This is a genomic window from Pauljensenia sp. UMB6358 (assembly GCF_030216865.1).
Classification (GTDB): Bacteria; Actinomycetota; Actinomycetes; order Actinomycetales; family Actinomycetaceae; genus Pauljensenia; species Pauljensenia turicensis_A.
Genome location: NZ_JASOMS010000004.1, coordinates 115,344 through 173,014 on the forward strand (window position 1 = coordinate 115,344; position 57,671 = coordinate 173,014).

Annotated in this window: 50 protein-coding genes, 1 tRNA gene and 1 other RNA gene (2 of these 52 cut by a window edge); 31 read left to right on the top strand and 21 right to left on the bottom strand. The window is 56.1% G+C overall.

Translation table 11 applies throughout. The features are described from left to right. Positions 1–269 carry the 3' portion of an ATP-dependent helicase gene (locus QP381_RS04335; RefSeq protein ID WP_006680926.1) on the top strand. 3,199 nt of this gene lie to the left of the window's left edge, so only the last 269 of its 3,468 coding nucleotides appear in the window; the start codon falls outside the window, past its left edge; the stop codon is at positions 267–269. A 112-nt stretch (positions 270–381) separates the two neighbouring features. Here the strand turns inward: QP381_RS04335 and QP381_RS04340 are convergent, their stop codons facing one another. Beyond that, a complete protein-coding gene (locus tag QP381_RS04340) occupies positions 382–1,971 on the bottom strand; it encodes a phosphotransferase (RefSeq protein WP_006680927.1) in 1,590 nt (529 codons plus the stop codon). 24 nt (positions 1,972–1,995) lie between these two features. Between QP381_RS04340 and QP381_RS04345 the strand changes: the two genes are divergently transcribed. From QP381_RS04345 to QP381_RS04385, 9 genes are all read left to right on the top strand, one after another. Next, positions 1,996–2,121 carry a hypothetical protein gene (locus tag QP381_RS04345; RefSeq protein ID WP_279378228.1) on the top strand — a complete coding sequence of 42 codons (126 nt, stop codon included), beginning with the start codon at positions 1,996–1,998 and terminating at the stop codon, positions 2,119–2,121. A 70-nt stretch (positions 2,122–2,191) separates the two neighbouring features. Continuing rightward, complete coding sequence (gene gdhA / locus QP381_RS04350) at positions 2,192–3,553, top strand: NADP-specific glutamate dehydrogenase (protein WP_103632380.1); 1,362 nt, start codon at positions 2,192–2,194, stop codon at positions 3,551–3,553. A 125-nt stretch (positions 3,554–3,678) separates the two neighbouring features. Continuing rightward, positions 3,679–4,803 carry a peptide chain release factor 2 gene (prfB, locus tag QP381_RS04355; RefSeq protein ID WP_006680929.1) on the top strand — a complete coding sequence of 375 codons (1,125 nt, stop codon included), beginning with the start codon at positions 3,679–3,681 and terminating at the stop codon, positions 4,801–4,803. A 252-nt stretch (positions 4,804–5,055) separates the two neighbouring features. Next, positions 5,056–5,745, top strand: coding sequence for a cell division ATP-binding protein FtsE (gene ftsE, locus QP381_RS04360; RefSeq protein WP_006680930.1), 690 nt, complete (start codon positions 5,056–5,058; stop codon positions 5,743–5,745). A 2-nt stretch (positions 5,746–5,747) separates the two neighbouring features. Beyond that, a complete protein-coding gene (gene ftsX, locus QP381_RS04365; RefSeq protein WP_006680931.1) occupies positions 5,748–6,662 on the top strand; it encodes a permease-like cell division protein FtsX in 915 nt (304 codons plus the stop codon). A 2-nt stretch (positions 6,663–6,664) separates the two neighbouring features. Continuing rightward, complete coding sequence (locus tag QP381_RS04370; RefSeq protein WP_219585688.1) at positions 6,665–7,933, top strand: peptidoglycan DD-metalloendopeptidase family protein; 1,269 nt, start codon at positions 6,665–6,667, stop codon at positions 7,931–7,933. Positions 7,934–8,120: 187 nt separating this feature from the next. Then, positions 8,121–8,651 (top strand): SsrA-binding protein SmpB, encoded by a 531-nt coding sequence (smpB, locus tag QP381_RS04375; protein ID WP_006680933.1) that lies wholly within the window; start codon positions 8,121–8,123, stop codon positions 8,649–8,651. A gap of 214 nt (positions 8,652–8,865) precedes the next feature. After that, positions 8,866–9,242, top strand: a transfer-messenger RNA (tmRNA) gene (gene ssrA, locus QP381_RS04380). Positions 9,243–9,814: 572 nt separating this feature from the next. Further along, the gene (locus QP381_RS04385; RefSeq protein ID WP_285067963.1) at positions 9,815–12,727 is read left to right on the top strand and encodes an InlB B-repeat-containing protein; all 2,913 of its coding nucleotides are present in this window, start codon (positions 9,815–9,817) and stop codon (positions 12,725–12,727) included. A gap of 542 nt (positions 12,728–13,269) precedes the next feature. On the opposite strand, the gene QP381_RS04390 is transcribed toward QP381_RS04385, so the two are convergent. Further along, complete coding sequence (locus tag QP381_RS04390) at positions 13,270–14,094, bottom strand: YwiC-like family protein (RefSeq protein WP_285067965.1); 825 nt, start codon at positions 14,092–14,094, stop codon at positions 13,270–13,272. A gap of 207 nt (positions 14,095–14,301) precedes the next feature. On the opposite strand from QP381_RS04390, the gene QP381_RS04395 reads away from it, so the two are divergent. Then, a complete protein-coding gene (locus tag QP381_RS04395) occupies positions 14,302–15,267 on the top strand; it encodes a bile acid:sodium symporter family protein (RefSeq protein WP_103632421.1) in 966 nt (321 codons plus the stop codon). Between the two features lie 330 nt (positions 15,268–15,597). On the opposite strand, the gene QP381_RS04400 is transcribed toward QP381_RS04395, so the two are convergent. Continuing rightward, positions 15,598–17,562 (bottom strand): solute carrier family 23 protein, encoded by a 1,965-nt coding sequence (locus QP381_RS04400; protein ID WP_103632396.1) that lies wholly within the window; start codon positions 17,560–17,562, stop codon positions 15,598–15,600. Positions 17,563–18,023: 461 nt separating this feature from the next. Between QP381_RS04400 and QP381_RS04405 the strand changes: the two genes are divergently transcribed. From QP381_RS04405 to QP381_RS04415, 3 genes are all read left to right on the top strand, one after another. Beyond that, positions 18,024–18,305 (top strand): HU family DNA-binding protein, encoded by a 282-nt coding sequence (locus tag QP381_RS04405; protein ID WP_006681852.1) that lies wholly within the window; start codon positions 18,024–18,026, stop codon positions 18,303–18,305. Positions 18,306–18,500: 195 nt separating this feature from the next. Then, on the top strand, positions 18,501–18,833 hold the full coding sequence (locus tag QP381_RS04410) for a DUF3039 domain-containing protein (protein ID WP_040318748.1): 333 nt from the start codon (positions 18,501–18,503) through the stop codon (positions 18,831–18,833). Positions 18,834–18,868: 35 nt separating this feature from the next. Then, positions 18,869–20,644, top strand: coding sequence for a DEAD/DEAH box helicase (locus QP381_RS04415; protein WP_424133820.1), 1,776 nt, complete (start codon positions 18,869–18,871; stop codon positions 20,642–20,644). A 90-nt stretch (positions 20,645–20,734) separates the two neighbouring features. Here QP381_RS04415 and QP381_RS04420 read toward each other — a convergent pair whose 3' ends face one another. Then, positions 20,735–22,075, bottom strand: coding sequence for a nicotinate phosphoribosyltransferase (locus QP381_RS04420; RefSeq protein ID WP_179370261.1), 1,341 nt, complete (start codon positions 22,073–22,075; stop codon positions 20,735–20,737). A gap of 81 nt (positions 22,076–22,156) precedes the next feature. Here QP381_RS04420 and clpS point away from each other — a divergent pair, with 81 nt between their 5' ends. Genes clpS through QP381_RS04440 form a run of 4 tightly spaced genes read left to right on the top strand, consistent with a single transcriptional unit; the run spans position 22,157 to position 24,665 of the window. Further along, positions 22,157–22,444 (top strand): ATP-dependent Clp protease adapter ClpS, encoded by a 288-nt coding sequence (gene clpS, locus QP381_RS04425; RefSeq protein ID WP_006681848.1) that lies wholly within the window; start codon positions 22,157–22,159, stop codon positions 22,442–22,444. Beyond that, positions 22,441–23,016: a DUF2017 family protein gene (locus tag QP381_RS04430; RefSeq protein ID WP_006681847.1), complete on the top strand. Its 576-nt coding sequence runs from the start codon at positions 22,441–22,443 to the stop codon at positions 23,014–23,016. The genes clpS and QP381_RS04430 overlap by 4 nt, the downstream gene beginning before the upstream one ends. A 9-nt stretch (positions 23,017–23,025) precedes the next feature. Continuing rightward, positions 23,026–23,862, top strand: coding sequence for a glutamate racemase (murI, locus tag QP381_RS04435; protein WP_006681846.1), 837 nt, complete (start codon positions 23,026–23,028; stop codon positions 23,860–23,862). Continuing rightward, a complete protein-coding gene (locus QP381_RS04440) occupies positions 23,859–24,665 on the top strand; it encodes an MBL fold metallo-hydrolase (protein WP_285067970.1) in 807 nt (268 codons plus the stop codon). Before murI ends, QP381_RS04440 begins: the two co-directional genes overlap by 4 nt. An 18-nt stretch (positions 24,666–24,683) precedes the next feature. Here QP381_RS04440 and QP381_RS04445 read toward each other — a convergent pair whose 3' ends face one another. Continuing rightward, positions 24,684–25,616: a LysR family transcriptional regulator gene (locus QP381_RS04445; protein WP_285067971.1), complete on the bottom strand. Its 933-nt coding sequence runs from the start codon at positions 25,614–25,616 to the stop codon at positions 24,684–24,686. A gap of 140 nt (positions 25,617–25,756) precedes the next feature. Between QP381_RS04445 and QP381_RS04450 the strand changes: the two genes are divergently transcribed. Then, positions 25,757–25,885, top strand: coding sequence for a hypothetical protein (locus QP381_RS04450; protein WP_006681843.1), 129 nt, complete (start codon positions 25,757–25,759; stop codon positions 25,883–25,885). Between the two features lie 123 nt (positions 25,886–26,008). Here the strand turns inward: QP381_RS04450 and rdgB are convergent, their stop codons facing one another. Both rdgB and rph read right to left on the bottom strand, forming a co-directional pair. Further along, the gene (gene rdgB, locus QP381_RS04455; protein ID WP_219585702.1) at positions 26,009–26,632 is read right to left on the bottom strand and encodes an RdgB/HAM1 family non-canonical purine NTP pyrophosphatase; all 624 of its coding nucleotides are present in this window, start codon (positions 26,630–26,632) and stop codon (positions 26,009–26,011) included. Beyond that, entirely contained in the window at positions 26,632–27,399 is a 768-nt protein-coding gene (gene rph, locus QP381_RS04460) for a ribonuclease PH (protein WP_285067974.1), read from the bottom strand. The genes rdgB and rph overlap by 1 nt, the downstream gene beginning before the upstream one ends. 55 nt (positions 27,400–27,454) lie before the next feature. On the opposite strand from rph, the gene nudC reads away from it, so the two are divergent. Both nudC and QP381_RS04470 read left to right on the top strand, forming a co-directional pair. Continuing rightward, the gene (nudC, locus tag QP381_RS04465; protein WP_179370263.1) at positions 27,455–28,462 is read left to right on the top strand and encodes an NAD(+) diphosphatase; all 1,008 of its coding nucleotides are present in this window, start codon (positions 27,455–27,457) and stop codon (positions 28,460–28,462) included. A gap of 40 nt (positions 28,463–28,502) precedes the next feature. After that, the gene (locus tag QP381_RS04470; RefSeq protein ID WP_285067975.1) at positions 28,503–30,539 is read left to right on the top strand and encodes an ATP-dependent DNA helicase UvrD2; all 2,037 of its coding nucleotides are present in this window, start codon (positions 28,503–28,505) and stop codon (positions 30,537–30,539) included. A 15-nt stretch (positions 30,540–30,554) separates the two neighbouring features. Here the strand turns inward: QP381_RS04470 and QP381_RS04475 are convergent, their stop codons facing one another. Continuing rightward, positions 30,555–31,463, bottom strand: a complete 909-nt coding sequence (locus tag QP381_RS04475) for a hypothetical protein (protein ID WP_285067977.1) — start codon at positions 31,461–31,463, stop codon at positions 30,555–30,557. 140 nt (positions 31,464–31,603) lie between these two features. Further along, positions 31,604–33,136: a zinc-dependent metalloprotease gene (locus QP381_RS04480; RefSeq protein WP_285067978.1), complete on the bottom strand. Its 1,533-nt coding sequence runs from the start codon at positions 33,134–33,136 to the stop codon at positions 31,604–31,606. Positions 33,137–33,268: 132 nt separating this feature from the next. On the opposite strand from QP381_RS04480, the gene QP381_RS04485 reads away from it, so the two are divergent. Beyond that, positions 33,269–34,480: a YlbL family protein gene (locus tag QP381_RS04485; protein ID WP_285067979.1), complete on the top strand. Its 1,212-nt coding sequence runs from the start codon at positions 33,269–33,271 to the stop codon at positions 34,478–34,480. 16 nt (positions 34,481–34,496) lie between these two features. Here the strand turns inward: QP381_RS04485 and QP381_RS04490 are convergent, their stop codons facing one another. Continuing rightward, positions 34,497–35,063 (bottom strand): PPA1309 family protein, encoded by a 567-nt coding sequence (locus QP381_RS04490; RefSeq protein WP_006681835.1) that lies wholly within the window; start codon positions 35,061–35,063, stop codon positions 34,497–34,499. Between the two features lie 194 nt (positions 35,064–35,257). On the opposite strand from QP381_RS04490, the gene QP381_RS04495 reads away from it, so the two are divergent. The 4 genes from QP381_RS04495 (at position 35,258) to QP381_RS04510 (ending at position 39,632) form a co-directional block, all read left to right on the top strand. Continuing rightward, positions 35,258–38,305, top strand: coding sequence for a UPF0182 family membrane protein (locus QP381_RS04495; protein ID WP_442953400.1), 3,048 nt, complete (start codon positions 35,258–35,260; stop codon positions 38,303–38,305). A 121-nt stretch (positions 38,306–38,426) separates the two neighbouring features. After that, positions 38,427–38,503, top strand: a tRNA-Met gene (locus QP381_RS04500). A 146-nt stretch (positions 38,504–38,649) separates the two neighbouring features. Then, a complete protein-coding gene (locus QP381_RS04505; RefSeq protein WP_285067980.1) occupies positions 38,650–38,820 on the top strand; it encodes a hypothetical protein in 171 nt (56 codons plus the stop codon). Then, the gene (locus QP381_RS04510; protein WP_006681826.1) at positions 38,817–39,632 is read left to right on the top strand and encodes a sulfite exporter TauE/SafE family protein; all 816 of its coding nucleotides are present in this window, start codon (positions 38,817–38,819) and stop codon (positions 39,630–39,632) included. The genes QP381_RS04505 and QP381_RS04510 overlap by 4 nt, the downstream gene beginning before the upstream one ends. 130 nt (positions 39,633–39,762) lie before the next feature. On the opposite strand, the gene QP381_RS04515 is transcribed toward QP381_RS04510, so the two are convergent. The 8 genes from QP381_RS04515 to QP381_RS04550 form a co-directional block, all read right to left on the bottom strand. Next, on the bottom strand, positions 39,763–40,179 hold the full coding sequence (locus tag QP381_RS04515) for a rhodanese-like domain-containing protein (RefSeq protein ID WP_050998834.1): 417 nt from the start codon (positions 40,177–40,179) through the stop codon (positions 39,763–39,765). A 237-nt stretch (positions 40,180–40,416) separates the two neighbouring features. Next, positions 40,417–41,823 carry a class II fumarate hydratase gene (gene fumC / locus QP381_RS04520; protein ID WP_285067981.1) on the bottom strand — a complete coding sequence of 469 codons (1,407 nt, stop codon included), beginning with the start codon at positions 41,821–41,823 and terminating at the stop codon, positions 40,417–40,419. 48 nt (positions 41,824–41,871) lie between these two features. Next, a complete protein-coding gene (locus tag QP381_RS04525; RefSeq protein ID WP_257878506.1) occupies positions 41,872–43,098 on the bottom strand; it encodes an MFS transporter in 1,227 nt (408 codons plus the stop codon). Positions 43,099–43,163: 65 nt separating this feature from the next. Continuing rightward, a complete protein-coding gene (locus QP381_RS04530) occupies positions 43,164–43,694 on the bottom strand; it encodes a dihydrofolate reductase (protein WP_285067982.1) in 531 nt (176 codons plus the stop codon). Next, positions 43,691–44,449: a thymidylate synthase gene (locus QP381_RS04535; RefSeq protein WP_218840569.1), complete on the bottom strand. Its 759-nt coding sequence runs from the start codon at positions 44,447–44,449 to the stop codon at positions 43,691–43,693. The genes QP381_RS04530 and QP381_RS04535 overlap by 4 nt, the downstream gene beginning before the upstream one ends. A gap of 210 nt (positions 44,450–44,659) precedes the next feature. Next, positions 44,660–45,409 carry a VPDSG-CTERM exosortase interaction domain protein gene (locus QP381_RS04540; protein WP_285067983.1) on the bottom strand — a complete coding sequence of 250 codons (750 nt, stop codon included), beginning with the start codon at positions 45,407–45,409 and terminating at the stop codon, positions 44,660–44,662. Between the two features lies 1 nt (position 45,410). Beyond that, entirely contained in the window at positions 45,411–45,857 is a 447-nt protein-coding gene (locus tag QP381_RS04545) for an OsmC family protein (protein ID WP_103632423.1), read from the bottom strand. Between the two features lie 121 nt (positions 45,858–45,978). Beyond that, positions 45,979–46,458, bottom strand: a complete 480-nt coding sequence (locus QP381_RS04550; protein ID WP_219585713.1) for a DUF2505 domain-containing protein — start codon at positions 46,456–46,458, stop codon at positions 45,979–45,981. A gap of 44 nt (positions 46,459–46,502) precedes the next feature. Here QP381_RS04550 and QP381_RS04555 point away from each other — a divergent pair, with 44 nt between their 5' ends. Then, positions 46,503–47,963 (top strand): sensor histidine kinase, encoded by a 1,461-nt coding sequence (locus QP381_RS04555; RefSeq protein WP_006681816.1) that lies wholly within the window; start codon positions 46,503–46,505, stop codon positions 47,961–47,963. Between the two features lie 93 nt (positions 47,964–48,056). Here QP381_RS04555 and QP381_RS04560 read toward each other — a convergent pair whose 3' ends face one another. Next, the gene (locus QP381_RS04560) at positions 48,057–48,305 is read right to left on the bottom strand and encodes a WhiB family transcriptional regulator (RefSeq protein WP_006681815.1); all 249 of its coding nucleotides are present in this window, start codon (positions 48,303–48,305) and stop codon (positions 48,057–48,059) included. A 117-nt stretch (positions 48,306–48,422) separates the two neighbouring features. Then, positions 48,423–51,590 carry an FtsK/SpoIIIE domain-containing protein gene (locus QP381_RS04565; RefSeq protein WP_285067984.1) on the bottom strand — a complete coding sequence of 1,056 codons (3,168 nt, stop codon included), beginning with the start codon at positions 51,588–51,590 and terminating at the stop codon, positions 48,423–48,425. A gap of 139 nt (positions 51,591–51,729) precedes the next feature. On the opposite strand from QP381_RS04565, the gene QP381_RS04570 reads away from it, so the two are divergent. Further along, positions 51,730–54,291, top strand: coding sequence for an NAD-dependent DNA ligase LigA (locus QP381_RS04570; protein ID WP_103632414.1), 2,562 nt, complete (start codon positions 51,730–51,732; stop codon positions 54,289–54,291). Between the two features lie 41 nt (positions 54,292–54,332). Here QP381_RS04570 and QP381_RS04575 read toward each other — a convergent pair whose 3' ends face one another. After that, on the bottom strand, positions 54,333–55,550 hold the full coding sequence (locus QP381_RS04575) for a phospholipase D-like domain-containing protein (RefSeq protein WP_219810907.1): 1,218 nt from the start codon (positions 55,548–55,550) through the stop codon (positions 54,333–54,335). Between the two features lie 129 nt (positions 55,551–55,679). On the opposite strand from QP381_RS04575, the gene gatC reads away from it, so the two are divergent. The 3 genes in view from gatC to gatB are tightly spaced (each overlapping or abutting the next) and all read left to right on the top strand, a layout consistent with a single transcriptional unit that may run on beyond the window. Further along, positions 55,680–55,976, top strand: coding sequence for an Asp-tRNA(Asn)/Glu-tRNA(Gln) amidotransferase subunit GatC (gatC, locus tag QP381_RS04580; RefSeq protein ID WP_040318742.1), 297 nt, complete (start codon positions 55,680–55,682; stop codon positions 55,974–55,976). Further along, positions 55,976–57,481, top strand: coding sequence for an Asp-tRNA(Asn)/Glu-tRNA(Gln) amidotransferase subunit GatA (gene gatA / locus QP381_RS04585; RefSeq protein ID WP_103632416.1), 1,506 nt, complete (start codon positions 55,976–55,978; stop codon positions 57,479–57,481). The genes gatC and gatA overlap by 1 nt, the downstream gene beginning before the upstream one ends. Further along, positions 57,481–57,671 carry the start of an Asp-tRNA(Asn)/Glu-tRNA(Gln) amidotransferase subunit GatB gene (gatB, locus tag QP381_RS04590; protein ID WP_103632417.1) on the top strand. 1,306 nt of this gene lie beyond the right edge of the window, so the window shows 191 of its 1,497 coding nt (coding positions 1–191); the start codon lies at positions 57,481–57,483; its stop codon lies beyond the right edge, outside the window. The genes gatA and gatB overlap by 1 nt, the downstream gene beginning before the upstream one ends.

Consider the following 57,671-nt stretch of genomic DNA (forward strand, 5'->3'; position numbering starts at 1 on the left):
GTAAAACAATCATCGTCGACTGGAAGACGGGGCGGGCTCCACACAGGAACACGAAGAAGGAAACACTGCGTTACTACGCGACTCAGCTCCGCCTCTACCGGCTGGCCTGGTCGCAACTCACCGGGCTCGCGGAAGAATCAATCACTCCGATGCTTGCCTTCGTGGACGCTAACACAACTGTTTCCCTTGATGATCTGGTGAAACTAGGTGGTGCAGGCCTCGAAGAAAGCCTAGAAGACGAAGTGAAAAGGACCTTGAAGCGGGCCTAGGCGCAAAATACAGTTCGTGCCCACACGACAGTTCGTGCCCACACGGACACCGCGTGGGCACGAACAAATGCGCCAAATATGCTTCGCCGGAACTTGCTTCAGTCTCTGGCCATTACTCCTGATCCAAGAAGTGCAGGCGCTCAGTCGGAGCCTCGTTCACATCGGTAGAAGCGCGTAAGACGGACGAAGGCGAGGGAACCGAAGACGTGGAAGCCGAATCGGATTCTGACTGAGAACCGGACTGTTGCGGATCGTCATTATCTGCGCGGTCATCATCTACGCGCTTATTGGCATCGTCGTAGTCCGCAAGCAACGTTTCAACGTCGTGCCCGTGACGCCCATGACGCCCAAACCTGGTGAAAAGTGATGCTGGCAAACCAAATCGTGTTGCAAGACTCGCCTTTTCTTCGGGCGCGTCCTGATCACAATCAGCATCGACTTCGGAGTAAGAGTCATCGTCGGCACAACGATCCGGGGCTGCGTAGTCGTCCGAATCCGAGTAATCGTCAGAATCTGAAAGATTGGCGGCGCCGAGGCGGCCTGCTACGACGTTGAAATCAATGACCTCAGTCTTCTGGTTCGCAAGCTCTGCGCCAGCAAAGGAGGACGTGGAGAAAGCTGGTGCCCGGCGCGAAGAAGAAGCAGAATCGGAGGCAGAGGAGACGGAAGGCGACGGCACGGAAGCAGAAGATGCAGGCGATGGGGCGGAAGGTGCGGTAGTGCCAGAATCAGAAGCCTGAGAATCCTGTGTCTGAGCAACATGCGCATGCGGGCGTTCAACGATTTGCGCGTCCCCCAGATCTGTTGAAAGCTCACTGAGCATGTGGCGCGCGTCAGAAATGATGCTTCGGTCTTCCGCGTGCAAGCCGTGAACCAGCCAGCGCACAATAGCAAGCTCAGACAACAGTTGCGCACGAGTAAATAACTGCAGATCAGCAACCGTTCGTTCCTGAGAATATGCGGCGCGAAAACGCTCCAAGAAAGCATCCGATGCAGACGCAAGAACCCACGCGATGTCCTGAGCGGGATCGCCGACGTGCGCAGAAGTGAAGCCAGTCATCGCGCGAACAATGCCCGCTTCGACGATGACGGAATTGCCTTGAATATCGCCGTGGATCGGGGCTGCGGGGAAGCGCCACAATGACAGATCCTCAAGGGCTGCTTCCCAACGGTTCCAGAGGTTCGCGGGAATCAGGACCTGAGACGCCACCTCGTCAAGCATCGCCAGATGGCGTTCGCGACATTCAGAGACGGAGTATGCGGGCAGGTTAATGCCGGTGTAAATGACCGGAGGAAGGTTGTGAAGTGCTGCAAGGGCTTTACCGAGCGAAGCGGGAAGAAGGTTCGGATTGTCGAAGTCGTCGTCGCTCATCGGGTGCCCGCCAAGGTCTTGGTGGACGATGACACGATCACCTTCAGGGGTCAGGGTTGTGCCGTGGATTCGCGGGACGTCGAAGGGGATTTTCTTCGCGTCTTTTGCTTTCGCCAGCCGGGTGAGGACGCCTGACTGAGCGTCCAAATCGAGTCCGCCGACGCTGGAGTGCGGGCAGGTGACGGTCCATTTATTGCCGGCTGAATCGATGATGCCGGTGACGGAAAGAACCTCGTCGGCAAATTGTGGTTCGCGCAGACCCGCAACGGAAAGTCCGGGGACAGCGGCGGTCGCTAGGGCAGCAAGTTCAAGCGGAGTTTTTGGGCGCATCACAGTTTAACGGTACATGGGTGTGTGCCTGAAGCGATGGTGCGGCTTGCGCTTCGTCAGGTTTTTGTGGTCGACGAGGCCGGCCTCGCCGATGATTTGGCTGAATACCGTAGTGAGTGGCCGGTTCGGGAAGAGGTTCAAAGTATGTGATCTTTCTTGAAGGGGTCAATATGTGGAAAGGGATGGTCAAGTATGTGTAATACGTGCCCATAATTAGGGCATGAGCACACTTGATATGAATCGTTTGTCCGACACTCTTCGACCTGTTTACGAGGCCGTTGTTGCCCGCGACCCGGGTCAGCCCGAATTCCACCAGGCCGTCTACGAGGTCCTGCTGACGATTGCTCCGCTTGCCGAACGCAAGCCTGAATACGCTGACCTTGAGATCTTTAAGCGCGTTGTCGAACCGGAACGCCAGATCATGTTCCGTGTCCCTTGGATGGACGACAACGGCAAGATCCAGGTGAACCGTGGCTACCGCGTTGAGTTCAATTCCGCGATCGGCCCGTACAAGGGCGGTCTGCGCTTCCACCCGTCCGTCAACCTGTCGATCATTAAGTTCCTTGGCTTCGAACAGATCTTCAAGAACTCCCTGACCGGCCTGCCGATTGGTGGTGGCAAAGGTGGCTCCGACTTCGACCCGAAGGGTAAGTCCGATGCTGAGGTCATGCGTTTCTGCCAGTCCTTCATGACTGAGCTCTACCGCCACATCGGTCCCGACACCGACGTTCCCGCAGGTGACATCGGTGTTGGTGGCCGCGAGATCGGCTACCTCTTCGGCCAGTACAAGCGCATCACCAACCGTTACGATGCGGGTGTCCTGACGGGCAAGGGGCTGAACTGGGGCGGTTCCTTCGCGCGTACCGAAGCAACCGGCTACGGCTTGGTCTACTTTGCCGAGGAAATGCTGAAGTCGAAGGGCACCTCGTTCGACGGCAAGAAGGTCGTCGTTTCCGGCTCCGGGAACGTTGCCATCTACGCGACTGAAAAGGCTCAGCAGCTGGGCGCGACTGTCATCGCCGTCTCGGACTCCTCCGGCTACGTGGTGGATGAGGCTGGCATCGACGTTGCACTTTTGAAGGACATCAAGGAAGTTCAACGAGGCCGCGTTTCCGACTATGCCAGCGAGCGTTCGTCGGCGCGATTTGTTTCGGGCGGTTCCATCTGGGATCTGCCGTGTGATGTCGCTCTGCCGTGTGCAACTCAGAACGAACTCCCCGTTGAGGCCGCGAACACCCTGATTAAGAACGGCGTCCAGCTGGTCGCCGAGGGCGCAAACATGCCGACCACCCCGGAAGCGATTGAAGCCCTGCAGTCCGCGGGTGTTGCCTACGCTCCCGGCAAGGCGTCGAACGCGGGTGGTGTTGCCACCTCCGCTCTGGAAATGCAACAGAACTCGGGTCGTACGCAGTGGACGTTCGAGGAAACCGACGCGAAGCTTCATCAGATCATGGTGAACATCCACGCAAACTCGGTTGCAACTGCTGAAGAATACGGTGTGGCCGGAGACTATGTTGCTGGCGCAAACCTTGCAGGCTTCCTGAAGGTTGCTGACTCGATGGTTGATTTTGGTCTGATCTGATTAGCCGTATTGTGAGCATCTGAACGCTTCAAACCCTGCCTGGTGGCGGTGTGTAGGTTGAACCTCATACCGCTACTGGGCGGTGGTGTATCTACCAGATGCTCTGAATCGACTAGTGTAGTGGCGTGGCTACAGAATTTTCAGAAGAGATCCAGAACCTGCGTACGACTATGGAGAACGTCCTCGCGGTCGTCCAACCCGATAAGCTCCGTAGCCAAATTGAAGACCTCGAGAAGCAGGCAACGGCCCCCGATTTGTGGGATGACCCGTCACACGCCCAGGAAGTGACCTCGGCCCTCAGCCATCGTCAAAGCGAACTCGATCGCGTGACCAAGATGGTGGATCGCATCGATGATCTTGAAGCCATGGTTGAAATGGCAGGTGAAGATCCTGAAGAATCCGCAGAGATCCTGGAAGAAGCCGACGGAGATCTTGTCACGTTGAAGGCCGATATCTCCGACCTTGAAATTCGTACCCTGCTTGATGGTGAGTACGACGAGCGCAATGCTGTCATCACGATCCGCTCCGGCGCAGGTGGTGTTGATGCCGCTGACTTCGCAGAGATTCTGCTTCGTATGTACCTGCGTTGGGCAGAACGCCACGGCTACCCGACCAAGGTGATGGATACGTCTTATGCCGAAGAAGCTGGCTTGAAGTCGGCAACCTTCGAAGTCCAGGCTCCCTACGCCTACGGCACCCTCTCGGTTGAAGCAGGCACTCACCGTCTGGTCCGAATCAGCCCCTTCGACAATCAGGGGCGTCGCCAGACCTCCTTCGCGGCAGTCGAAGTTATCCCGCTGATCGAATCCACCGACCATATCGAAATTCCGGAAAACGAACTGAAGATCGACGTCTTCCGCTCGTCCGGTCCCGGTGGTCAGTCCGTGAACACGACCGACTCCGCTGTTCGTATGACGCACATTCCAACCGGCATTGTCGTGTCGATGCAGGACGAAAAGTCGCAGATTCAGAACCGGGCGGCCGCTCTTCGAGTCCTCCAATCCCGACTTCTTGTTCTTCGTCATGAAGAAGAACAGGCGAAGAAGAAGGAACTCGCCGGTGATGTGAAGGCATCGTGGGGTGACCAGATGCGTTCCTACGTTCTCCAGCCCTACACGATGGTGAAAGACCTTCGTACCCAGTTCGAATCCGGTAGCCCGCAGAACGTTTTCGATGGTGACATTGACGGCTTCATTAACGCAGGCATCCGCTGGCGCAAGAACCAAGCGAACGAACAGGCAGAGGCCTGACCTGATCCGATCCCGAGTCAGGGAAAAGAAGCGAACGCTGGTCGGCCTCGTCGATCACGGTCGACATACTGCACTGAAGCGTAAGCTCGCGCCACGGCGAAGCAGCTGGCTAGAAAACGCTGAAAGTATCGCCCTCGTCACCTTTTTAACAGGTGGCGGGGACGGAACTGAATCCGGCGCGTGTCGCTTCAGCCCGCGTTAGAAAACCTTGCCTAGTCTGATTGAGACCATAACCTTCAATTGGACGGCCTAATGATTCGATTTGATGACGTAACCATGGTGTACACCGCAGGTGCGAAGCCTGCGCTCGACCATGTGTCTTTGGAAGTTGAACGGGGAGAATTCGTATTCCTTGTCGGTAAGTCCGGCTCGGGCAAATCCACCTTCCTTCAGCTTGTGATGCGCGAAATTAAAGCAACCTCCGGTCACGTGTGGGTCCTCGGCAAAGAGGTCTCCAAGCTCCGTAACTGGGCGGTGCCAGGACTTCGCCGTCAAGTCGGAACCGTCTTCCAGGATTTCCGCTTGCTCCCATCAAAGACCGTGTACGAAAACGTCGCGCTCGCAATGCAGGTGATTGGTAAGCCGAAGCACGCTATTAAGACCGCCGTCCCAGAAGCACTGGCGTTGGTCGATCTGGCAGGTAAGGAAAACCGCCTGCCCCACGAACTCTCCGGTGGTGAAGAACAGCGCGTCGCAATCGCACGCGCAATGGTGAACCGTCCCGAACTGCTACTGGCGGATGAGCCCACCGGTAACCTCGACCCCGATACCTCGCTTGGCATCATGCGTCTTCTGGATCGTATTAACCGCCAGGGGACCACGGTTGTCATGGCAACCCACGACGCCGACATCGTGAACCAGATGCGCAAGCGCGTCATCGAGCTACAAGGCGGTCACGTCATCCGAGACCAGTCGCGTGGCGTCTACGGGGCGGTGAACTAACCATGAAGCTTCGTTTTATTCTCTCTGAAGTCGGCAAGGGACTGGCGCGCAACCGTGCAATGTCCGTCGCCGTCATCATCGTCACCTACGTTTCCCTCCTATTCGTCGGTGTTGCTGGCCTATCGCAGATGCAGGTCATGCAGATGAAATCGCAGTGGTACGACAAGATTGAGGTCTCGATCTACATGTGCGCCACCGACGATGCAACGCCGTCCTGTAACGCAACGGAAGCAACCGAGGCTCAGATCAGCGCCGTTCGTGACAAGCTCAATTCCGCGGAAATGTCGCAGTACGTGAAGAACGTATACGAAGAATCCAAGGAAGAAGCGTACGAAAACTACTTGAAGCTCTACGGTGATTCCACGATCAGCGAATGGACAACGGTAGACATGATGCCCGTTTCCTTCCGCGTGAAGCTCGTTGACCCCGAGCAGTACTCAATCATCAAGGAAGAATTCTCCGGTGCTGCCGGTGTTTCCCAGGTGAAAGACCAGCGCGAAATTATCGAGCCGCTGTTCAACGTCATTGACGCTGCGCGCCTGATGGCCCTCGGCCTGGGTGGTGTCATGATTATCGCCGCCATCCTGCTGATTTCGACCACGATCCGCCTGTCGGCAATGAGTCGCGAGACGGAAACACAAATTATGCGTTACGTCGGTGCCTCGAACCTGTTCATCCAAGCACCCTTCATGATCGAAGGTGCGCTTGCCGCAATCGCCGGCGCAATCCTGGCAGTGGGAACACTGTTCGCCGGCGTTCACTTCCTTGTCCAAGGCTGGTTGGCTCCGTCATTCAGCTGGACCAGCTTTATCGGCGCCACCCAAGTGTGGATTATGACGCCGATCCTTATCCTCGCAGCGGTTGCGTTGGCACTGATCGCGTCCGCAGTTTCCTTGGCTAAATACACGAAGGTCTGATCATGAAGAAGTCGATTCGTCTTCACGTTCCTGTTGCAGTTGCATGGAGCGCATCGATTGGTGCGCTGTGCATGTACAGCTTTATTCCCGCGAATGCTGACGAGCGAGATGATGCTGTGAGCAAACAGGATGCCGCGGCTCAGCAAGTTTCTAATCTCAAGACTGAGATTGAGGGTATTGATGCGACACTCTCGCAGCTCTTCTACGACCTTGAAGCAGCAAACGCGCAGATTCCTGCTGCTCAGAAAGCACTGGAGGCCACTCAGGCGAAGCGCGATGCTGCGAATCGTGAACACGAAGTCGCAATGGGACAACTTCAGGTCGCTCAAGCGAAGAAAGCTGAGATTGACGAAGAGGTCCACGCTTCCTCGTCACGCCAAGAGGAAGCCAACAAGGCGATCGGTAACTTGGCTCGCTCCATGTACCAGGACGGCACTAGTTCTGCAGTCCTGCTTGCCCTGACGAAGAGTGGAACCGAGTCAATTGACGATCGAGCATCAGCAGCTGACGCCATGGCCCGTTCTCAAGCCCAAGCGCTCAACGCTGCGATGGAAATGAAAGCGACCCAACGTAGCCAAGCAAGTCGCCAGCAAGCAATCTCTGACCGCGTGGCAGCACTTGAAGCTCAAGCTCAGAAGGCCCTTGATGACGCTGCGGCGGCAGAAGCTGAAGCCCAAGCGGGCGTTGACGCCCTAGAAAAAGCTAAAGCTGACGCCCAAGTGAAGCAAGCGGAGTGGGACTCCAAGAAGTCCGAAGTGAACCAACAGCTGGCTCAGGCACAGGCTGACTATGATGCTCAGACTGCAAAGATTCAAGAGATCGATGCGGCTAACAGGGCTGCGAACAGGATCTACTCGTCGGCGAATGCGAGCGGTTTCCATAACCCGGTTCAAGACAGCTCGATGATTATTACGTCGCCCTTCGGCTGGCGTATGCACCCTGTGCTCGGCTATCAGAAGTACCACTCGGGCGTTGACCTCGCTGCGCAGTGCGGTGAGCCCGTCTACGCGATGACATCCGGCGTTGTTCTGGATGTTTCAAGCAGTATCTCTGCCGGCAACTACGTGGACGTGAACCACGGAATGCTCGGCGGTAACTCCGTGATCACCGAATACCTGCACATGCAACGCATCTATGTTTCGCCCGGACAGTCGGTTAGTGCCGGAACAGTGCTTGGCGAGGTCGGCATGACCGGCTATGCCACCGGTTGCCACCTGCACTTCGGTGTTCTGCAGAACGGCGTGAACGTTGACCCGATGGGGTACTTGTAAGCCAATGCGACTCGCTGATCTGATGATTGGCTGAGTCAGAAGGCGGGGACAAGCTCAGCTTGTCCCCGCCTTCCATTGATACTGGCATTTTACGAGGCGTGAGCAAGACCCCTGCCCGCGGAGGCGTTAGAATTAACGCCTTGAGTGGCGGGGCGCGGCCTCGTCAATCAAAGAAAGGAGGTGCACGATGCCGAAAGACTGGAAGAAGCCGAAGCTGACCGAAGGCGAGAAGCGCAAAGCTGCATCGGACGCGAAGAAGACGATCGCGCGGAACAAGAAGGCGCGCCACGACTATCTGATCGAAGATACGTGGGAAGCCGGTCTTGTCCTGTCGGGTACCGAAGTGAAAGCTCTGCGGATGGGGCGCGCGTCGCTGATCGACTCGTGGGTTGAGGTCAAAGACGGCGAAGCATGGCTGTACGGCGCGAATATTCCGATGTACGCGCAGGGCTCCTGGAACAATCACGCGCCAACGCGGAAGCGAAAGCTGCTACTGCACGCCTCAGAAATTGAGCGGATCGGCCAGAAGGTGCAGGCCAAGGGCTACACGGTCGTCCCACTGGAGCTCTACTTCATCGGCGGTCGCGCCAAAGTTGAGATCGCGCTGGCCAAAGGCAAGCAGGAATGGGACAAGCGCCAGTCGTTGCGCGAGGCGCAGGATAAGCGTGAAGCTGAACGCGCGATGCGCGCCTACACGAAGCGACCGAACTACAAGTAGCGTATACAGGTAGCGGGTGCCAGCTTCGTGCGTGGTGCGTTTTCTGCTGAAACCTTGCGTTTGCTGGCATTGCGCTAGCTGTTGAAACTTCGCGTAAGCGGGGTTATTCTTGGATGTCTGGCCGAACGGTTGGAAACGGTTCTGCGATGAGTCTGAGGATTTCGTTGAAGAGCCAACCCGGCAGTCTGTTTGCCGGTGAGTGAAGAACTCAATAGGGGATGATCGGTTTCGACGGCGGTCGTCGATCGAGGGGAAGCGGGCCGAGAATGTGCGCTCAACTCGTTAACGCTGCGTGCAAACCAATAGGTGCCGAACAGAACCGCACCGACTACGTTCTCGCCGCCTGATATCGCCGCGTGAACCTTTAGTCCGTCAGCCCAGGTGGTGCCCTCAGCCTGGTGTCTGGCGTCATTCAGGGGGCCACTGGGTGCGCGCCATGTCGGTGGGCGCGCTCCGACACTTCATCGACTGAGCTTCGCTGACAGCAGGCCTGCATGACGTCACAAGCTAAGAAATCAATAGCAGGATGCGCCCGGAGAAGACCTCGGGGCCGGCCGTCGGACGGGGGTTCGATTCCCCCCATCTCCACCGCTAGGACGTTCATTTTGATACGAAGTGAACGTCCTGTTTTTATGCCCTAAAACGTGGCGTTTCGCCCTGTCGGGGTAGCTTCATGGGTTTCGGAAGTCTTCCTGGTTAGGTATTTGACTTATCGCTGGCTCGGCACAGTTTGTCAGATTTCCGGTAGGCTGGAAGGCTCCGAGAAGTAAGCTACAAGAAATATGTCCATCCGCCAAAAGCGTGCGAGTCGCTAAAACTTTGCGGTTTCACAGGATAGATCTATAACCTAGAGCGATCGTGGAGTAACTGCCCGAAGCCAGAGCTTCTAAATTAAGCAGTAAAAGTTTGTTACGTTTTTTCGTGGACATTCATTCCAAATTGCCGTTAATGGATGATTTGATTACCAAAAAAATCACGTATGCATAAGAATTTCAATAGCTAAAATGTATTTAATGAACGTCTAGCTAATTTGCTTTATCTGTTTAGCTATATTCCTGTAGCTGTCACCACCTACCTGAGCTCAACGGGCTGGTTTTGTGGATGAAACAGTGGTACTTTGAGGGGGAATAGATCCAACTAGCGACACTGGACAGGAAGTTCTCATGCGCAACCCCAAGGGCGTGCCCGGTTCTTTTATAGCGCTTGCCGGCAGAGCGTTGCTTAAACCAGCTCACGTTTTTAGAAAATTTCTGATCGTAACCTTGGCCTGCGCTTTGGGTTTCACGCTATCGACCCCGTCCTTGGCTCAAGCCGAGGATCTGCAGATGAGCTCCCAAGCTGACGAACAAAGCGTCAGCCCGGCACCAGTAAGCACTCCAGAAGTTGAAACTGATACCCAGTCGGGCGATGGTCTAGAGCTTGGGCCGGAGATTGTTGATCAACCAGTGCGCCAATCAACTGTAGATACACCGACCATTTTCCCAGTCTTTGTAGACGCCACAACTATTTCCGGCGGTAAATTACAACGAGGAAGAGTTGATGGAAAGACTGTAAGAGGGACTGTATATGTGACATTAAAAGATAAGAATGGTAACGAAAAAGCCACTGTTTCCGTTACGCCCACGAGCGGATCTACTTGGAAGGTAAATCTACCTGCCGGCGTTACTGTTGCAGAAGGCGATACCGTCACTGCCTATCAAACTTTTAATGGCGCCACATCTGCTGTGGCAACCGCCAAAGCTCAGTCATCAATGGCAGTTGAGAATAAAGACAAGCTCAAAATGCCGGTAGGAGAAATCTGGATTGAACACCCGGACGCCAATCTTGTAAATAAAGATGAGCAAGCAGAAGCTCTTGAAATGCTGAATGGTGCCAATCCGGACATTAAGCAAGACTTTAAGAGTGTTAAATTCTCTATCGATTACACGGATCATGCCTACTATGAAGTGACCTATACCGATGGATCAACCTCCGGAAAAATTGAAGCTACGGGCCTAAAAATCAAAAAGGTAGAGGAAACGTCTGCTGCTCCGACAATAGGAAAAGTCCAGGTAACAGACGAACAGATTATCGTTACACTTAGTAAAGAGGTTGCCCAAGATACTAAATTTTATTTTGTCAACAACTTTACCGATGGGGAGGACAAGAATTTTGACGGAAATGGAACCTGTAAAATTGACAAATCTGACTCACAAGAGATGTCTCAAACAGTATCCATTGACGGCAAAAAAGTTACTTTCCCAATCAAGGATAACGATTTAAAACTTGAAAAAGAGTTCGGTATCCTTGTCAAAGAGCCACATAAATTCCGTTCTTGCGCGAAGTCTGAGCCGGTAATAACAACCCCCGACAAAGTTGCTGTGAGAGATCCTCGCAAATTAACAGATGACGATAAAAAAGCCATTGATAAAGCTATTCGAGCGGCCAATACGGTAAAGGGCGTATCTAAACTTCCCGATGGAACTGGATATGTAACCGATCCTGCGTTTATCGAGTTTGATAAAGACGGAAACGTTACAATAATCAGCCCTAATGATGTGGAAACTGATTGGGATAATGACGGCAATCCGATATATAAAAAAAATGCCGATGGAACCTATAAAGTAAACGATGGAGCCAAAGTCACTAAATTCCCGGCGAAAGATCTGGTAAAAAATATCGCTCCGAAATCTCCTGCGATTGCGGTAGATACGGATAAGGGTGAAGTAACCATTACCCCGCCTGCCTATGAAAAGCTGGGTGAAGATACTGACTTGCTGTCCTACACCGTCACCTATAAGGATGCTTCCGGAGCAGAGAAAACCGTCACCGCAACGCGAACTGTAGACGAAACTTCCGGTAAGACGACTTGGACAGCCGATAATAATGCCACGGTTGATGCGAACACCGGTGTGATTACTCTGAAAGTTGAAGACATCGAAGTTGGTGGAACTGTCACGGCAACCGCAAAAGATAAAGGCGGTCTCGAGGGTGACACCAATAAGCTCGATTCAGATCCGGCAACCAAGGAGCTCGAAACTGCCACTGTTAGCTACAACGGTAACGACGGCACCGGTAAAATGGATGGCAAGAAGCTCAACAAGGGCTCAAAGTACAAGATTTTGGATAATAAATTCAAAGCCCCTGAGAACCAAGAGTTCAATTACTGGGAAATTGACGGCAAAGAGGTAGCTGCGGCTACCGAGATTACGGTCACTAAAGACACCGTAGTGAAAGCTGTCTGGAAGAAGAGCCAGGTGAAGGTCAGTTATGACGCTAATGGTGGTAGCGGAACCATGACTGGTAAAACCGTGGATAAGGGTAGTGAGTACACGGTGTTGCCTAACGGTTTCACTGCTCCGGATGACACCCAGGAATTTAAGGCTTGGGAAGTAAACGGTCAAGAGGTTGCGCCTGGAGCCAAGATCAAGGCTGACAAGGATACCGTTATCAAAGCCGTCTGGAAGAAGATTCCGGTGAAGGTTAGTTATGACGCTAACGGTGGTAAGGGCAGCATGGATGGCGCGACCGTGGATAAGGGTAGTGAGTACACGGTGTTGCCTAACGGTTTCACTGCTCCGGATGACACCCAGGAATTTAAGGCTTGGGAAGTAAACGGTCAAGAGGTTGCGCCTGGAGCCAAGATCAAGGCTGACAAGGATACCGTTATCAAAGCCGTCTGGAAGAAGATTCCGGTGAAGGTTTCTTATGACGCTAATGGTGGTAGCGGCGAAATGAAACCTGCGACCGTGGATAAGGGTAGTGAGTACACGGTGTTGCCTAACGCTTTCACTGCTCCGGATGACACTCAAGAGTTTGATACTTGGGAAGTTAATGGTCAGAAGGTTGCGCCTGGAACCAAGATCAAGGCTGACAAGGATACCGTTATCAAAGCCGTCTGGAAGAAGATCCCGGTTGATAACCCGAATGGTGGAAGCAACAACAATGACGATGGCGCCACTAAAGCGTCTAAGTCCCGTAATTCCGGGAAGCTCTCGAAAACTGGATATACCGGGATGCCGTATCACGTTGCAGCGATGATTCTTGTGGCTGGCGGATTACTTATCGCTGGTAGTAAGAAAACCAGAAAGCACTAAAACAAGAAGTTGAAGTAGCCGAAACCGCCTATATGAGTCGACAACGGCGCAGATTATCAACGAGCTGGGGATCAGCGAAGCAACGTTGAATCTGTGGTAGTCAACGTATGGGTCGATGAGCACGAGTGAAGCCAAAGAGCTCCAGCGTCTTCGTGAGGAGAACGCTTGCCACAAACGGCCCCTCGGCCAGGCGGAGCTGGAAAAGGCAAGCTGGAAGGAATTATCGGAAGGAAACTTCTAAGCCCCGCTCGCCATCATGATGCCGTGTGGTATCTGGTCGAGCGGGGCTACTCCCGAAGATATGCTCGCCAGATCGTTGGGCTCTCTCGTAGTGCCTATCGGCGTGCCAGAGCGCGCCGGGTCGACACGCCTCTCCGGATGTCCTTTGAGCAGGCCCTCGATCAAAGCGGTAATTCGTGCATCGGTCGTCATAGTCCAAGCCTTGCAGGATTGAAGCGAGCTGGGCGCAGTTCCAGTTGTTCAATTGATGAGGTCACACTGCTATGCGGTTCCTCGGCGTTGCTTTGGGTAGATAAATCGGACTAGATGAGTGGGATGGTCAAGCTGGCAACCACAAGCAGTGACCACACAATCTCACTGCGCCCAAGAACGATCACAGGAATCGGCTTTGCGCGTCGTGCCTGCCAGAGCGGAACAATCAGGGATCGGGCCAGCAGAGCAACCCACAAGACGATGGAACTCCAGCCGAGCAGATTCGCCCATACTGCACAGCAGACTCCGACCAGCGCAAGCAGATGAAGAACCCCGCCGGCAATAATCCACGGGCGCGGGTTTTTGCGTCCGCGAATCAGTGAACGCACATACGGAACGCAGGCGATGAAATAGGCGCTGAGCACGCCAAAGGAAACCCAAGCAAAACCAAGCTCAGTGTTCGTCGGATACACGTCAAGCGACAGACTGGCGGCAACAGGTGTCATCAACGTTGACGCAAGAACCGACGAGAACCTGGTCGCAATCGCACGATCATGCCCGCGCGACACCCCCCACAAGGTCAGCGCAACCAGCGGAGCAAAGAACGGAGCCCACGCCAGCAGTCGAGGCGCCACAACCAGAAGCGGAATTCCGAGCAGAGCAGTCAGCCCAGTCCACGTGATAAACGCAGGTTGAAGGGAAGAACGACGAGAAGACGGCGCCTTCATCCACTTCTCAAACACTTGGAAGAATGCGAACGCGCTAAACCATGCGGGGATAAGCAACGCAAAAAGCGGATGCCAGCCGGCAAGCCAACACCCCAAGAGGAGCGGGAGCAACGCAATTCCCCACGACCCCTTCTGACCGGGAACCCATCCCTTCGCGCCGAGCGAGCGTTTAACGCCACTCTTTGGTGTCATCTTCTTCGGTTCCATGACACAAACTCTAGGCAAAATGCCGGGCAATGGAGATGACAAAGCGTCGTCAAGAGACACGTTAAACCGGTGCCCGGGACCCCTTCCCGAAAGGAGTCCATAATGCCAGCCCGACCTCGTCAACCGCGAGACGTCGCTTACCAAAGCAGACGAAAACAGGAGTTTTTCGCCAAATCTGGGCACAATAGAGGCGTGAGTACCCCGACGATGACAGCTCCCGCGCCCCAAACTCCTGCGCCTAGCGCACAAGAAGACCGATCCGCAAAGGTCGCGGTGACCGTATTTCCCCTGATCATCCTTGGCGCACTTGTTGGTGGATTGATCTTCCCCGACGCTGCTGCGCCACTGGTTTCCGGCGTGAACTACGCGCTGATGGTCATCATGTTCGGCATGGGTCTGACACTGACATTTCCCGACTTTGCGGTTGTTGCCCGTCGCCCCTGGCCCATCATCATGGGTGTCCTGCTCCAGTTCATCGTCATGCCTCTGTCCGCACTCTTCGTCACCTGGGCATTCCACCTCGATCCGGCGCTCGCAGTTGGCGTCATCCTTGTCGGTTGTGCGCCCGGTGGAACCGCATCGAACGTCGTCGCCTACCTTGCGAAGGGTGACGTTGCCCTGTCGGTTGCGATGACCTCCGTTTCCACACTGCTTTCTCCGCTGGTCACGCCGATTTTGACCAAGTATTTGGCCGGCCAGTACATGCCCGTCGACGCGCCCGCGATGGCAAAGTCGATCATGATGATCGTCTTCATCCCCGTGGTCCTTGGCCTGATTGTTCATCGCCTGATGCCACGCTTCGTTGCCACGGTTCTTCCCGCCCTGCCCTGGATGAGTGTCCTTGGCATCTCCTATGCGGTCCTCGGGTTGGTTGGCGCCTCGTCTGAGCGCATACTGTCGGGTGGCCTGCTGGTTCTTGCCGTCGTCATCGTGCACAATGCGCTTGGCTTGGGCCTCGGCTACGGTTTTGCCCGGCTGACCGGTGTCGGTGAGCGTGCAGCTCGCACGACTGCCATCGAAGTTGGTATGCAGAACTCCGGTCTAGCAGCGGGTCTCGGTGCCCAGTACTTTACCCCCGAAGCAGCCGTCCCCGGCGCAATCTTCTCTGTCTGGCACAACGTGTCCGGCTCCGCGCTGGCGGCGTTCTTCCAGCGTCGCCCACTGGACAAGTAATCCACAGTTTCGCCAGAGTTGCTCCTTCTGTTTCTCGTTGGGGGACGAGGCACCCGCAGAACTTCTACCTTTCTTCACTTCAGCGCCTTGCGCGCATAACGAATGGGTCCGCGATCCGGTGTATAACCAGACCGTGGGCCCATCGTGTGTGAAAGCCCCCGAGGAAGTCACCACTGTCGTTGATGCCGATAACGTCGCACCAGAAGATAGAGTTCAGGCCGTGGTGCAGGTAGGCCGGGATGAGTAGGCGCTGACAATTCGGGGGAGAAAAGCGCTGGGGGGGCTGGCGTGTGCCAGCCCCCCAACGGAGTTTCAACGAATCAGGATCGGTCAGTCGACCTGGTCAAAGTTGCGACCCCACGCGGTGCGGATCGGGTTCGCATCAGCAACCAGAATGTTGAAACGCTCGTCGGCAATGTCGATGACCTCACCGAGTGCGAAGCGTGCTTCACGCGTCTGCGAAGACTCGACGCGCTTCCATGCCGAAGCAATCAGCTGTTCGCGATCGGCAAGATTGGTCACGCAGACAACCAGCGGGCGATTAAACTTCTCGCGGTAGGCAGCCGATGCTGCCTGCAGCTCCTTGAGTTCAGCATCGTTGAATTCGCCAAGAGCGAGGGCTGCGGTGTCAGCATGCGCCTGCTCGTTGGCATCCTGGTTGGAGGCCAAGTCGGCGATGTCAACGTAGGCGCTGATCAAAGCTTCCTGTTCATCAGCAGATGCACCGAGGACCTCGTCCTCGAATGCCTTACGGAGCTCGGTTGCATCGGTGAACGGACGCTGCTCCCATGCGCGTTCGACGGGCCAGACGTCACCGTCGTACATGCTCTTGAAGGCTTCAACGAAGGTCTCGCGATCCATCGCATTGACCTGATCGAGGTCCACGGGACGACCGTCAACGATTGCAACATCCGGGCCATCCTGCTTGCCAACGTGGAAGAAGAGCAGGTTCAGAATGAAAGCTATCAGCGCACCGATGGTCACGCCGGAACCGAAGATGATCTGCAACCATGACGGCATCAGGGATGCAAGATCGGGCTTCAGGGTGACCAGCATGGCCAGACCAATGGAGGTCGAAACGATGACGGCATTGCGGTGATCGCGCATGTCGACCTTGGACAAGGTCTGGATACCGACAACGGCAACGTTCGCGAACATGGCCAGAGATGCGCCACCGATGACCGGCCCGGGAATCGAGGCAACCACTGCGCCAGCCTTCGGCAGGATGCCGAGGATGATCATAATGATGCCGGCTGCAGTGACAACCCAGCGGGACTTCACGCGGGTCAGTCGAACCAGACCGACGTTCTGGGCGAAGCAGGTGTAGGGGAACGAGTTGAAGACGCCACCGAGGAGGGTGGATAGACCATCTGCGCGAAGAGCGTTTGCAACGTGCTTCGGCGTGATGCGCTTGCCGACGACCTCGCCGGTTGCGAAAACGTCGCCGGTGGTTTCAACCATGGTTACTGCCATGACGATGAGCATTGAAATGATTGCGGCGATGTTGAACTTCGGAATGCCGAAGAAGAACGGGGTGGTCACGCCAACCCATGCCGACTGACCGATATCAGAGAAGTTGGCGTCGCCAAGGGCGAATGCGATAGCGGTCATGACAACCAGGCCGACGAGGACCGAGATGGTCGACATAAAGCCTTTAAAGATGCGCTGGATGGCAACGATGATTACCAGGGTGCCGAATGCGTAGGCGAGGCCGCGCAGAGTGAGTGCGCCAGCGTCCTGCCCCTCTGCCGCGTAGGTGCCCCACGACACGATGTCGCCAGCGGAGACGGAGATGAGCGTGATACCCATGACGGTCAGAAGTGTGCCGGTGACGACGGGTGGGAAGAAGCGAAGGAGTTTCGCGAAGAAAGGTGCCACGAAGAAAGTGGCGAGGCCGGCCGCAATGATGGAGCCATACATGGTGGCAAGGCCGGTCTTCGGATCGGCACCGGCTGGAGTGGCGGCGATACCGATTGCGATAAGGGGCGAAACTGCAGTGAAGGTGACGCCCTGGATAAGGGGCAGCCTCACTCCGATCTTCGGGCCGAGGCCGGCCGACTGAATGATCGAGGCGATACCGCAGGTGAACAGGTCGGCGTTGATCAGGTGGATCAGGGTTTCGTTATCGAGGCCGAGACCGGATGCGATAACAAGAGGAACAACGACGGCGCCAGCGTAGAAAGCCAACACGTGCTGAATGCCAAGAACTGAAAGTTTGCCAAAGGATGGGACTTGGTCAACGGGATGAACGGTCTTGCCGGTTTCGGTAGCCGTTTCATTTCGTCCGAGAGCCATGGATTCTCCTGGAACTCTAAGAGGTTGTTGGGCTCTTCCAATCTTCCTCTCGCGCGCGGGTGTTTCCTGCATCGCGTGGCCTATCTCGCACCCGGTTTGGACGAGTGTTCGAGGAGGGGAAACAAGGGAGTAAGCTATCCCCTTGGTGCGCTGGACACGTGGTTGTGTGTGCGTGATGATGTGGTCTTTCGTTCATGGCTTTGAAAGACCTGTTGAGTTATTCGAACCTCGTTTGATTACTTTGTTCTATCAGCAAAGGTAACCAAAGAAATGTGACCCAAGTCAATAAAAATGGCTTTTTAGGTGGTCGCTCATGCTCTATGGGGATCCAAAATGCGAGAAATAAGCCATAAATTGCGAAAAATGCCGTAACGAACTGACAAATGGCTCAGTTTTTTCGTACTGTTTCCCCAGTGGCTGTCGCCGTGACAGCTGATAGTAACAATAGGAATGAGGTTCTCATGCCCATCAATCGCACCGAGCTCGTTGCGCAGATCGCAGAGCGCGCAAACCTGACCAAGGTCGAAGCAGATGCAGCTCTTGGCGCTTTCCAGGACGTCCTGGTTGAGTCCCTTGGTAAGGGTGAAGCCGTGAAGATCACCGGCCTGTTCTCCGTAGAGCGCGTCGAGCGTGCAGCACGCACCGGTCGCAACCCGCGCACGGGCGAAGAGATTCAGATCCCGGCTGGCTTCGGCGTGAAGCTCTCCGCTGGCTCCACCCTGAAGAAGGCTGTTGCCAAGTGATCATCTGATCAAACTCTTCGAGTGCGGGGCGGAAACCACTGGTTTCCGCCCCGCACTCGTGTGTGAAACTTCTCTGCCTTTTCCTCTTCCTTTGCCCCTAGCGCCTGTTTTGTTGCTGAATGAAGCGGTTTTCTTTCGCGTTCAGCTCACTTTCTCACGAAGAGAGACCGCGCTAGCGGTCCTACAATGGGAGGCATGCGTAACTCCCTCAATGAACCCCAAGGGCCCTCGTCGCCCTCTGCTCCCTCGACTCAATCGTCGACCGGCTTGCTTGAACGAACTGAGGTTGAACGCGAAAAGGCTCCCGGCGATGGCGATCGATTCGCGCACTTCGTGCGTAGGGATAAAGCTGATTCATCAATGATGACGGGACAGCCTGTCGTTGCCTTATGCGGCAAAGTCTGGATTCCGACGCGTGATGCTTCACGCTACCCGGTGTGTCCGACATGCAAGGAACTTCGTGACTCGATGGGGAAGAACGGACGGAACTGGCCGTTCTCAGACGGGAATGGTGGCTCGGATAAGTGAGCTCCTCCAAGGATCGTCATCTCTATCCATCCCGCATCTCACCTGCTGCCGCTCGCTCGCTGTCTCCCTCGTTTCCTGCGCGTGCCAGAAGAGGAACAGCGGGTTCACTTCGCGCATGGCAGGCAGCTGCTCTTGAGCAATACATGGCTGAGGCACCGCGTGACTTCCTTGCGGTTGCAACTCCCGGTGCGGGTAAAACGACCTTTGCTCTCCGTATTGCTGTGGAGCTGATGGGGCAGGGCATCGTCGATAAGGTCACCGTCGTCTGCCCGACTGAACATTTGAAAGGCCAGTGGGCCGATGCTGCTGCGCGAGTCGGTATTCATATTGACCCGTCGTTTACGAATGCTCAGGGCCGTGCGGGCTCGCATTTTGATGGTGTTGCCGTTACGTATGCGCAGGTCGGCGCTAATCCTGCGGTCCATGAAATGCGTACACGCGACTATCGGACCCTCGTCATCTTGGACGAGATCCACCACGCTGGTGACTCGCTGTCGTGGGGTGACGGTGTGCGCCAAGCGTTCGGCGATGCAACGCGCCGTCTTGCTCTGACAGGCACTCCTTTCCGCTCTGATACGTCGCCGATCCCGTTTGTTCGCTACGTGGAAGATGCCGATGGTATTCGTCGCTCTCACGCCGACTACAGCTACGGCTACGGCGATGCTCTGCGAGACATGGTTGTTCGCCCGGTCCTGTTCATGTCCTATTCGGGTCAGATGTCATGGCGTACCTCGACCGGCGATGAAATGAGCGCTCGCCTGGGTGAACCTCTGACGAAAGACATGATGAAGCAGGCCTGGCGCACGGCTCTTGATCCGAAGGGTGAGTGGATTCCTGCCGTTCTTCGTGCCGCCGATCTGCGTCTTGCAGAAGTGCGTCGTCAGATCCCTGATGCCGGTGGTCTGGTGATCGCCTCTAATCAGACGCAGGCGCGGGCCTATGCGCGTCATCTGTACGAGATCACGGGTAAGAAGGCGACGATCGTCCTGTCCGACGATGCTGACGCCTCGGATCGCATTGATGCGTTCCGAGAATCGGATGACCGTTGGATGGTTGCCGTCCGAATGGTGTCGGAAGGCGTGGATGTGCCTCGTCTATCGGTGGGCGTCTACGCGACAAACACGTCCACCCCGCTGTTCTTTGCCCAGGCCGTTGGACGTTTTGTCCGTGCCCGCAAACGCGGTGAGACAGCGACAGTCTTCGTTCCTTCGGTCGTTCCACTGCTGGAGCTTGCTTCACAGATGGAAGCTGAACGCGACCACGCGCTTGACCGTCCGAAGTCAGCTGATGACGAAGACGCCATGTGGAATCCTGAAGACGCCATGGTCGCCCAGGCAAATGTGAGTGAGTCAGCATCGTCGGATTTGCTCAATCAGTACGAGGCCTTGGGTGCAGACGCAGAGTTTGATGGCGTGCTCTTCGACGGTGCTGCCTGGGGGCAAGGCGCTCAGGTTGGTTCAGTCGAAGAACAGGAATACTTGGGGATTCCCGGCCTGCTTGATGCAGATCAAGTGACTACTCTTTTGAGGGCGCGCCAAGCTGAACAGGTTGCAGCTCAAAAGAAGTCGAAGATCGCAGCGAAGATGCGTGAGGCGAACGCTGGAGTCTCAGACCACCGTCTCCGCGCCGCAAAGCGTAAGGAACTCTCACACCTGGTCTCGTCCTGGTCGCGTCGTAGCGGCGAACCGCACGCGATGGTTCACGCTCAGCTGCGTCAACGCTGTGGCGGCCCAGAGATCGCCCGTGCAACCACGGAACAGATTGAAGCGCGCATTGCTTTGCTTCGTCAGTGGTTCGTTGGAAAACACTAGGCCTGACGCAGCTGAATGTGAATGATGAGCTGATACAACGTGGCGCTCGCGCACCCAAGGTGCGCGAGCGCCGTCGCGTCTATCAGCGATTCAGAGCTTCACATAGCGTGTCGGGATCGCGACCTCGCCCTCGGACAGGCGCCAGGCCTGATAGGGAAGTTCGTTACGCGAGCGCACGTGCGTTGCTTGTGCTTTCTCTAATGCGTCGTCTCCCCAGAGGGAAGAATCGATTGTGCCGTCAGTGATCAGCGGAATTTGAAGTTCGCGTGCGCCCCGCTTGGCAAGTTCAGCCTTCGCATCGGCTTCAGAATCGGTGACAACCAGGATCTCTTCGGCTGCGTATCCGTCTTCGTCGATAACACGACCAGCGAACTTCTTGCCACCGACCGTCGACTTGGATTCCGATTTCTTCGCGACAGGCTTCGGATTGCCGTTCTCGTCTTCGCGGGACACGAGTTTGTACACGAGGGCCGCTGTGGGCACGCCCGAACCGGTGACCAGCTTCGTTCCAACCCCATAGGAGTCGATCGGCGCGGCGCCTAGGGCCGCGATAGCGTACTCATCCAGATCGTTGGTGACCGTGATCTTCGTGGTCGTTGCACCAAGAGCATCAAGCTGACCGCGAACCTTGAAGGCGGTGGCAACAAGGTCGCCAGAGTCCAAACGAACGGCGCCTAGTTCACCGCCGGCAGCGCGTGCGGCCTCAACAGCGTTGATGACGCCCTGTTCGACATCGTAGGTGTCAACGAGCAGCGTCGTCGATGGGCCAAGCAGTGCAATCTGAGCGTCGAATGCTTCGCGTTCCGAATCGTGCAGGAGTGTGAAAGAGTGGGCTGCGGTGCCAATCGCGCGGATTCCGTAGCGCTTGGCTGCTTCCAGATCGCTGGTTCCAGCAAATCCGCCGATGATTGCTGCGCGCGCTGCGGAAACAGCGGCTCGTTCGTGGCCTCGTCGAGCTCCCATATCCATGCACGGGCGACCGTGGGCGGCGATTGTCATACGTGACGCGGCCGACGCGATCGCGCAGTCATGGTTCAGGATCGACAGAAGAAGCGTCTCGAGCATCGTGCACTCGGCGAAGGTTCCCTCGACGGTCAGCAGAGGAGAGCCTGGGAAATAGCATTCGCCTTCGGCGTAGCCGCGAATCGAACCGGTGAAGTGGAAATTCTTCAGATAATCGAGTGCGTCATCGGAGACGATTTTCTCGGCGTGAAGCCAATCGATCTGAGCGGGCTCGAATTCGAAGCGTTCGAGCGCTTCGAGAATGCGACCAGTACCTGCGACAACACCGAAGCGTCGGGTTGCGGGAAGACGACGCCCGAAAACCTCGAAAGTGGATGTGCGCCATGCGGTGCCGGCTTTCAAAGCAGCATCAAACATGGTCAGTTCATACATGTCCGTCAGCAGTGACGTTGAAATTGATGAGGGCATATAGCAAACCTAGCGCGATATACCACAAGTTCGCGTGTTGAAACCACACCATGGTACGAAATCGTTGCTTAGGCTTGAAACATGCCAACGACTTCATCGACGCCACTTGAACGCCCGGCCCCCACCTTAGCTGGGCTCGCGCAGTGGCGTACTGTCGTTTGGGACGACCCGGTCAATCTGATGTCGTATGTGACCAACGTGTTTGTCCGTCACTTCGGCTATTCGCACGATCGCGCTGATTCCCTGATGCGTGAGGTCCACGTGCTCGGCAAAGCAACCGTATCTACGGGACTTCGCGAACGCATGGAAGCCGATGTTGTGGCGATGCACGGGTACGGTTTGCACGCGACGTTGGAACTTGACTCGTGATTGGTCCTTTTGTATACGAGGCCGGCGCTTTCAGCGCCGAATTGCACCCCCCGTATTCGACGTTGATTGCGCAGCTGATGCGTGAGATTCTTGTTGTCCTTGATGATCCAGGGGATATGCCAGCGTTCGTTGCGGCGGCAACCTCGTTGGAGAATCATCGCGAGGCTCCAGAAGAACACTCCCTGGACTATTTACTTCCAGCGATGAGCTCTGACCCTCAGGACGCAACGGGTTTGCGTGCGCTGACGGAAGATTTTTTGCGGGCAGAAAAGTCTGCTCGACTGCGTAAAGTGTGCGCGCATATTGAGCGCGCCGAAGCCCTCGGTATTCAAGAAGTCAGTTTCGATGCTGACGAGGTCTGGGATTGGCTTGGTGCGCTTAATGATGTTCGTCTCGGACTTGCCGGTGAACTTCAGATCGCTTCCGATGATGACGTGGAGCAAATCGCGAAGATTGCAAGCGAAAAACCGAATGGGACCCGTCAGCAGTCGGCAAGCGCTATCTACATGCTCCTTACCTGGTGGCAAGACTCACTGGTGTTAGCCCTGAATTCCCAAGGCGGTAGCAACTAGGGTCAAAGCATGGATAACGCGCCTATCGGTATTTTTGATTCTGGCCTCGGTGGCCTGACCGTCGCGCGTGCCGTCATTGATAAATTGCCGGACGAGGAAATCCTCTACCTCGGCGACACCGCCCACACCCCCTACGGGCCTCGTGCAATTGCAGAAGCGCGTCGCTTCACATTGGAATGCTTGGATGAACTCGCTTTCCGTGGTGTGAAAGCGCTGGTGATCGCCTGTAATACGGCAACGGCTGCAGCCCTTTCAGATGCGCGCGAACGCTACTGGATTGACGCGCATATCCCCGTCATTGAGGTCATCACTCCGGCCGCCAAGCAGGCTGTCGCGACCACGAGGAATCGTCGTATTGGCGTGATTGGTACGCAGGCAACCATCCAGTCGGAAGCATATCGAAACGCGCTTGCGGCCGTTCCAGGTCTCCATGTCTCACAGCAGGCGTGCCCTGATTTTGTTCCCTTTGTTGAGCGTGGTGTGACAACCGGAGTTGAACTGGAAGCTGTCGCGCGCGAGTATCTTCAGCCACTCAAGGACGATGGCGTCGACACTCTTATCCTGGGATGCACGCACTACCCGTTGTTGACCGGCGTTATCGGCCGTGTCATGGGCGAAGGAGTGTCCCTTGTGACCTCGTCAGAAGCGACTGCCAACGTGACGTACAACGAACTGACCGACCGCGATCTCTTACATGAACCATGGGCGGAAGGTGACGGTCCCCATCACCAGTTCATGACAACCGACTCCGGCGATACGTTCCCACGTCTGGCCCGACGTTTTCTTGGCCCCGAAGTTGGCAACGTGCAAGAAATCTCGATTGCGTCAGGAGCCAGTGCCCAATGAAACTGACAACGATCGGGTGCACCGGTTCCATGTCCGGTCCGAAGTCTCCGGCCTCGTGCTACTTGGTTCAAGCGAACGGCGTTGATCCGAGCACCGGTGAGGATCGCGTGTGGAACGTGGTTCTCGAGATGGGCCCCGGTTCTTTCGGTGCTCTCTGGCGTTGGATTAGCCCCCGCGATATTGATGCGGTGGTCCTTTCGCACTGCCACGCTGACCATATGGCTGACATCATCTCGCTACAGGTGTACCGCAAGTGGGGCCCCGGCTCTGATTTGCCTCCGCTGATGGTTGTCGGTCCCGAAGGTCTGTTGGAACGTATCCGCCAGATCGACGGCGTCGTCGAAGAAGAGCTGTACGCGAACGAATTCGATATTCGAACCGTTGAAGATGGCCACTCCTATCAGATTGGTCCGATGACTCTGACATCGTTCAAGGGTATCCACACAATTCCCTCGTTCGGAACGCGCATTGAGGGGCCGAGTCAGTCAGATCCGTCGACCGCGGTGTCGATGTTCTTTACCGGCGATACGGATGAAAGCCCTCGTATCGATGCTGGAGCTATGAATGTGGATCTTCTTCTGAGTGAAGTTGGTTTCACTCGTGAAGATTCAGTTCGTGGAATCCACATGGATGGGGTGCGCGCAGGTAGCTTTGCGACGCGAGCACATGTTGGTCGACTGGTTGCGACGCACATTCAACCGTGGACAGAAACTGAACAGGTGCTTGCTGAACTGCGTCAGACCTGGTCTGGTCCCGTTGATTTCGCCTGCCTTGGATCTTCGTTCGTGGTGGGTGACACGTAGCGCTCATCGCTGGGACTGCTACTGAGTGGTCTCGTATGTGTTGCCACGCCAGTCATTGTGGTGGGTTGCAACCCACTGGAAGAGGGCAGCAAGGACCTGGCCGGTTGCAGTGTTCGGTGAATCTTCTCCGTTGCGGTGACGCACCAAAATGCGCCTGAAGCCCAGTGCTGGCAGAGTTGTGACACGCATACCTCCCAGTGCAATTCCTTGGATAGCCATGTAGGGCATGATCGTTGAGCCTTTACCGGCGCGAACAAGGGCGTGCGCCGCCTCGTAGTTGATGTACGAGTAGGGCACCCAGTGGATGTGTGACGTTGCAGCTGCCACACGTTGCATGGGGAGTGCGCCGATCGTGTCCGGTGCGACCTGGAGCCATTGGACGTCGGCAAGGTCGCGTTCGGATCCCACTAGCGGGGCGTTGGAGGGGCTGACCAGTACCCAGGGTTCGTCGATAAATTGGACATCGGTGAAGCCGCGTGGCGCGTTGCCGGGGGCGGTGTCACGTTCCAGCATGAGCAGGTCGAACTTGCCTGAACGCATCTTCGTCATGCCCGGGCCTTCGTCGGATTCATCGATGTGGATTTCGACGCCGGGAAGCTCTTGTTCCAGCTGGGAGGTGAGGGGGAGGAGGACGTTACGAATAACCGTGTGAAAAGCGCCGATGTGTACGACACCGGTCAGGTGTCCGGCGATGGGGCGAAGATCTCGGGCAATGTCGTTAAGGTCATTCTCGATGCGTTCGGCGCCGTTGACAAGAATGCGCCCTGCGGGGGTAAGAAGAGCGCCGGCTGGGTTGCGATCGACGAGGTCCAGACCGACTTCTTCTTCGAGCTTTTTGATTTGTTGTGACACCGCCGATGCAGAGACCCCCAGGTAGTCTGACGCGGCGACGATTCCACCTTCGCGGTGAACTTCAAGAAGAACTTGGAGTCGTTTTGGATCGAGATGCATCGGAACTCCTATTGCTTAAGTAAAACTTAAATTACAAAAAAGAATAGTTCAATTGAACTGTATATGAGTGGCGTGCATACTTATATGTATCAAGTCGTGAACAGTGAGGCATACGACACAGAGTTGAATGGGGAAACGTCATGATGTCATTGGTCCGTCGTCAGCTAGACCGCTTCCGTTCCTATGTCACTCGCTATCGCAGACAGCAGCGTGATGAACTGCAGTTCTGCATGGATCGCCCGATTTACGGCAATCTGGTCGCCCGCTGAATCCGGCTTGGTGATAAACACCGCTCTCGCTAGCGTGACAACTTAATAGACAAGAGAGGCGATGCCACCGGTGGCATCGCCTCTCTTGTCATGCCTGCTTACTGAAACAAGGATGAATTGAGATCACTGGCTCTGTTGGAGCGCATCGACAACCGCGCCAGTGAGGGCGCGGAATGCAATGCCTCGATGGCTGATCGCATTCTTCTGCTGGGGCGTCATTTCCGCTGTCGTCACGTTAAAGCCATCGGCAACGAAGATCGGGTCATAGCCAAATCCGCCACTACCACGGCGCTCGCGAAGCAAAGTACCACGAACCTCTCCGCGCTGAACGAACTCGCGCCCGTCAGGCAGAACTAATACAGCAGCAGAGACGAATGCGGCACCTCGTAGCGCATCAGGCACATCGGCCAACTGAGCAAGGAGCAAATCGAGGTTTGCTGCATCGTCACCGTGGTGGCCACACCAGCGAGCAGAGAAAATGCCGGGCGCTCCACCCAGAATGTCAACGCACAAACCGGAATCGTCCGCGATCGCCGGCAACCCGGTCAACTTTACCAAAGAACGAGCTTTGATCAGAGAGTTTTCTTCGAAAGATGCACCATCTTCTACCGGTTCGGGCGCATCAAAGTCACTCATCTTGGCAATGATCCCGGCCTCGTACCCTGCGTATGCGGGGGCCAGAATTGCTTCCAACTCCGCGATTTTGTGGGCGTTGCCGGTGGCGAAAACCAGTTTGGGGGTCGTCATCAGAGGGTGACCGTCTCAAGTTCGCCAGCGGTCAAACAACGACGTTGCAGATCGGCCAGCTGCGCGTTGCCGATCGCTGCCAGGTCAAGCAGGTCGCCCAGTTCATCACGGTTGAAGGGCGCGTGCTCGGCAGTGCCCTGAACCTCGATGAAGTTGCCGTTGCCGGTCTGAACGATGTTCATGTCAGTTTCTGCACGGACGTCTTCAACGTAGGGGAGGTCGAGCATCGGGATGCTGTCGATAATGCCAACGGAGATCGCTGACACGGAGTCGGTCAGCACGGACGTGCCAGCCTTGGGTGTGATGAGACCTTTTTCGGTGCCCCAGCGGACAGCTTCAGCCAGCGCAACGTAGGCGCCGGTCACGGACGCGGTGCGAGTGCCACCGTCTGCACGCAGAACATCGCAGTCGAGGACAATCGTGTTTTCGCCCAGAGCTGTCACGTCAATGATTGCGCGCAGGCTTCGACCAATGAGGCGTGAGATTTCCTGCGTGCGTCCACCGACCTTGCCCTTGATGGATTCGCGCTGTGAGCGTTCAGCGGTTGCGCGTGGCAGCATCGAGTATTCGGCGGTGACCCAACCTTCTCCGCTCCCTTTACGCCAGCGCGGAACACCCTCTGTCAGCGAGGCGACGCAGAGGACGCGAGTATTTCCGAACTCGACAAGGACGGAGCCTTCACCGACGCCCGCCCAACCGCGGGTCATGGAAATGGGACGGAGCTGGTCGAATGAGCGCCCATCGGCGCGAGATACATCATGAGTCATGCCTCCAGCCTAGTTCACTTCGCGAAGCGAACCCCAGGAGGGTTAGCGTTGAGGTATGACACTTCACCTTCCCCTTGTCCGGCTAACTCCTCGCGCCCTGGTTTCCGTGCGTGAGAATGTCAGCCCACGCGCGCTCCTTGAACGCGGCGTAAAGGCTTTGGGTGCAGGGGTGAGTGAAGAGGATCGCGCAGGGCTGTCGTCCGTCCGCGCAGTTGTAGTAAAGCCAAATGGCGCGATCGGCGTTATTCCAGTTCGTGATGCCTGTGCAGAGATTGAGTTGGCAACGATTTCCACCCCGGTCGCCCTCTCTCTGATCGACGAGGCCGCCCCCGCCTATTTCGTTGGTGCCACTGATGATGGGGCGGGGCAGATTGTGCTCTGCCTTGACAATGACGCTGAGCTTCCGGGCGTGCAGTGGGTTCACCTGCGATGGGGCGGGCATATGTTGAGTGCTTCGGATTCTGGGGTTGCGATAGTGGGTGTGTCTCTTGCTACTTGGCATGCCTCCTACCGTTTCTGCGCTCGTTGTGGGAAGCCTGTTCGCTCGATTCTGAGTGGCTGGGCGACGGAGTGTTCCGGGTGTGGGCACGTGGAATATCCGCGACAGGACCCGGCAGTTATCGTGCGCATCCACGATGATGAGGATCGTGTGTTGCTTGCGCACAATACGGCGTGGCGCACCACAATGTGTTCTCTGATCGCCGGCTTTGTCGAGGCCGGAGAATCGCCTGAACATGCAGTTATTCGCGAAGTTAAAGAAGAAGTTGGTCTGGATGTGGCCAGCGTTGAATATCAGGCGACGCAACCGTGGCCGTTCCCTCGTTCGCAGATGATTGGGTACACCGCGCGAGTAGCTGTTGGAACACCGGTTGTGCCGATTCCCGATGGGGAAGAGATCGAATGGGCGAGGTTCTTTAGCCGGAGTGAATTGCGCGATGCTCTTCACAGCGGTGAAGTGAGTGCGCCGGGCCCAACATCCATTGCGTATGCCCTGCTTGTGGATTGGTACGGAAGCGACTTGCCTGAGAGCCCAAGCTCGCTTGACCCGCTTCGGCGCCCATGATGCACATTGGTTTCTCCATGGTCAGTGGGACAATCGTTCTATGAATTTGCCAGACCCGAATGCTCTTCTTGACGCGCTTGACCCGGATCAGCGCGCTGTTGCCCTGCAAGTGAAAGGGCCATTGGCTGTTCTTGCTGGCGCAGGGACAGGGAAAACGCGTGCGATCACCTATCGCATTGCGTACGGTGTGGCAACGGGTGCGTTCACGCCACATTCGGTTCTTGCAGTGACGTTCACGCGTCGCGCTGCTTTTGAAATGGGGCAAAGACTTACCCAGCTTGGCGTTCCCGGAGTTCCTGCTCGAACCTTCCATTCGGCTGCACTCAGTCAGCTGAAATTCTTCTGGCCAACAGCAATTGGTGGTCAGATTCCAGAGCTCATCCCCAGTAAATCATCGCTTGTTTATCCCGTGATGTCCCGCCTTGGAATAGCGCAGGGAAATGTTGAATTCCGCGATGTTGTTGCCGAAATTGAATGGGCGAAAGTGTCGATGGTTAACGCAGAGCGCTACGGCGAAGTAGTGCGCGACGGACACCCTGTTCCAGATGGCTTAAGCGCTGATGAGATGGCAACGATACTTCGCCTGTATGAGGACGCTAAGCGCGAACGTGGTGCGATCGATTTTGAAGACGTCCTTATTTTGATGGCCGCCATCATGCAGGATCGTCCTGACGTTGCTAGGCAAGTGCGTAACCAGTACCAGAACTTCGTGGTTGATGAATTCCAGGATGTGTCACGCCTGCAACAGTCGTTGTTGGATCTATGGATCGGTGATCGTCACGACGTGTGTGTCGTTGGCGATGTTGCCCAGACAATTTATTCATTTGCAGGTGCTCAATCATCATTTCTTGTCGATTTCCCAAAGAAATTCAAGGGCGCGCACGTCCTTGAACTGACCAGAGATTATCGGTCGACCCCTCAAATTGTTGATGTCGCTAACTCGGTCATGGTGGGGGCAGGAAAAACCAGTGGCGCTGTCATACTCAGCTCTCAACGACCTTCGGGTGCGCATGTTGAATTCGCAAGCTATTCGTCAGATAGGGAAGAAGCTGAAGCCATCGCGTCGAAGATTCAAGAGCTCATACATCGTGGAACACCTTCCCACGATATCGCTGTCCTCCTTCGTATCAACGCTCAATCCGAACTCTACGAAGAAGTGTTTTCAGCGCGTCAGATCCCGATTGCTCTTCAAGACGAGACCCCATTCTTTGATAGAGAATCAGTTCGCCGTGCAGTCAGCCATCTGATCGCGGTGTCGAAGTCTGGCCAGGATTCCCCTGGCTCTCTGCGCGACCACATAGAAGAACACTTGGGAGCCATCGGCTGGACGCCTCAAGCTCCCAATGGAGCAAATGCGCTTGAACGCTGGAATAACCTCAATACGTTGATCGCATTGGCTACTGATTCATCTGCTCCGGATCTTGCTGGGTTCATTGAAGAGCTCACGCACAAGCGCAAGGCAGCAGAAGAGCCAAATAAAGAGGGCGTGGAAGTCATGACTCTTCACTCGGCGAAGGGGCTGGAATGGTCAGCTGTTTTTATGCCGGGGCTCAGCGAAGGTCTGCTTCCTATTTCCTACGCTCAGACCCCCGAAGCAATCGAAGAAGAACGTCGCCTTCTCTACGTTGGTATCACTCGTGCGCGGGACATTCTTGAAGTGTCGTGGGCGCGAAGCCGGCGTGATGGGGATCGTTCGAAGCGTAAACGTAGTCGTCTGCTGAACAGCGTGTGGCCGCATAGCCCCTCGATAAAGACGAAGAAGCCCGCTCACGCTCACGCATCATCATCGAAGCAAGCGACACGCGAGTTCCAAGCAACAGCGTCGAAAGAGACCCTCGATCTTTTCGAAGCCCTCCGCTCGTGGCGAAGTGATGTTGCAAAGCTCGCTGGTAAGCCTCCCTATACGGTTTTTTCGGATGTCACGCTTCGTGAGCTTGCGACAAGGCGTCCGAAGAACCATCGTGAGCTTCTTGGGATTTCCGGCATCGGCGAGATCAAAGCAGATGCGTTCGGATCATCCGTTTTAGCGATCCTGGACGGCGAAACAGTTGAAGTGACTAAGGACGATCTTCTTTAATACGTTCTCTTCGTACTATCGATCGGAAGTACGCTCGCTTAGACTGTTCTCCTTACACCCGCAGTTCGCTTCAGGTACAGCTTGTCGTATTGAGAAGCCACCGTGAGCATCAATATGGTGAATGCTCGATGTCATCAGGTGATCATTCCCCATAAAAGTCTGGATAAACCTGGCAATCGACCAGGCTGCGCCATGGGTGGCAAGAGGGGTGGGAGCAACCAATGGCGTCCGCATCGCTGTCTTACGGTGATCAAGAAAATCAGGATCTCTAGCGTTTTCTTGGGAGAGTAAACATGCTCCACACGCACTGAGTCCTGGGATGACAAGAGGCCCGACGTCATAGCCGTCTTCCAGTTCAGTGACCAGAAGGTGGGGGATATCTTCTTTCACGAGCATCCAGGAGTCTTCGAACGCGGGAAACCGCTGAGAGGACACAATCGTTAAAGCCTCATTTTGACCATGAGTATGAGGTGCATAGCGGGGGAGTAAGTCATAGCGATTTGATAGTGACCGTTTCAGCGGCAACCCTAGAAAGCCTTCACCAATCACCCTGGCAATCCGGTCATCAACCCGACGTGGTTGCAGAGGAATGACCTCAAGATAGAAGTCATTTTTCACCAGATCCAAAACTCGCGCGGATAGGTCATCGAAGACGGTGAACGTCAACGCGAGGTGTTGGGGCAGAGTGACATCTTCTAAGAATCCAGCGTGTTGCAGGCGCATCCGAAGACGAATCGGCAAAGTGCTCGGCAAAGGATCATCTTGATCGGCATCCAAAGACACAGAATGATGACTGCACGCGATCAAGGCATTGATCTGACGATCATGCAGGCCACGAAGGACCATGTGGTGACCGTGATCTGTTCCAACCTGGACCGAATGATCCCCAACCCTCAACACCGTGACACCGGGCTTCAACTTCATCGCACACCTCTTCGTGAGAACTCGATGGCGATGAGTATGCCAGCCTTCAACCCGGCTCAGCGTTTATCCACAGGCCGAGCGTGCTCGCGCGAAAAAGTTATCCACAAGCATCAGCGCGGAGGTGACGAGGGGCTTCATCGTTAGGCCTGAGTATCCCCCGAAGAAGGATCAGAATCCTTGTCTTCAGAACCGTCAGCAGAATCATTGAACTGATCCTCGGCCTGATCGTCCGGAGCAAATCCTGCCCGCGCCAACGTTTCACTCTCGGGATCACTCTCCGGAGAAAGCCCTTCAGCCCACCCCATCGTGCCGTCCAACAGGGCATTGAGAGCAGCATCGATATCCGCGTCTTGTTCACGAGCCGCCTGGCGGATCGTCAAGAAGGTGTCGGGAGAATCAAGCTCTGCCTGCGTCGGCACCATGTCAGGATGTGACCAGAGGGCGTCGCGAGCTTCCCTCCCACCGTCGGCTGCGACAAGACTGAAGATCGATGCGGCGCCTCGTGCACGACGCGGACGCATCTGCAATCCGATCAACTGACCCAGCACCTGCTCGGCTGGGCCGCCGGTAGCGCGACGACGACGGATCATTTCGCGCAACTGATCGGCGTGAGGAAGATACGGGGCGGTCGCTTGAGCCGTCACAACTTCAACCCAGCCTTCGATCAGCGCAAGCATCGTTTCAAGACGCTCCAAACTACGCTTCTGCTCGGGCGAAATATTCATCGCAAACACGCCACCCGACAGGGCTTCCTCGATCGACTGCTGATCCGTCGGATCCAACGTGCGGGCAACATCAGAAAGAGCTTCCATGTCGATCTCGATATGAGTCGCGTAGTTTTCGACGGCTCGCATCAGATCGCCCTCAAGCCACGGAACTGAAGCAAAAAGACGACGATGAGCGCACTCGCGAACAGCAACGAACTGTAGAACCTCTTCGAAAGGAATATCCAGCCCGTCTGCGAAATCCTCAACGTTCGACACCACCAAACCAGTTGTCGGCTTCGTCAAGAGGGGAATACCCACGTCATTCGTGCCGAACGTTTCGCGCGCAAGCGCGGTCAGTGCCATTCCAAGCTGGGAAGAAAACATCATTGTCGCCAACTTCGGAGTCAGGCTCTTCATTTGGCTTGCCATAGAGGCAAAGCTCTCAGGAAGAAGCGAAGGATCGCCTGAGATCCCGCCCATCTGGTTTTCAATCACAGACGTGAGCGCACGAGAAACATTCAGCGCAATTGGTTCGCAGATTCGTTTCCACTGCTCAAGAGTGACCTCGGTCCACTCAATGCGACTCCACGCCGCGCGCTCGACCTGTCCGGGGGCAAAATCGGTGACAGTATCAAGCCACAAGTCAGCAACGCTCAACGCTTGACGTGCGCGCCCCGCCTGGGCTGCACTCACAGCTGGATCGCCCGCAGAGTAGATCTGTTGCCGTGCAGAATCATTCACGATTCGCCAATCAACGGGACCCGTGGACGTATTCATAAAGAACTGCATCTGCTTCAATGCGGCGTTCAAAGCGTTTGGATTCTGAACCTCCGGAGGCAACATTGAAGGATCGAACCCTTGTGCGTTCAACGCCCGCATTGCTTCTTCCGCTGCGTTGGCACCGAGCATATTGCGCAGAAAGTCTTCGAATGGATTGTCCTGGGGGAACGTTTCGTCCTCGTTCATACTGCGAGCCTACCCGCGCCACCTGTAGAATCGCGCGATGAACCATGGGCGTGCGCTGAAAGAGGAATTGGAAAACACTGAAATAGGCATCCCAGCGTGCCCTCGGGGCAAGCCATGGGTGACAATGATCCGGTGAGTATTGATGAACAGCAGGATCACAGCCTCCTAACCGGCGAGCTTGAAGACGCCACGGTGCGGTCAGAAAACACGGCCGACACCCCCAGCCAGCGGGTAAAGAAATGGATGCCGAGTCGTCCCACCATCGCCGCGATCGCCGGTGGCGTGATTCTAGGAGTCGCACTATTCGCTATACCAATGCCGTATGTGCTGGAATCGCCGGGACCGACGTTCAACGTCGTTGGGTCATATCGAGGCACCGACCTGATCACAATCTCCGGCACCGACCCTGATTCGGGACAGTCCGTCGCTGTTGAACCTTCGACGGAAAGTGAGGACGGTGTCGGACAGCTTCGGATGGTGACAGTGTCTCAACGAGGTGGGCCGAGCGCCCGTTTGAATCTTGCTGAGCTGATCATGGGCTACTTCGATTCAAAGTCCGTCCTTGTTCCCTACGACGAGGCATATCCCTCAGATGTCAGCCAAGAAGAGGTTGACCAAGCCCAATCAGCGATGATGTCGAATTCGCAGTCGACCGCGGAAGTTGCGGCTCTGGAATCGCTTGGCTGGGACGTGCCCGCATCAGTGCGTGTCGTCCAAGCGGTCAAAGGAACAAACGCAGAGGGTAGCGTTCAATCGGGTGACTTGCTTGTGTCACTCACTGACGCCCAAGGAGTCGTCCATCCGATTGATCGAGCCTCAACTGTTTTTGCGGTGGTCAAGACTATCCCCGCTGGCACAACACTGACATTGACCGTTGAACGCAACGGGGAACAGGTCGATATTCCGATCACGACGGTGGCCGCTCCCGAAGGGCAGCAAGGCTCCCGCCTAGGCGTTTACCTGTCTGTTGAAGCCACGTTTCCGCTTGATATTCAGTTCAATCTGAAAGACGTGGGCGGTCCCAGCGCAGGCATGATGTTTGCGCTTGGAATTATCGACCGCATGACCCCGGGTGCCCTCGCAGGAACTGAGAGCATTGCCGGAACAGGGACGGTGTCCTACGACGGTGAAGTGGGTGCGATCGGTGGCATCGTGCAGAAGATGTGGGGAGCCAAGCGCGACGGGGCTTCGTGGTTCCTTGCCCCCTCTTCGAACTGCGATGAAGTTGTCGGAAACGTCCCCGAAGGCCTCAGTGTCGTCTCTGTCTCGACCCTGTCAGAAGCCAGAAGTGCCGTAGAAACAATCGCGGCCGGCCAAGGGGATACCCTGCCGACCTGCGAGTGATGTTCGGAAATGGTCGTCAGTCGACGTCCGGTTCGAGTGATGCGAGAAGAGCATCGACGAGGTTCGGAATAAGGTTTGTTCCCTGACCAACCTTGTCGTCGGAGTCGAATGCTTTCGTGCGCAGAGCACACCAGGATTCGCCGGTGCGAAGCGCGCCAACAGCAAGACGAACATCCGCGCGTGACGGGTGGTTCGAAATGAACTGGATGGCTTCTTCGGGATCTTCGGGAGCCTGATCTTCAACCTCCGGGGGTACGACAAGACGCTCAACCGTAATCGCAGCACCAGCAACCTGCTCTGGCCAGCCAAGATGTCCGAGCACCTCTTCGAGGTCGTCTTCCCGAAGATCTTCCTGAATCACGGCAGACAGGTGTTCTTCGCTCCCATCCCACCCCTTGCGGATCTGCTGAGCAATATCCTCGGGCAAGTCCGGCTGGGCAAGAAGCTGGGACGTGTGGACAAGCGCATAGAGCGAGGGGGCATGATCCCAACCGATTCGTGCAGCGCTACGTTCAATGTCGACAACAACATTCGCAAGTGCAATCTGACGCGCGCTCGGCATCTGAGGTTCTTCGATAGTCATGGAATGTATGTTCTCACGTCAAACACGCAAAGGTGTCACCGAATTGTGAGTTCTGATGAATGCCAGTCAAGGCTAGCGTTCCAACAGGAGCCTCGTCGCGCACTCTCACGCGCACCGCGGGTAGGATGAGGGCACGATAATCAACGTAGAGGAGTGACGCTGTGAGCGCCTTTCCCATGCCCGAACCTCAGTCAATGAAGCCACAGAGGGGAGGGAACAACACTGACCGTCCGCGTTTGGGCCCAATGACTCTGACGCTGCTGATTCTGGTTGGAATTGGCGCGATCATCTATGCGGCCTCAGTCGTATGGACCGAGATCCTCTGGTTCCGCCAGATGCATTCAGTGCGTATCGTGCTGACCCAATGGATTGCTCACGCCGGCCTCTTCGTCATTGGTTTCCTTGTCGTGACCGGCCTGATTCTCTGGTCGCTCAACTATGCGTATAAGCATCGCGAAGCCTCCACGCGAGGTCAAGCGTCCGCAACTCTTCGCGAATACCAGAAGGCACTGGACCCGGTTCGTCGTATCGCGTTCTGGGTGGTCGCACTGTTCCTCGGTTTCACGAACGGTGCCAGCCTGGCGAATGATTGGCAGACGGTTCTGCAATTCGTGAATCAGACGCCCTTCGGGAAGACGGATCCTCAGTTTGGTTTCGATATCGCCTTCTTCGTCTTCACAATGCCGATGCTGAAACTAGTCGTCGGATTCCTGCTGAAAATCTCGATCCTCTGCTTGATTGCAGCATTCGTTGTCTCCTACGTGTACGGCACCGTTCGCCTGCTTCCGCGTCCTCACGCGTCAAAGCCCGCTCGTCTACAGACGGGAGTCTTCGCTGCACTGGTTTCTTTCTTCATTGGAGCGAACTATTGGCTCGGCCGCTATGACCTGCTTACTCAAGACGGCGCCAATATTGATGGCGCCCTCTACTCCGACATTCACGCAACGCTTCCAGCTCATTCGATCCTGGCCGTTATCTCGTTCCTGATAGCTCTGCTTTTCCTTGTCGCAGCGTTCAGGGGCTCCTGGCGTCTGCCCACGATCGGTGTCGCCGTGACCGTGATTTCTGGCGTCATCATTGGTGGCGCGTACCCCGCGCTCATCCAGCAGTTCCGCGTCACCCCGAACGAACGAGCCCTGGAATCTGAATACATTCAGCACAACATTGATGCCACCCTCGCAGCATACGGCCTCGATGATCTGGAATACACCAACTACGACGCCGCAACCAGCGCTCAGCCCGGACAGTTGCGCGAAGACTCTGAATCAACGTCGCAGATTCGTCTGCTTGACCCGCAGGTGATCACGAAGACCGTCCAGCAACTGCAACAGTCGCGTCCCTACTACGGTTTCGATTCGGGAATGTCCGTGGACCGTTACACGGTCGGTGATGAGCGTCGAGACACGGTCATCGCAGTGCGCGAAATGAACCTCGCCGGTTTGTCTGCGGAACAACAGACCTGGGTGAATACGCACACCGTATATACGCACGGCTACGGTGTTGTCGCCGCCTACGGTAATTCGCTGAACTCTGATGGCCTGCCCTCATACTGGGAGCAGTCGGTGCCCTCAGTCGGCGAAATGGGGGAGTATGAAGAACGCGTTTACTTCTCCCCGAACGCCCCCTATTACTCGATCGTCGGTGCTCCGGAGGGTAGCGATCCGCAAGAACTCGACTACCCGGATGACAACGTCCAAGGCGGTCAGGTTGCCACAACCTTCACTGGCGACGGTGGCCCAAGCGTCGGCAACGTTTGGAACAAGCTCCTCTACTCGATCAAGTTTGGTTCCACCGACATCTTCTTCTCGTCTCAGACCAACTCTGCTTCGCAGATCCTCTACAACCGTGATCCGTTGGACCGCGTCGCAAAGGTTGCCCCGTTCCTGACTTTGGAACAGGAAGCCTACCCGGCTGTCGTCGACATGGATGGGGATCCGTCAACCGAGAAGCGCCTGGTTTGGATCGTTGATGCCTACACGACAACAGACTCCTACCCCTACTCGCAACACCAGTCCCTGTCCAGCTCAACCGTTGACTCCCGATCCTCGCAGGTTGGCGAATATGTGCGCGCAGAGACGATTAACTACATGCGCAACTCAGTGAAGGCTGTCGTTGACGCATACGACGGGTCCGTTCACCTCTACCAGTGGGATCAGGAAGACCCGATCCTCTCGACGTGGATGAAGATCTACCCGGGTCGTGTTGAACCCCTGAGTGGAATCAGCGGTGACTTGATGAGTCACATGCGCTACCCGGAGGACATGTTTAAGGTCCAGCGTGAGCTTCTTACCAGCTACCACGTCACCAATGCATCCGACTTTTACGCCGGTGGTGACCGTTGGCGCCTCGCCGAAGAAACATCAACCGCAGTGTCCGCATCCTCGAACGCATCGCAGTCGGGCGGAGTTTCTTCCGGAGTGACGGCTCAGCCTGCCTATTACCTGACAATGCAGATGCCGACCCAGGAAACCGCGGAGTTCTCACTGACCTCCGTGTTTGTTCCCGGTGGTGAATCCAAACGTGAAGCAATGGCAGGCTTCCTCGCCGTCGACTCAGAGACAGGGAACGAGGCCGGAAAGATCCGCGATGGGTATGGAAAGCTCCGGTTGCTAGCCTTGCCGTCATCGACTACCGTGCCCGGCCCAGGCCAGGTGCAGAACGCATACGACTCGAATGAGACTATCGCGCGCCAGCTCAACTTGTTGAATCAAGCGGATTCGCAGGTTATTCGAGGCAATCTCTTGACTCTGCCCGTTGGTGGCGGTCTGCTTTACGTCCAGCCTGTCTACGTCCAGGGCACCGGCTCAGCGTCCTACCCGGTTCTGCGTTCAGTCCTGACTGCCTTCGGTAATCAGGTCGGTTTCGCGCCGACTCTAGAAGAATCCTTGGATCAGACCTTCGGCGGTGACTCGGCCGCGACAGTCGCGAACAACGCAGGTGGAGAAACCGCAGAAGGTGACGATACTTCAAACACCGTCACCCAAACTGCTCAACAGCGCTTGAATCAAGCACTGACCGACGCCTCAGCGGCCATGCAAGCCGGCCAAACAGCCTTGAGTAGCGGAGATTGGAGTGCGTACGGCGAATCCCAGAAGAAGCTCAATGACGCATTGGCGCGAGCCCTTGCCGCACAAGAAGAACTTGGACAGTCCACTGGCGTCACATCCGGCTCCACCGATACGCCACAATCCGGTTCGACCCTCGGCTCTCCGGGCGCTGACGCAACGCAGTCAAACGGCTGATCTTCCCCCGCGCACTCAGCCCTATCCTTGACGAAACCCGGGCGGTGAGCTTCTACGAGACGAAGCTCACCGCCCTCCGTTTGAAGCTCTGTCGCGAGCACGCTAGGGTAGTAACTACCGACGCGGGGTGGAGCAGTTCGGTAGCTCGCCGGGCTCATAACCCGGAGGTCGCAGGTTCAAATCCTGTCCCCGCTACCAAGTAAGGTCGGGACCTCAATCGAGGTTCCGACCTTTTTATATTCGGCCTTCAGTTTGTACATGGTTCCCTCTATCGTTAATCGTGGAATGGTCAGAGAGAAAACAACCGTGAACATCACCGCATACTTCACCCGCTCAACAGGCGGATGGAGCATTATTGTTCCATCGCCGACGGATACACAACCAAGGTCCAACGCCTCGCAGAAGCCGAACCCGCAGTCAGTGGCGCATGCGCTAACCACGGAATCGTCATCGATAATCTGACACTCATCTACGCTCACCCAAGCAACACAGCAAAGGACTGCGACGCCTTATGACTCAAACACTACAACCAGCGAAAGACCAACCAGCAGGACACTTCTCTCGCACACTCCTTGTCATCCTCACCGGGCTACTTGCCGGCTTCCTCGCCGGCCTCTTCGGCGTCGGCGGTGGACTCGTTATCGTTCCAGCACTCATGTCCGTCCTCGGGATGGATCAACGTCGTGCCTCAGCAACCTCATTGCTTGCCCTCATATTCACCGCGCTCACGGGCACAACCTCATACGCCCTCAGTAGCAACGTCTCCTGGAGCGCAGCAATCATCCTCATCGTCGGCGCACTTGTCGGTGCCCAAATCGGCGTCTGGCTCCTACGCAAACTACCAGACCGAATCCTCCCCTGGATCATCGTCGTCTTCGCACTCTTTGTGATTGTTTCTCAGCAAATCAACATCCCCGTACGCGACGCCGGACTCACCCTCGATATACCACGCGGAATAGGACTCATCTTCGTCGGCGTCCTCTCCGGAATCCTCGCCGGACTCGTCGGCATCGGTGGTGGATCAGTCCTTGTCCCTGGCATGGAACTTGTCGTCGGCCTCGGCGACCTCCTTGCCCGCGGAACCTCACTACTCGTCATGATCCCCACCGCCATCTCTGGAACCTGGACAAACGCAAAACACGGTATCGTCGACCTCAAAGCCGGTATCATCGTCGGCATCTCCGCAGCATTCAGTGCACCCGCAGGCACATTCGTCGCAGGCTGGATTTCACCCGAAACTGGCAACATTCTCTTCACGATCTTCCTGATCGTGGTCATGCTCAATACTCTGCGTAAAGCCGGAATCTTTAAACGACGCCAGAAATAGCTATCTTGTGCTCTCGGGAAGGCTCGGCTGTCCACAGCCTCGGCTCATTCTTTGTCGATTCTGATGCCCAACTGAACCATCTGAACCTCCCCGCGATTGCCTTTACGCATTGGTTGGGGGACGCGTTTGACTACTCGGTGACCAGCTCGATGCCCAGATTCTTGGACGCATCTTGAAAGCCACCAGCATTCATGACGTTCGTGAAGCCGGCTTCTTGCATCAGCTTCAGTGCCTGACCCGCACGGTTGCCGGAATGGCAGTGCAGAGTGTAGGTGCCGTTCTTATCAAGCTTCGTAATGTCATTGGCGAAAGCGTCGGAGTTGAAATCGATATTGGTCGCACCCTTGATGTGGCCGTCAGCGTATTCATCGGGAGTACGCACATCGATCACCATGCCGACCTCAGTTGCTTGAGAGGCACTGGCCGAAGACTGCGAAGTCGTTGAAGCTCCATCTGATTCGCTGGTCAAAGCTGAAGAACAACCAGCGAGTAGTGCACCAGTAAGTCCGACGCTCAAAACGGAAGCGAAACGGCGAGTGAACAACATGGAGCCTCTTCGATCACAACTCATCTTATGGCTGCGATATCGCCTCCTTGTGAGAGGAGAAAGTCCTGTTCACCTCCGCGCAGAGAATGGCAAGGGGCCGGTGGGATTCAAATCCCACCGGCCCCTTCGCGACCGTGGTTGCGGCCTCGTCAATCAGAAACGAGAACTACACCCACTGGCTGAACGTCGCTGGTGTCGACGTCTGGCCGAGCAGGTCAGAGGCCGCCAATGCCAGGCTCACTCGCCGGCAGCGCTCGGGTGCGTCATGTCAACCGGAACAACCCAGGCATCGAACTCAGCGTCGGTGACAAAGCCGAGCTCCAAGGCAGACTCGCGTAGCGACAGGCCCTTGTGGTGAGCATTCTTCGCAATCTTCGACGCCTTGTCGTAGCCGATGTGGCGGTTGAGGGCTGTCACCTGCATGAGGTTGATGTCCAAGTTGTGCTGGATCTTCTCGTAGTTCGGTTCGATGCCGTATGCGCAGTTCGTGTCGAAGGAAACGCACGCATCGCCGAGCAGACGGATGGACTCCAGAACGTTCCATGCCATGACCGGCTTAAAAACGTTCAGCTGGAAGTTGCCTTGAGATCCGGCAAAACCGACGGTTGCGTCATTGCCGAAGACCTGAACGGCGACCATGGTCATGGCCTCGCACTGGGTTGGGTTCACCTTGCCGGGCATGATGGACGAACCGGGCTCGTTCTCGGGAATGATCAGTTCGCCGATGCCGTTACGCGGGCCAGAAGCGTACCAACGGACGTCATTGGCGATCTTCATCAGGGCATCAGCCAGGACGCGCAGGGCACCGGAGACCAGGACCAGTGCGTCGTGTGCGCCAAGGGCTGCGAACAGGTTGTCTGCCTGCTTGAACTCAATGCCGGTTTCCTCGGAAATCTTCGTGGCGCAGAGCTTGCCGAATGCCGGGTGGGCATTCAGGCCGGTGCCAACCGCAGTGCCACCGATGGCGAGCTCGCGTGCACGCGAATCTGCATAGCGGATGCCATCGAGGGCGAAATCAATCTGAGCAACCCAACCGGAAATGACCTGACCAAGGGTGATCGGGGTGGCGTCCTGCAGATGGGTGCGACCGACCATGACGATGTCTGTGAAGTCTTCAGCCTTCTTGGCCAGGGTATCGCGCAGCTGCATGACGCGCGGGTACATGGCCTGCAATTCGCAGACGACTGCGATGTGCATGGCGGTGGGGAAGGTGTCGTTCGAGGACTGACCACGGTTCACGTGGTCATTCGGGTGAACGGGGGTCTTGGTGCCCATCTCGCCACCGGCGAGTTCGATGGCGCGGTTGGAGATGACCTCGTTGGAGTTCATGTTCGACTGCGTACCAGAACCGGTCTGGAAAACAACCAGTGGGAAGTGATCGTCGAGCTTGCCTTCGATGACTTCGTCGCCGGCCTTGGCGATCAGGTCAGCGATCTCCTGGGGGAGTTCGCCGAGCTCAGCATTGGCCAGTGCAGCAGACTTCTTCAGGACACCCAGAGCATGGATCATGGGACGGCCCCACACGAAAGTGTTACGGCCGATGTCGAAGTTGTGCAGGGAACGCTCGGTCTGGGCGCCCCAGTAGCGGTCGGTGGCGACCTCGACGGTGCCCATTGAGTCAGATTCAGTGCGCGTTGTTGTCATGTGGGTTGTTCTCCTTTGAAGAAACGTACCGCTTCAGGTTAGGCGAACCTAATGGGTTTGTGCTACCCGAAGACGCGAGTGGAACCATGCAAAACTGACAGAAAGTGCGACGAGAGCCAGGGCTAGGACGAAAGGAACAATCGGGTGCCATCCGTAGAGTGCAGTTGCACTCACCGGAGCAAAAATCCAGGTGACGGCGCCGGTCGCGTTGATGATGCCAGCAACGCCCCCCTGTTCTTCGTCGCTGACTGCCAGCGAGGCACCCGCGCTAAAGCCTGGGCTTGCCAGACCGCTGGACGCGCCGAGCACGAAGGTGGCGACTGTGATGATCGGTCCGTGGGACGCAAACGTCAGTGTCGCTAGCGCGATAAAGCCCAAGGTCATGCCGGTGCGTAGCAGAATAACCGGCGGAAGAGACAGACGTGGGACGACCAAGAGCTGCATGAGCATCGCGCCGGCAGCATTCGCCAGTAGCATCAATGCCGTCATGGAGACCGCGTGCGCTGGGTCAAGATGCAGGCGATCCTGAACAATGAAGCCCATCGTGATCTGAACGACGCCACTGGCAAAGAAAATACCGAAGATGCCGGTAATCCACGGCAGGATGCGCGAGTCATTCCACTTCACGCGAGGGGGAAGCACCACGGGTTCCGGGGTCTCCTCGTCCGGGTCCTTGGTGGCAGGCGCATCCTTTGGCACTGCAACAAGCGCGATGATCAGCGCGATCGCGATGAACCACGGCGTGGCGTGCACGGGCGCGTAAATCCACCACGTGCCAAGCGCCGACGAAATCAGGGAGCCGATCATGATCGATAGGTTGATTGCTCCAGAGAACGCTGACATACCACGCACACGCGACGCTTCGTCAGGAGTGTTCTCAGCAATGAGAGCTTGTCCGGTCGGCGGAATCGCTGCGACTGCGGAGCCGAAGAAGGGGCCTCGTGCCAGCAGAATGATCGAGGCAGTCAAAACCGTGCCGGCGATACCGGCTGCGCGCAGAGCGACAACGCCGGAGAACAACGTGCCCGCAATGAATGCGAGGAAGAGGGCGGTCAGCAGAACTCGCCTGCGTCCCCACGCGATCGAGCGACGACCCCAGAACTGGCTGAGCATCGCAACCGCAACTGCTGCCAGCGATACCGCGGCGCCGACGATCCATTCCGGAATACTCATCGCCCTCGCCAGAGGCGCGATCGACACGTTGATCATGTTCTGCGCCGTGTACGTAAACAGGGCGATCGCAAGTAGTGCGCGCAGTGTTGGGTGGGCAAGCACCGACGAGGCTCTGGGTTTTTTAGTTGACGAGGCTACCACCACGTTTTCAATCTCTTCTTCTGGTTCTAGCGTCGAACGTAGGTCGTAACCTTCCAGCGGGCGTCGCCAGACTTGTCGTTCCATTCAGAATCGGAGCGCTGAGGGTCAACGGCCCACACGGTCGGGTCAATTGCTGGCGCATGAACCAGCGGAGTATCAGGATTCGAGGCCTCAATATCAAGGTCAAGGTCGGTGACAACCAGTTCATCTACCAGATCCGTCGTCTGGGCATACAGATGTGCTCCACCGGTGATCCAAATGTAGGGAGCCTCGTCTGCTTCAGCCTTGTCCTGCGCGTGCTTTAAGGCAGCCTCGATGGAATACACCAAGTCGATGCCGTCGGCCTCGTACAGGTGTGAACGCGTAATCACAATGTTGGTTCGTCCCGGCAGGGGAGCGCCCAATGCCTCGAAGGAACGACGTCCCATGATGATCGGGCATCCCAACGTGGAAGCCTTGAAATGTGCGAAGTCTGCGGGCACGTGCCACACCATTGACGTTCCAGTTCCAAGAACGCCATTCTTGTCCTGCGCCCAGATCGAAGCAACGGTTGTCACACTGCCACCGGAGCCTTAATCGTCGGATGGTGTTCGTAGCCTTCAACGATCACGTCATCGAAGGTGTAGTCGAACATTGACGGAGCCTTATTCAGCTTCAAAGTCGGGAACTCGTAAGGGGTGCGCGACAGCTGTTCAGTCACCTGTTCCACGTGGTTGGAGTAGATATGACAGTCGCCGCCGGTCCAGATGAATTCGCCCACCTCAAGGCCTGCCTGCTGAGCAAACATGTGAGTGAGAAGCGAATAGGACGCGATATTAAACGGAACACCGAGGAACATGTCGGCGCTGCGCTGGTAGAGCTGCAGGGACAGGCGACCGTCGGCAACGTAGAGCTGGAAGAATGCGTGGCAGGGTTCCAGCGCCATCTTCTCTAGTTCGCCCACGTTCCATGCGGACACGATCATGCGCCTGGAATCGGGGTTTGTCTTCAACGTTTCAAGAACCGAAGAAATCTGATCGATCGTCTGGCCCTGAGCGGTGCCCCATTTGCGCCACTGCACTCCGTAGACCGGGCCGAGATCGCCGTTCTCATCCGCCCATTCGTTCCAAATACGGATGCCGTTTTCCTGAAGCCAGTGCACGTTCGAATCGCCGGAAAGGAACCAGAGAAGCTCGCCGACAACCGACTTCAGATGAACGCGCTTCGTCGTGATCAGCGGGAATCCCCTGGACAGGTCGTAGCGAAGCTGGCCACCAAACAGGGAACGCGTGCCTGTACCGGTGCGATCCCCTTTGAGAGTTCCCTCTTCCATAATCCGCGCAAGCAGATCCTCATACTGACGATCAATAGTCACAGTCAGTTGTCTCCTTAAAGGTCATCACCATATCTTGTTGCTTCCTATTGTCTGTCTTTTAACGTGCAACGGAAAGTGCGCAGGCCAGCTGCTTGTCCTTATTATCGCGTGCGTACTGTCGCACAGGCGACGACGCTATGGGGAGATCAGCCAAAAATGATGGTGAAGTCAGTCGAGGACGCTTGCCTTATCATCCATCGGCAGTGCCAGGTGAGCGAAAGCATCAGACTTTTGTGCATCGCCATTCAATGAAACATCAATAATGCGAGTGTGCGAGAAATCAGCGGGAGGCGTTCCCAGCGCAATCTCCAGCCCCTCGATCGTCTTATTCGCCAATGCTGCGCCGGCCTTCCATCCGACGACCGCGCCGATTCCGAAGGGGACTAAACGTCCGACAGAAGACAGTGCAGCGTGTTTTGCAAGCTTACGCTTCGCCCACTTGACCATCATCTGATTGAACTGGGTCGCTGCCTGAGAACGAATGCCAACAAAGGAAGACGCGAACCACGATGCTGCCTGAATACCGACGGTTGCCGTGATTGCTTCAGCCCCTTCTTGCCCCGTAATTGCAGCCAATACCAGCGCGTTACGCTTCGCGGGATCCTTCACGTCAATCCCGTACAGGTGCGCGACGACCATGCAGTGGTGTGCGGCTTCAGTCAGGAACGTGCCGAATTGCAGACCGGAGGCACCAAGGCTGAGCGCAGTGCCAATTCCGGGCCACGCTGAGAAAGCCCCGGCAGCCCCAGACTCACGTTTCACGCGCGCTTTGAAACGCTGGTTGGCAATCTCAACCAGTTCGCTGGGGGTCGCTCCCGGGTGAGTATCGCGCAGTTTTTGCGCACTACGGGCAGTCGACGCATAGGGCACATCAAGCGCGCGCTGCCACACATCGACTGCCCGGTGACGCACAGACATGTCAGTCCTCTGAAAGGGATTCGTTCGTGAAGGTCTTTTCATAGGTGGCACCCTTGGTCACGGTGTGACCGATGGTGCAGTTACGCTCGATGGCGCCCGATGCGCGACGAATCATCTTCTCGCGCTCTTCCTCATCCACGCTTGAGAGGTCCTGGATCAGTTCCACATCAAAGTGGGTGAAGCGATCTTCGCCTTCGAGGTACTGCGCGGAGACAGCCACGACCTGCTCAAAGTCTTCGCCAAGGCGATCGGTCAGACGCTTGTCGGACGACATTGCGTTACAGCCTGCGACCGCAATTTTCAGAAGTTCACCGGGAGAGAAACGGCCGGGGCCCTCACCAACCAGAACTTGGGCGCCACGAGGATTAGTCGCCGAGTACTGGCGGATGCCTTCACGCTGCAAGTAGAGGGCGGGGGACAAAACAGGGGTCTCTTGTGTTTCACTCATGCCATTATTCTCACCGATTATTCGCATCCGTGCGCGTTGAGAAGGCGATGAAGATATCACGAGAAAAAGTGGAATAAATCCGTTTTCGTCGCGTTTTTACCTTCCCAGTTGACGGGGCAGGTCAGACTTCGCTACTTCCGCGCTGAAGCCAGGCGGAAGCGAGCTTCAGCTCTTCATCGAGAATCTCATCGACGTGCTTCAACACTTCACTTTCAATGCGAGCGCCAAAGAAGGGAATTGCCACTTTCACTTCACCTTCAACCTGGCGAAGCGTTTCGCTCGACCCAGAAAAATGCGAGGTCATAGTGACTGCGACGGGCGCGCCCTCAAATGAGAGCTGCGTCGAGGCAGTGAGCGCGGCCTCGTGAACAAACTCTTCACTCAACGCAAGGCGCAACTCTCCGCGAATCATCTGACGCACTTGAGCTGGCAGAACACCAGGATCAACACTGCCGTGAGCTCGAACGCCCGAGGCGAAGTGTTCAACCTGAAGATCCTGACAAAAATGCGCGAAACGCCCACGGACAAAATCGGGGTCAACGCTCATTGCTTGAAAGTCGGCAAGGGGCACCGGATACGTCAACGACTTTGAAAACTCCATGGGCACTCATCTCTTCACGTTTTCCAACGGCTACTATCAATCCTATGAGAAGCCTGACACAACTGGCAGAGGTAGCCTCGAGCGATGCCCTGACCGAGAAGGACATTGAGTGGCTCCACCTGCTCCTCGCAGACTGGCAAGTCCTTGCAGACTTGAGCGCAGCAGACCTTGTTCTCTGGCTTCCCACCGACGATGAACGTTTCATCGCAGTTGCCCACTCTCGACCGGCAACATCAACAACCGTTCACATCGATGACATCATCGGCCTCCACCTACCCGTAGCGCGCGAAATCGAATTCCGTCGCGCGATCGCAACCGGACAAGTCGTTAAATCCCCGGCTGCACGCTGGGCAGGCACCTACTCGATGATGGAAACCTGCATCCCCGTCCTTCACGATGGGCGCGTCATCGCAGTTGTCACCCGCGAATCCAACCTTTCTTCACCGCGATTCTCCCTAGGCTTTGACTCGTGGGCAGCCCAGGTCTCAGACAACCTCTGCCAGATGATCTCGCGCGGTGAATATCCCTATGACACGACCCCCGCGGTGACTGCTCGTGGCGTCCCGCGTGTCCTCGATGGTGTCATCCTGATCGACCCCGACGGCAAGGTCCTCGAAACAACGCCGAACGCCACCTCGTGTTTGCGACGCCTCGGTATCCGCAACGCAGTGCGAGGCAAGATCCTCGCCCAAGAGATCACCAACGTGATCGCCGACGAATCCATGATCGAAGAATCCATGGCGGTTGTCGTCATGGGACGTGCCTCGTGGCGAACCGAAATCTCAAGCCATGCTTCCACCATTACGATGCGCGCTCTCCCCCTCACGGAAGGCCGTACGCGTCTTGGAGCCGTCATTCTGACGCGCGACATTTCTGAAGTTCGACGTCGTGAACAGGAACTCATGACGAAAGATGCGACGATCCGCGAGATCCACCACCGCGTGAAGAACAATCTGCAGACCGTTTCGGCTCTGCTTCGACTGCAATCGCGTCGCTCGGAACGCCAAGATGTCAAGGATGCGCTCGCGGAGGCAGAACGTCGAGTTCAGGCAATCGCAACGGTCCACGCGGCCCTATCTCAGAACGTCGATGAAACTGTTGACTTTGACGAGGTCGCGCGCTCGGTTCTGCGTCTTGCGGGTGCGGTCGCTGTTACTGATCGAAGCGTGGAAGTTATTACCGACGGTTCCTTCGGGGTTATTGCCGCTGATCAAGCTCAAGCTCTAGCAACTGTTTTGAACGAACTGGTCACAAACTCTGTTGAACACGGTCTGGCAGAACGTGATGGAACGATTGTCGTGTCCGTTCAACGCGAGGGTGAAACGATGACGGTCAAGGTCGCTGATGACGGCGTCGGTTTTGAACCGGGAACCCCGATGAGTGGTCTGGGAACTCAAATTGTCAAGCAGATGGTGCGTGGTGACCTGAATGGTTCGATTGACTGGTCGTTGCGCCCCGAAGGTGGAACGGTTGTCACCTTGAAGATTCACTTGGATGAGGTCTGATTCCGAACGGATGTGTGCCTAGTAGGTAAGGGGCGTTAAAAGCGTGTGGGGGTCGGCTCTCAAGAGCGACCCCCACACGCTGAACGTTTAAAATCAGGATGCGCGTCGTGCACGTGCTGCACGACGCTTGAGCGAACGACGTTCCTCTTCGCTCAAGCCACCCCACACACCAGAATCCTGGTTGTTTTCGATTGCCCACTGCAGACAGGTCGCTTCGACTGAGCAGCTGTGGCACACGGCTTTGGCTTCCGCGGCCTGAGCAATTGCCGGACCTGTATTTCCGATCGGGAAAAACAGTTCGGGGTCAACACTCAAGCAGGCAGCCTTACTCCGCCAGTCCATTTCACAGCTCCTTGGATTCGTTCACGCATTTTCGACTGCGCACATTGGCGCGCCGAATTCCATTGATAAGTGTCGGTGAATAAATGTGCGGGGGCAAGAGGGGCAGGGCACAACCCATCAAAATTTGGTGTGCAAGTTGTCACGTCGGTGCCCAGAGCAACTCAATGCAACTCGATCGAAGTGTCCAGCGACACGAATAATGCCTGTGTTTTCCTTCCACCGTCGGGCTAAAAGTGAGGTTTGGAGCCGATTTGTCGAGTGTTTGAAAGATCGTATGAAATCTGGTGGCGGATCAATGATGAGAAGGTTCGTTTGCTCTTGGATAGCCAGGCGAGGCCATTGAGTGGGAGTCAGAGTCTCAATGTGTGGATTGTTAATGCCGAGTGAAGTGAGGTTGTGTCTCAAAATTGTCTGAATTACCTGCGACTCGTTATGCATAATTATCCAATCCGAAAGCCTCTTGTCCTGTTCAGGCTGGGTGTGCGCAGTGAATAGGTGTGTGTAGACGTAGACGTCGAAGTCCTCCCACCCGGGGCCAATCAATAGCTGAGCACTATCTGGGTGGGTGAAACCTCCGTAGCAATCTTTGGTCGGTGCAACAAGCGATGCCTCCGCTCCCCGGTTTTTCTTCGCGAGGTCTGTTGAAGGAAAAAGAGCCAGGGTTCGCTGATGATCCGCTTCAACCCACCACTGGCCAGGTTCGCACGGCTCCTCGGTCGCGGACGAGGCGCGATAGTGAGGTTCGGACGTATCGGGTCGTTCAATGAGGAGCGAAGCCAGTGAACGATCGAAGCGAGTAAGAGGGTGAGTATCGAGGCTTCCCATGATGAAGACAACGCCACGTTGGGTACATTCTTCGATTCCGTTCGTCCAGATCTCTTCGGCAACAACAAGTCCGTAGATTCGTTCAAGTTCGTGGCGAGAGGCCGCGATGTCAGTGATTGCAATGATTCGAGGAGTATGGTGTTTCGCTTGCTCGAACAGGGTGGCAATATCTTGACCTTCCCGGATCGTTAGTCCACGGGTAGTGGGCGAGGGGGGTGCCTGAGCATCAATCAGGTCGATCTCCCACGATGAGTGGGTTGAAATCCGAGTTGCTATCTGGCGAACAAGTGAGCCAGTTTCGGTTGTGTGATGTGCTGGGGCACGGACGATGATGTTCCCGCTTTTCCATCTCACGGGTGTATGTGCTCCAGAATCGACACCATCGCCCAGCCCAAGCGGTATTCCTGCAACGTGTGGAGCTTCTTTCGAAAGGAGGTCGAGTTCTTCCCAAGTGATGGACGGAGGAAGGAATGGAGCCCACGCCAATGGTTCCCACTGTTCGTTCTGAGTCGTCGTGCGCGGTATTGATGTGTCGCAACTCTTCGGCGCACAGTGTGGATCTGCGCGTTGCACAGCGGTCGTGCTGTTGGGGCTCCATGCGGATTGAAAAAGCCCGCGATCAGCCCATATTGCTCTTCCGGGAATTCGTTCGAGGTGAGAGGCTCTCGCATCGCCAATCACGTCGATTGAATCTGAATCCGACAGGCAACGAAGTGCAATGCGGATATCGATGTTTGCTCGCATGGCAGAGCTGACGGCTCCGCCGGGACGTTGTGTAGCGATAATCAAATGCACGCCCAATGAACGTCCTTGGGCTGTAAGTCGGTTGATGATGTCGCTTCCATCTTTGTGTGCGTCGACGAGGACTCTGAATTCGTCGATGACGATGATAATTCTGGGCGGTGGACAGGTGGCGGTACCGTCACGATGAGCGCGGGCCCAGGTTGCGTAGTCGGGGAAACCAAGGTGCGAGAACTCTTGTTCGCGTCGCAGAAGTAGCGATGTTAATCCTCTGAGAGCCCTTCGCGTCTGGGCGGGATCGAGGTCAGTGAACACTCGGTCTACGTGTGGAGCCGACTCGAAGCGGTGAAAGGTTGCTCCTCCCTTGTAATCAATCAAGATCATGCGTATTTCTGCTGGCGTGTATGTGCTGATTAAGGCTTGAATCCAGGTGATGAGGGCTTCTGACTTCCCCGATCCCGTTGTGCCTGCCAGCAACGCGTGCGGTCCATCATTGACGAGGTCAATGGTGAGGGTGCCGGCATCATTGACTCCGATGGGGATGCTTAAATGTGTTCCATCGTGGCTGGAATTGCCGGTGGTGTGTGCAAGCAATGAACACAAATCGACGCTGGTGGGCAAGGATGAGCCGGTGGATACGGGTTCAAACTGCTCCCACCAGCGTGGAGCACATGATATTCGTTTTTCAACGTTGAGGGTGCACCAGGGCGGAACATCTTCTAATCCCATGCCAATGGCAACGTGCCAAGGATTGTCATCGCGTTCCCGATCGCTCAGAGAGGCGGGTGCAGTATCCAAGGAGGTCATGCAGTGGGGACACTGGTGGCCACGCATGATGTGGATTGTTGGTCCGCCGTTGCCAAACGCGTATTCCTCTGAGGAGTCTGTGATGACGTATCCGCCACGAGATACTGCGATGATGTTGCCAGCAATCCACGATGCGGTGGCGCGTGCGTCGTCTCCGATACACGCGATTGCACAGGGAGAATCGAGCTGGAGCGTGAGTCGACGGAGGGAGCCGGGGAAAGAAACGCGCACTCTTTGATTGATTGGAGATGTATCTTGAGGTGTCCTGTTCGTTCTGCGTTGCCAGCGATCAGGATGCGAGCGTTGCCTAGCGGTGTGTCCGCCACGTGCAGATTGTCCTTGCGCTTGAAGAAAAGCCAGCATGATGGCAAGCCCAGCTGGGTCGAGTCGAACGCGCTGTTTCTTTCGTCGCAGACGAATTCCCAGCATCACCAGGACGAGTCCGACGGCCAAAGCTCCTAGTCCGTATGTAACGTAACGGAAAGATCCCAGCCGGACGCCTAAGAATAGTGCCATTGTGATGAAGGGGAAGAAAGCAAGGAAAGCGCGCATGGACACTTTTCGGCTTTCCTGCCATGTGTATTTTCGAGGCCTGCCACGCAGGACGAATGTATCGCGTCCTAAATGCAGGACCATCCGTTGCCGGAACTTTCGAGGCTTCCCTTGTACCCGACGACGCAGTAGTCCCAAGGTCAATAGGGTTCCATTTGTTGAGCCCGTATCGTAAAGGCGAAACCCTTTCTTTGCCCGAATGATGTTCGCGTGATCGCGCGATATCTGCTGGTCGACGATGAAATGATCGCGGCCTCGTCCCACGGAAGACGGAAGAGGGAAAACGAGACCAGCGTCCACTCCGCGCACACAGGCTAAATGCATGGGAGATGCCATGGCTTGTAGCGCGATGTCACTCATCATTCCTCCTTCAGTGTCAGTGTGGCGAGGGAAGAAGCAGGGAAACAAACGCAAAAGAGACGAATTGTGGATAACTTGAAAAGTATCCACAGGCATGCCTGCAAAGACATTCCTCCATGGCTAATGGAACAATGAATCCATGAGTGAAACAGAGTCTCTAAAGAAACGTCACGACGGCCTTGTCCGGGTCATCCAACGGGCGAATGCCGCCTACTACGACTCTGACTCACCCGAAATGTCAGATGCTGACTACGACATTATTTTCCGCGAGCTCGAGGAACTCGAACGCGACCACCCCGAACTTGTCACCCCGGATTCTCCCGCCGCGAGTGTTGGCGGCACCGCCGACCAGACAACAACCACGATCCGTCACCTGGCTCAGATGACGTCCATTAACGACGTCTTTTCTTTCGAAGAACTCGGCGAATGGGAAGCTCGGATGCGGGCAGATTCTGGGCTCGATGAAGTTCAGATGACAACCGAGGTCAAGATTGACGGTCTTGCCATCAACCTGACATACGTAGACGGCAAACTCGTCAGCGCGGCCACCAGGGGCGACGGGTTCGTCGGTGAAGACGTGCGCTCAAACGCTGACAAGATCGCGACTATTCCGCAGTCAATGCAGGGGAAAAATATTCCGCACCGCATTGAAATCCGCGGAGAGGTCTACATCCCGATCGCTGATTTTGAAAAACTGAATGCTGATATCGAAGCCGAAAATGCCTGGCGTATCGCCGAGAACGGTCGCCGTGAAGTCGCCAACGCAACCCTGGATGCGGATAACGCGCAGATCGCCCGAAAGAACAGAGAGATTCGCGCGCAGAACAAGGATGCCCTTGGCGGGTTTCAGACTCCGCTACTTGAAAAGAAGAAGCGTCAGCGTCCCTTGCCGATGCTTTCCACGTTCGTGAATCCGCGTAACGCGGCGGCTGGCACCCTTCGTTTGAAAGAAACATCCGCCGACGAGGTCACACAGGGCCCCGACTACGAGATTCAGCTACGCGCACGCGCGTTGCAAGACCAACGTGTTTCATCGTTGTCCATGCTTGCGCACGGTATCGGATTCGTTGAAGAGGGGGATAGTTTCTCGGCGCCTACCACTCAGTGGGAACGATACCTTCAGCTCAAAGAATGGGGTTTCACGGTTCCAGATCAGACGCGTCTGCTGACGGGGCTCGATCAGATTGTTGCCCGTATCGGCGAGTTAGGGAAGCAACGCTCTCAGATGGACTACGGCATCGACGGTGTCGTCATGAAAGTGAACGATGTTGCCCTTCAAGAAAGCATGGGGTTCACGTCGCGCGCACCCAGGTGGGCGGTCGCGTACAAGTTCCCGCCCGAAGAGGTCCACACTAGGCTCCTCGATATCCGTGTCCAGGTTGGGCGCACCGGCAGGGTGACTCCGTTTGGCGTCATGGAAACAGTACTGGTTGACGGTTCCAATGTTTCGCGAGCAACGCTCCACAACGCCGAGGAAGTTCAACGTAAGGGCGTTCTGATCGGCGATATCGTTGTCCTGCGTAAAGCGGGGGATATCATTCCGGAAATCTTAGGCCCGGTGTTGGCTGCGCGAACAGGGGAAGAACGCGCTTTCGTCATGCCGACCGCGTGCCCTTCGTGCGGTAGCCCGCTTTTAGCTGAGAAGGACGGGGATGTGGACCTTCGATGTCTGAATAAGGCACACTGTCCTGCTCAGCTGACCGAACGAGTTGCCCACTTGGGTGCTCGTTCCGCGTTGGATATTGAAGGTTTGGGTGGGGAAGTTGCGATGGCTCTGACCCAACCTGAAAACCTCAGAGAAGATGTTGCTTCCGCACTTGTAGCGGGCCACGATGTGTTCTTAGAAGATGGAACGCGACTGCGTCTTGATAATGCTGACGATCTTTCTCCGGCGGATCAACTGGCCAGCGCGGAAGCTCTTCTGCCAGCCCCGCAGACTCCGGTGCTCCACGGCGAAGCGCAAATCTTTGACCTCAAGGCCGAAGACCTTCGTGACGTGTTCGTATGGAGGGCTGTTAAAGACGATGACTCCGATGTGTCACACTACAAGCAGGTTCGCTTCTTCTGGACAAAAGCATTCATTGCCAAAAAGGACAAGGACGGGGACACAACGTATGTACCTCGTGAAACGGAAGCCTCGAAGGGAACTCTTGCCCTTCTTGACGAGCTAGAAAAAGCAAAGTCCGCTCCGCTGATGCGAGTTCTTGTTGCCCTGTCGATTCGCCACGTCGGTCCGACGGCTGCCCGTGCAATTGCAGATCATTTCGGTTCGATGGATGCCGTTCGCAACGCCTCACTTGATGAACTATCAGGAATCGAGGGCGTCGGACCGGTCATCGGCGGGGCCCTGATTGATTGGTTTAGTGTCGATTGGCATCAGGAACTCGTTGAGCAATGGAGTCACGCTGGTGTGAAGATGGCTGATCAGCCACCGCAGCAGGTGTCGCAGGTTCTTGCCGGGCTCACGATTGTTGTCTCGGGAACGATGCCCGGTTATGACCGTGAAGGCGCGAAGGAGGCAATCGTGGCGCGCGGTGGTAAGGCAGCCGGTTCTGTTTCGAAGAAGACATCGTTGGTCGTCGCAGGTCCGGGCGCAGGGTCAAAGGCTACAAAGGCCGAGGCTCTGGGGGTGCCCGTGATCGATGAGACACGCTTTAATGACCTGCTGAACGGTGGGCTTGAAGCCTTGAATCTCGGATGAAAACGTGTCTGAGCGTTGCCGGCCGGTAGCTCAGATGGGTTTTAGACCATGAATTCAAAGGGATGCAGAAGATACTCGGTGATACGAGTGAGCATATTCCGGCCTTCCCATTCGCCGATCGTGTATTGACGAGCGGTGGTGAGGTCGTTGTCGAAGATTTCTTCCATGTGCTGGGCAAGCTCGCGCGAATGGAATTGCATATTGACTTCGTGGTTGCCTCGCATGGAGAGGCGGTCGATGTTGGCAGTACCGATCGTTGACCACATGCCGTCGATGCTCATCGTCTTGGAGTGAACCATGGCGTGCTGGTAGAGCCAGATCTCGATGCCTTCGCGAAGCAGGGAGCCGTAGTAGGGGCGTGCTACCCAGTCAGCCATGATGTGGTTGGAGTATTCGGGGATCAGAACCTTGACCTTCACTCCGCGTTTTGCTGCTGCGATCAGGGCTTGAAGAATCTCTTTATCGGGGATGAAGTAGGCGGTGGTAATCAGAATGTGGCTGGTCGCGCGCTCGATCGCGTCGATGTACATTCCACGAATCGGGTAGAGGATTCGCTGGGGTGCATTGAATGCGGCGGTGACTTCTGCATGCCACTTCTTCGCTCCGGTGTCGGGCAACTGGGGCGCACGATGGGGTTTGAAGTGATTCCAGAAATCGACGAACCCGTTTTCTAGCTCCCACACGGCATCGCCAGTCACGCGAACGTGGGTATCGCGCCATTCGTTGGCGAAGGGGTTGCCAATGTTGTAGCCACCGACGAATCCAACGGTGGAATCAACAACGAGGATCTTGCGATGGTCCTGGCCCGTGTTCCGCAGATTCAAAGTCAAGAGACCAGAACGAATCGCGGGGAAGCGACGAACCCATAGGTGTGGAATATCGGGGAAGAAATAGAAGCGTGGATCTTGATTGAGAACTCCAAAACCGTCGTACACGCAGTAGACGTTGACTCCACGTCGGGCTGCTGCGATGAGCGCGTCTTTAAAACGCTGGCCCCATTCGTCTGCGCGCCAAATGAATGATTCAAAGTAAATATGGTCTGTCGCGTTCTGGATTGCGTGGAGCATATCCGCGTATAGGGAATGCCCCTCCGTATAGGTTCGCACCATGCCACGTGGGATTTGTATGTCAGCTGGTTCGAGGGTCGGGAATCCGTGTCGGCCACCGGGGACACGTTGCTTACGCATATGGTCGACGGCGTGGACGGTGACGATGGCGGTTGCCTGTGCGATGGTGATGCCGATCGCCGTCTTCTTCATCAGTCCTAAGGTTTCGGCGCTGATGAGTCTTTTACGCGGGAATCTCATGAAGCTGATTCTACGGCCTCGTGTGGATTACGGCGTGGGCGCGAATCCCGCTTATTAGTGCTAGGCGCTAAGATTGCAACTATGTCACGAATCAGTACTGACGAGGTCGCCCGCGTCGCGGAGCTGGCCCGAATCGCATTGACTCCAGGCGAAATTGAACGTATTGCTGGGGAGCTCGACGTTATCGCTACTTCAGTTGCTAAGGTGTCCGAGGTCGCGACCCCGGATGTTCCCGCAACCTCTCACCCGATTCCGCTGACGAATGTCTGGCGTGAAGATGTGGTCACAGAAACTCTTGACCGTGATGAAGTTCTTTCGCAGGCGCCTGCAAGCGAAGATGGGATGTTCCTTGTTCCGCAGATCCTGGGGGAGGAATGATGAACGAACTGCTGAAGAAGTCCGCGCTTGAGCTGGCTGACATGCTGGCCGCAGGTCAGATCACGTCGGTTGAACTGACAACTGCGTGCTTGGACCGTATTGAGGCACTGAATCCTAAGATCAATGCTTTCCTTTTCATCGACCGCGAGGGCGCTCTGAAGACCGCGGCCGAGGTTGATGCGAAGCGCCAGGCCGGCGAGGAACTGCACCGCCTTGCGGGTATTCCGATTGCTTTGAAGGACAACATGGTGACCCGTGGAATCCCGACGACGTGTGCGTCGAAGATTCTGGGCGATTGGCGTCCTCCGTATGACGCAACGATCGTGAAGAAGATCCACGAAGCTGGTCTGCCGGTCGTTGGTAAGACGAATATGGATGAGTTCGCAATGGGCTCGTCGACCGAGCACTCCGCGTTCGGTCCGACCCTGAACCCGTGGGATATCGAGCGTATTCCCGGTGGTTCTGGTGGCGGTTCCGCTGCTGCGGTTGCTGCTTACATGGTTCCGCTGGCGCTGGGCTCTGACACCGGTGGTTCGATCCGCCAGCCGGGTGCAGTGACGGGCACGGTTGGTGCGAAGCCGACCTATGGTGCTGTTTCGCGTTACGGCCTGATTGCCATGGCCTCGTCGCTTGATCAGATTGGTCCGGTTACCCGCACCGTCGCTGACGCTGCAGTTCTGACCGAGCTTGTGGGTGGCTATGATCCGCTCGATTCCACGTCTCTCAACGAGCCTGTTGGGAACCTCGTCGACGGCGTTGAAACTGTCGCAGGCACCAAGTCCATGGCTGGCCTGAAGGTAGGCGTGGTGAAGGAACTGTCGGGCGAAGGCTACGAAGCCGACGTTCTTAAAGCCTTCAACGCGACCGTGAAGAAGCTTGAAGAATCTGGCGCAGAGGTGAAAGAGGTGTCGTGCCCGAGCTTCGACTATGCGCTCGCGGCCTACTACCTGATCATGCCGGCTGAGGTTTCTTCGAACCTTGCTCGCTTCGATGGTATGCGTTACGGCATTCGCGTTGAGCCCTCCGAGGGGCCCGTGACTGCTGAGCGCGTGATGGCTGCAACCCGTGAAGCTGGCTTCGGCGACGAGGTCAAGCGTCGTATCATCCTCGGCACGCACGTCCTGTCGGCCGGCTACTACGACGCCTACTACGGCAGCGCTCAGAAGGTTCGTACCCTGATCCAGCGCGACTTTGCGCGTGTTTTCGAAGAGGTCGACGTTCTTGTTTCGCCGACCGCTCCGACGACGGCGTTCAAGTTCGGCGACAAGATTGACGACCCGATGGCGATGTACCTCAATGACATTGCGACGATCCCGGCGAACCTCGCCGGTGTCCCCGCGATGAGTGTTCCGAATGCGCTTTCGTCCGAAGGACTGCCGATCGGCTTCCAGATTATTGCGCCTGCGCACCACGATCTGAAGATGTACCAAGCTGCTGCTTTGGTTGAAGCGCTCAGTGATGATGTGGCGGGCGCTTGCCCGGCGAGCTCTTGGGAGGAAAACTGATGAGTGAACTCATGGATTACGCGGATGTGACCGCGAACTTTGATCCGGTTCTTGGCATCGAGGTTCACGTTGAGCTCGGTACGAAGACGAAGATGTTCGATGCGGCGCCGAATGCCTTTGGTGGAGACCCGAACACCTACGTTACTCCGGTTTCGCTGGGTCTTCCCGGGTGTCTTCCGGTTGTGAACCA

Excerpts from the sequence above, each read along its gene's own strand:
- QP381_RS04510 (WP_006681826.1), top strand. The coding sequence starts at position 38,817 with ATGACTCAAACACTACAACCAGCGAAAGACCAACCAGCAGGACACTTC.
- QP381_RS04410 (WP_040318748.1), top strand. The coding sequence starts at position 18,501 with ATGCGTAACTCCCTCAATGAACCCCAAGGGCCCTCGTCGCCCTCTGCT.
- QP381_RS04495 (WP_442953400.1), top strand. The coding sequence starts at position 35,258 with ATGAAGCCACAGAGGGGAGGGAACAACACTGACCGTCCGCGTTTGGGC.
- QP381_RS04505 (WP_285067980.1), top strand. The coding sequence starts at position 38,650 with ATGGAGCATTATTGTTCCATCGCCGACGGATACACAACCAAGGTCCAA.
- QP381_RS04395 (WP_103632421.1), top strand. The coding sequence starts at position 14,302 with ATGACAGCTCCCGCGCCCCAAACTCCTGCGCCTAGCGCACAAGAAGAC.
- QP381_RS04535 (WP_218840569.1), bottom strand. The coding sequence starts at position 44,449 with ATGGAAGAGGGAACTCTCAAAGGGGATCGCACCGGTACAGGCACGCGT.
- QP381_RS04445 (WP_285067971.1), bottom strand. The coding sequence starts at position 25,616 with ATGCATCTCGATCCAAAACGACTCCAAGTTCTTCTTGAAGTTCACCGC.
- QP381_RS04540 (WP_285067983.1), bottom strand. The coding sequence starts at position 45,409 with ATGTCTGTGCGTCACCGGGCAGTCGATGTGTGGCAGCGCGCGCTTGAT.
- murI (WP_006681846.1), top strand. The coding sequence starts at position 23,026 with ATGGATAACGCGCCTATCGGTATTTTTGATTCTGGCCTCGGTGGCCTG.
- QP381_RS04470 (WP_285067975.1), top strand. The coding sequence starts at position 28,503 with ATGAATTTGCCAGACCCGAATGCTCTTCTTGACGCGCTTGACCCGGAT.
- rdgB (WP_219585702.1), bottom strand. The coding sequence starts at position 26,632 with ATGACGACCCCCAAACTGGTTTTCGCCACCGGCAACGCCCACAAAATC.
- gatC (WP_040318742.1), top strand. The coding sequence starts at position 55,680 with ATGTCACGAATCAGTACTGACGAGGTCGCCCGCGTCGCGGAGCTGGCC.
- QP381_RS04400 (WP_103632396.1), bottom strand. The coding sequence starts at position 17,562 with ATGGCTCTCGGACGAAATGAAACGGCTACCGAAACCGGCAAGACCGTT.
- QP381_RS04490 (WP_006681835.1), bottom strand. The coding sequence starts at position 35,063 with ATGACTATCGAAGAACCTCAGATGCCGAGCGCGCGTCAGATTGCACTT.
- QP381_RS04575 (WP_219810907.1), bottom strand. The coding sequence starts at position 55,550 with ATGAAGAAGACGGCGATCGGCATCACCATCGCACAGGCAACCGCCATC.
- nudC (WP_179370263.1), top strand. The coding sequence starts at position 27,455 with ATGACACTTCACCTTCCCCTTGTCCGGCTAACTCCTCGCGCCCTGGTT.
- rph (WP_285067974.1), bottom strand. The coding sequence starts at position 27,399 with ATGACTCATGATGTATCTCGCGCCGATGGGCGCTCATTCGACCAGCTC.
- QP381_RS04550 (WP_219585713.1), bottom strand. The coding sequence starts at position 46,458 with ATGGAGTTTTCAAAGTCGTTGACGTATCCGGTGCCCCTTGCCGACTTT.
- QP381_RS04370 (WP_219585688.1), top strand. The coding sequence starts at position 6,665 with ATGAAGAAGTCGATTCGTCTTCACGTTCCTGTTGCAGTTGCATGGAGC.
- clpS (WP_006681848.1), top strand. The coding sequence starts at position 22,157 with ATGCCAACGACTTCATCGACGCCACTTGAACGCCCGGCCCCCACCTTA.
- QP381_RS04555 (WP_006681816.1), top strand. The coding sequence starts at position 46,503 with ATGAGAAGCCTGACACAACTGGCAGAGGTAGCCTCGAGCGATGCCCTG.
- ftsX (WP_006680931.1), top strand. The coding sequence starts at position 5,748 with ATGAAGCTTCGTTTTATTCTCTCTGAAGTCGGCAAGGGACTGGCGCGC.
- QP381_RS04565 (WP_285067984.1), bottom strand. The coding sequence starts at position 51,590 with ATGAGTGACATCGCGCTACAAGCCATGGCATCTCCCATGCATTTAGCC.
- QP381_RS04405 (WP_006681852.1), top strand. The coding sequence starts at position 18,024 with ATGCCCATCAATCGCACCGAGCTCGTTGCGCAGATCGCAGAGCGCGCA.
- gatA (WP_103632416.1), top strand. The coding sequence starts at position 55,976 with ATGAACGAACTGCTGAAGAAGTCCGCGCTTGAGCTGGCTGACATGCTG.
- QP381_RS04340 (WP_006680927.1), bottom strand. The coding sequence starts at position 1,971 with ATGCGCCCAAAAACTCCGCTTGAACTTGCTGCCCTAGCGACCGCCGCT.
- QP381_RS04570 (WP_103632414.1), top strand. The coding sequence starts at position 51,730 with ATGAGTGAAACAGAGTCTCTAAAGAAACGTCACGACGGCCTTGTCCGG.
- QP381_RS04475 (WP_285067977.1), bottom strand. The coding sequence starts at position 31,463 with ATGAAGTTGAAGCCCGGTGTCACGGTGTTGAGGGTTGGGGATCATTCG.
- QP381_RS04560 (WP_006681815.1), bottom strand. The coding sequence starts at position 48,305 with ATGGACTGGCGGAGTAAGGCTGCCTGCTTGAGTGTTGACCCCGAACTG.
- QP381_RS04545 (WP_103632423.1), bottom strand. The coding sequence starts at position 45,857 with ATGAGTGAAACACAAGAGACCCCTGTTTTGTCCCCCGCCCTCTACTTG.
- QP381_RS04450 (WP_006681843.1), top strand. The coding sequence starts at position 25,757 with ATGATGTCATTGGTCCGTCGTCAGCTAGACCGCTTCCGTTCCTATGTC.
- QP381_RS04515 (WP_050998834.1), bottom strand. The coding sequence starts at position 40,179 with ATGTTGTTCACTCGCCGTTTCGCTTCCGTTTTGAGCGTCGGACTTACT.
- fumC (WP_285067981.1), bottom strand. The coding sequence starts at position 41,823 with ATGACAACAACGCGCACTGAATCTGACTCAATGGGCACCGTCGAGGTC.
- QP381_RS04420 (WP_179370261.1), bottom strand. The coding sequence starts at position 22,075 with ATGCCCTCATCAATTTCAACGTCACTGCTGACGGACATGTATGAACTG.
- ftsE (WP_006680930.1), top strand. The coding sequence starts at position 5,056 with ATGATTCGATTTGATGACGTAACCATGGTGTACACCGCAGGTGCGAAG.
- QP381_RS04385 (WP_285067963.1), top strand. The coding sequence starts at position 9,815 with ATGCGCAACCCCAAGGGCGTGCCCGGTTCTTTTATAGCGCTTGCCGGC.
- QP381_RS04440 (WP_285067970.1), top strand. The coding sequence starts at position 23,859 with ATGAAACTGACAACGATCGGGTGCACCGGTTCCATGTCCGGTCCGAAG.
- QP381_RS04390 (WP_285067965.1), bottom strand. The coding sequence starts at position 14,094 with ATGGAACCGAAGAAGATGACACCAAAGAGTGGCGTTAAACGCTCGCTC.
- smpB (WP_006680933.1), top strand. The coding sequence starts at position 8,121 with ATGCCGAAAGACTGGAAGAAGCCGAAGCTGACCGAAGGCGAGAAGCGC.
- QP381_RS04480 (WP_285067978.1), bottom strand. The coding sequence starts at position 33,136 with ATGAACGAGGACGAAACGTTCCCCCAGGACAATCCATTCGAAGACTTT.
- gdhA (WP_103632380.1), top strand. The coding sequence starts at position 2,192 with ATGAGCACACTTGATATGAATCGTTTGTCCGACACTCTTCGACCTGTT.